60 protein-coding genes, 2 tRNA genes and 1 riboswitch (1 of these 63 running past the window's edge) are annotated in these 57,671 nt (G+C 31.6%); of the genes, 59 read left to right on the top strand and 3 right to left on the bottom strand.

Annotated features, from left to right (window positions below; genetic code table 11):
- From coaE to KPL50_RS18725, 37 genes are all read left to right on the top strand, one after another.
- A protein-coding gene (gene coaE, locus KPL50_RS18900; protein WP_216300100.1) for a dephospho-CoA kinase crosses the window boundary here: on the top strand, positions 1 to 603 show its 3' portion. Its footprint begins 6 nt before the window's first position; only the last 603 of its 609 coding nucleotides appear in the window; its start codon lies off the left edge, out of view; it ends in the stop codon at positions 601 to 603.
- Positions 600 to 1,184: a lytic transglycosylase domain-containing protein gene (locus tag KPL50_RS18895; RefSeq protein ID WP_216300099.1), complete on the top strand. Its 585-nt coding sequence runs from the start codon at positions 600 to 602 to the stop codon at positions 1,182 to 1,184. The genes coaE and KPL50_RS18895 overlap by 4 nt, the downstream gene beginning before the upstream one ends.
- A 92-nt stretch (positions 1,185 to 1,276) precedes the next feature.
- Positions 1,277 to 1,358 (top strand) — tRNA-Leu (locus KPL50_RS18890).
- A gap of 164 nt (positions 1,359 to 1,522) precedes the next feature.
- Positions 1,523 to 1,651, top strand: a complete 129-nt coding sequence (locus tag KPL50_RS27540; RefSeq protein ID WP_290443253.1) for a hypothetical protein — start codon at positions 1,523 to 1,525, stop codon at positions 1,649 to 1,651.
- Between the two features lie 360 nt (positions 1,652 to 2,011).
- Positions 2,012 to 2,683, top strand: coding sequence for a hypothetical protein (locus KPL50_RS18885; RefSeq protein ID WP_216300098.1), 672 nt, complete (start codon positions 2,012 to 2,014; stop codon positions 2,681 to 2,683).
- A gap of 235 nt (positions 2,684 to 2,918) precedes the next feature.
- The gene (locus KPL50_RS18880) at positions 2,919 to 3,449 is read left to right on the top strand and encodes a GNAT family N-acetyltransferase (RefSeq protein ID WP_216300097.1); all 531 of its coding nucleotides are present in this window, start codon (positions 2,919 to 2,921) and stop codon (positions 3,447 to 3,449) included.
- A gap of 198 nt (positions 3,450 to 3,647) precedes the next feature.
- Positions 3,648 to 3,793, top strand: a riboswitch (cyclic di-AMP (ydaO/yuaA leader).
- Between the two features lies 1 nt (position 3,794).
- Positions 3,795 to 4,415 carry a C40 family peptidase gene (locus tag KPL50_RS18875; protein ID WP_216300096.1) on the top strand — a complete coding sequence of 207 codons (621 nt, stop codon included), beginning with the start codon at positions 3,795 to 3,797 and terminating at the stop codon, positions 4,413 to 4,415.
- Positions 4,416 to 4,552: 137 nt separating this feature from the next.
- Positions 4,553 to 5,278: an SPOR domain-containing protein gene (locus KPL50_RS18870; RefSeq protein ID WP_216300095.1), complete on the top strand. Its 726-nt coding sequence runs from the start codon at positions 4,553 to 4,555 to the stop codon at positions 5,276 to 5,278.
- A 259-nt stretch (positions 5,279 to 5,537) separates the two neighbouring features.
- Positions 5,538 to 5,798, top strand: a complete 261-nt coding sequence (locus KPL50_RS18865; protein WP_216300094.1) for a DUF4321 domain-containing protein — start codon at positions 5,538 to 5,540, stop codon at positions 5,796 to 5,798.
- A gap of 10 nt (positions 5,799 to 5,808) precedes the next feature.
- Entirely contained in the window at positions 5,809 to 6,384 is a 576-nt protein-coding gene (locus KPL50_RS18860) for a Maf-like protein (RefSeq protein WP_216300093.1), read from the top strand.
- A 12-nt stretch (positions 6,385 to 6,396) separates the two neighbouring features.
- On the top strand, positions 6,397 to 7,083 hold the full coding sequence (gene radC / locus KPL50_RS18855; protein WP_216300092.1) for a DNA repair protein RadC: 687 nt from the start codon (positions 6,397 to 6,399) through the stop codon (positions 7,081 to 7,083).
- A 20-nt stretch (positions 7,084 to 7,103) separates the two neighbouring features.
- Entirely contained in the window at positions 7,104 to 8,111 is a 1,008-nt protein-coding gene (locus KPL50_RS18850; protein ID WP_216300091.1) for a rod shape-determining protein, read from the top strand.
- Entirely contained in the window at positions 8,112 to 8,957 is an 846-nt protein-coding gene (gene mreC, locus KPL50_RS18845; protein ID WP_216300090.1) for a rod shape-determining protein MreC, read from the top strand.
- A gap of 36 nt (positions 8,958 to 8,993) precedes the next feature.
- A complete protein-coding gene (gene mreD / locus KPL50_RS18840) occupies positions 8,994 to 9,485 on the top strand; it encodes a rod shape-determining protein MreD (protein WP_216300089.1) in 492 nt (163 codons plus the stop codon).
- Between the two features lie 51 nt (positions 9,486 to 9,536).
- Positions 9,537 to 12,401: a penicillin-binding transpeptidase domain-containing protein gene (locus tag KPL50_RS18835; RefSeq protein WP_216300088.1), complete on the top strand. Its 2,865-nt coding sequence runs from the start codon at positions 9,537 to 9,539 to the stop codon at positions 12,399 to 12,401.
- 232 nt (positions 12,402 to 12,633) lie between these two features.
- Positions 12,634 to 15,504 carry a penicillin-binding transpeptidase domain-containing protein gene (locus KPL50_RS18830; protein WP_309245196.1) on the top strand — a complete coding sequence of 957 codons (2,871 nt, stop codon included), beginning with the start codon at positions 12,634 to 12,636 and terminating at the stop codon, positions 15,502 to 15,504.
- Positions 15,505 to 15,855: 351 nt separating this feature from the next.
- Positions 15,856 to 16,488, top strand: coding sequence for a septum site-determining protein MinC (minC, locus tag KPL50_RS18825; protein WP_216300107.1), 633 nt, complete (start codon positions 15,856 to 15,858; stop codon positions 16,486 to 16,488).
- Between the two features lie 14 nt (positions 16,489 to 16,502).
- Positions 16,503 to 17,309, top strand: a complete 807-nt coding sequence (gene minD, locus KPL50_RS18820) for a septum site-determining protein MinD (RefSeq protein WP_216300087.1) — start codon at positions 16,503 to 16,505, stop codon at positions 17,307 to 17,309.
- 13 nt (positions 17,310 to 17,322) lie between these two features.
- Positions 17,323 to 17,586, top strand: a complete 264-nt coding sequence (minE, locus tag KPL50_RS18815) for a cell division topological specificity factor MinE (RefSeq protein ID WP_216300086.1) — start codon at positions 17,323 to 17,325, stop codon at positions 17,584 to 17,586.
- Positions 17,587 to 17,678: 92 nt separating this feature from the next.
- Positions 17,679 to 18,797, top strand: a complete 1,119-nt coding sequence (rodA, locus tag KPL50_RS18810; RefSeq protein ID WP_216300085.1) for a rod shape-determining protein RodA — start codon at positions 17,679 to 17,681, stop codon at positions 18,795 to 18,797.
- Between the two features lie 52 nt (positions 18,798 to 18,849).
- Entirely contained in the window at positions 18,850 to 19,221 is a 372-nt protein-coding gene (locus KPL50_RS18805) for a methylglyoxal synthase (protein ID WP_216300084.1), read from the top strand.
- A 152-nt stretch (positions 19,222 to 19,373) separates the two neighbouring features.
- Positions 19,374 to 19,760, top strand: a complete 387-nt coding sequence (locus tag KPL50_RS18800) for a hypothetical protein (RefSeq protein WP_216300083.1) — start codon at positions 19,374 to 19,376, stop codon at positions 19,758 to 19,760.
- A gap of 70 nt (positions 19,761 to 19,830) precedes the next feature.
- Complete coding sequence (locus KPL50_RS18795) at positions 19,831 to 20,691, top strand: M50 family metallopeptidase (RefSeq protein ID WP_216300082.1); 861 nt, start codon at positions 19,831 to 19,833, stop codon at positions 20,689 to 20,691.
- A 208-nt stretch (positions 20,692 to 20,899) separates the two neighbouring features.
- Complete coding sequence (locus tag KPL50_RS18790; protein ID WP_216300081.1) at positions 20,900 to 22,753, top strand: TIGR03960 family B12-binding radical SAM protein; 1,854 nt, start codon at positions 20,900 to 20,902, stop codon at positions 22,751 to 22,753.
- Entirely contained in the window at positions 22,704 to 23,441 is a 738-nt protein-coding gene (locus tag KPL50_RS18785) for a TIGR03936 family radical SAM-associated protein (RefSeq protein WP_216300080.1), read from the top strand. The genes KPL50_RS18790 and KPL50_RS18785 overlap by 50 nt, the downstream gene beginning before the upstream one ends.
- 21 nt (positions 23,442 to 23,462) lie before the next feature.
- On the top strand, positions 23,463 to 24,905 hold the full coding sequence (locus KPL50_RS18780) for a ribonuclease E/G (protein ID WP_216300079.1): 1,443 nt from the start codon (positions 23,463 to 23,465) through the stop codon (positions 24,903 to 24,905).
- Between the two features lie 148 nt (positions 24,906 to 25,053).
- Complete coding sequence (gene rplU / locus KPL50_RS18775; protein ID WP_216300078.1) at positions 25,054 to 25,365, top strand: 50S ribosomal protein L21; 312 nt, start codon at positions 25,054 to 25,056, stop codon at positions 25,363 to 25,365.
- Between the two features lie 2 nt (positions 25,366 to 25,367).
- Positions 25,368 to 25,700 (top strand): ribosomal-processing cysteine protease Prp, encoded by a 333-nt coding sequence (locus KPL50_RS18770; RefSeq protein WP_216300077.1) that lies wholly within the window; start codon positions 25,368 to 25,370, stop codon positions 25,698 to 25,700.
- Positions 25,701 to 25,704: 4 nt separating this feature from the next.
- On the top strand, positions 25,705 to 26,016 hold the full coding sequence (gene rpmA / locus KPL50_RS18765) for a 50S ribosomal protein L27 (RefSeq protein ID WP_216300076.1): 312 nt from the start codon (positions 25,705 to 25,707) through the stop codon (positions 26,014 to 26,016).
- A gap of 53 nt (positions 26,017 to 26,069) precedes the next feature.
- Complete coding sequence (locus KPL50_RS18760; RefSeq protein ID WP_216300075.1) at positions 26,070 to 26,606, top strand: Spo0B domain-containing protein; 537 nt, start codon at positions 26,070 to 26,072, stop codon at positions 26,604 to 26,606.
- A 64-nt stretch (positions 26,607 to 26,670) separates the two neighbouring features.
- Positions 26,671 to 27,954 (top strand): GTPase ObgE, encoded by a 1,284-nt coding sequence (gene obgE, locus KPL50_RS18755; RefSeq protein WP_216300074.1) that lies wholly within the window; start codon positions 26,671 to 26,673, stop codon positions 27,952 to 27,954.
- Positions 27,955 to 28,006: 52 nt separating this feature from the next.
- A complete protein-coding gene (yhbY, locus tag KPL50_RS18750; RefSeq protein WP_216300073.1) occupies positions 28,007 to 28,297 on the top strand; it encodes a ribosome assembly RNA-binding protein YhbY in 291 nt (96 codons plus the stop codon).
- Between the two features lie 113 nt (positions 28,298 to 28,410).
- The gene (gene nadD, locus KPL50_RS18745) at positions 28,411 to 29,010 is read left to right on the top strand and encodes a nicotinate-nucleotide adenylyltransferase (RefSeq protein ID WP_216300072.1); all 600 of its coding nucleotides are present in this window, start codon (positions 28,411 to 28,413) and stop codon (positions 29,008 to 29,010) included.
- A gap of 71 nt (positions 29,011 to 29,081) precedes the next feature.
- A complete protein-coding gene (gene yqeK / locus KPL50_RS18740; RefSeq protein ID WP_216300071.1) occupies positions 29,082 to 29,654 on the top strand; it encodes a bis(5'-nucleosyl)-tetraphosphatase (symmetrical) YqeK in 573 nt (190 codons plus the stop codon).
- Positions 29,655 to 29,658: 4 nt separating this feature from the next.
- On the top strand, positions 29,659 to 30,933 hold the full coding sequence (locus KPL50_RS18735; protein WP_216300070.1) for an LCP family protein: 1,275 nt from the start codon (positions 29,659 to 29,661) through the stop codon (positions 30,931 to 30,933).
- 71 nt (positions 30,934 to 31,004) lie between these two features.
- Positions 31,005 to 31,388 carry a RidA family protein gene (locus KPL50_RS18730; RefSeq protein ID WP_216300069.1) on the top strand — a complete coding sequence of 128 codons (384 nt, stop codon included), beginning with the start codon at positions 31,005 to 31,007 and terminating at the stop codon, positions 31,386 to 31,388.
- Positions 31,381 to 32,304: an RluA family pseudouridine synthase gene (locus tag KPL50_RS18725; protein WP_216300068.1), complete on the top strand. Its 924-nt coding sequence runs from the start codon at positions 31,381 to 31,383 to the stop codon at positions 32,302 to 32,304. The genes KPL50_RS18730 and KPL50_RS18725 overlap by 8 nt, the downstream gene beginning before the upstream one ends.
- 48 nt (positions 32,305 to 32,352) lie before the next feature.
- On the opposite strand, the gene KPL50_RS18720 is transcribed toward KPL50_RS18725, so the two are convergent.
- Positions 32,353 to 33,639: a D-alanyl-D-alanine carboxypeptidase family protein gene (locus tag KPL50_RS18720; protein WP_216300067.1), complete on the bottom strand. Its 1,287-nt coding sequence runs from the start codon at positions 33,637 to 33,639 to the stop codon at positions 32,353 to 32,355.
- Between the two features lie 137 nt (positions 33,640 to 33,776).
- On the opposite strand from KPL50_RS18720, the gene KPL50_RS18715 reads away from it, so the two are divergent.
- The 5 genes from KPL50_RS18715 to KPL50_RS18695 all read left to right on the top strand — a co-directional run bounded on the left by KPL50_RS18715 (position 33,777) and on the right by KPL50_RS18695 (position 39,184).
- A complete protein-coding gene (locus KPL50_RS18715; protein WP_216300066.1) occupies positions 33,777 to 34,469 on the top strand; it encodes a helix-hairpin-helix domain-containing protein in 693 nt (230 codons plus the stop codon).
- Between the two features lie 83 nt (positions 34,470 to 34,552).
- On the top strand, positions 34,553 to 35,581 hold the full coding sequence (gene selD / locus KPL50_RS18710) for a selenide, water dikinase SelD (RefSeq protein WP_216300065.1): 1,029 nt from the start codon (positions 34,553 to 34,555) through the stop codon (positions 35,579 to 35,581).
- Between the two features lie 70 nt (positions 35,582 to 35,651).
- Positions 35,652 to 37,031, top strand: a complete 1,380-nt coding sequence (gene selA / locus KPL50_RS18705; RefSeq protein WP_216300064.1) for an L-seryl-tRNA(Sec) selenium transferase — start codon at positions 35,652 to 35,654, stop codon at positions 37,029 to 37,031.
- Between the two features lie 49 nt (positions 37,032 to 37,080).
- Positions 37,081 to 38,997: a selenocysteine-specific translation elongation factor gene (gene selB / locus KPL50_RS18700; RefSeq protein ID WP_216300063.1), complete on the top strand. Its 1,917-nt coding sequence runs from the start codon at positions 37,081 to 37,083 to the stop codon at positions 38,995 to 38,997.
- Positions 38,998 to 39,087: 90 nt separating this feature from the next.
- Positions 39,088 to 39,184 (top strand) — tRNA-Sec (locus tag KPL50_RS18695).
- 187 nt (positions 39,185 to 39,371) lie between these two features.
- On the opposite strand, the gene KPL50_RS18690 is transcribed toward KPL50_RS18695, so the two are convergent.
- The gene (locus KPL50_RS18690) at positions 39,372 to 39,653 is read right to left on the bottom strand and encodes a hypothetical protein (protein WP_216300062.1); all 282 of its coding nucleotides are present in this window, start codon (positions 39,651 to 39,653) and stop codon (positions 39,372 to 39,374) included.
- 310 nt (positions 39,654 to 39,963) lie between these two features.
- Here KPL50_RS18690 and KPL50_RS18685 point away from each other — a divergent pair, with 310 nt between their 5' ends.
- The 16 genes from KPL50_RS18685 to holA all read left to right on the top strand — a co-directional run bounded on the left by KPL50_RS18685 (position 39,964) and on the right by holA (position 55,979).
- Complete coding sequence (locus tag KPL50_RS18685) at positions 39,964 to 40,278, top strand: hypothetical protein (protein WP_216300061.1); 315 nt, start codon at positions 39,964 to 39,966, stop codon at positions 40,276 to 40,278.
- Positions 40,279 to 40,289: 11 nt separating this feature from the next.
- Positions 40,290 to 41,330, top strand: a complete 1,041-nt coding sequence (locus KPL50_RS18680) for a V-type ATPase subunit (RefSeq protein ID WP_216300060.1) — start codon at positions 40,290 to 40,292, stop codon at positions 41,328 to 41,330.
- 38 nt (positions 41,331 to 41,368) lie between these two features.
- Complete coding sequence (locus KPL50_RS18675; RefSeq protein ID WP_216300059.1) at positions 41,369 to 43,336, top strand: V-type ATP synthase subunit I; 1,968 nt, start codon at positions 41,369 to 41,371, stop codon at positions 43,334 to 43,336.
- Between the two features lie 80 nt (positions 43,337 to 43,416).
- Positions 43,417 to 43,842 carry an ATP synthase subunit C gene (locus KPL50_RS18670; protein WP_216300058.1) on the top strand — a complete coding sequence of 142 codons (426 nt, stop codon included), beginning with the start codon at positions 43,417 to 43,419 and terminating at the stop codon, positions 43,840 to 43,842.
- Between the two features lie 18 nt (positions 43,843 to 43,860).
- Positions 43,861 to 44,169 carry a V-type ATP synthase subunit F gene (locus KPL50_RS18665; RefSeq protein ID WP_216300057.1) on the top strand — a complete coding sequence of 103 codons (309 nt, stop codon included), beginning with the start codon at positions 43,861 to 43,863 and terminating at the stop codon, positions 44,167 to 44,169.
- A gap of 31 nt (positions 44,170 to 44,200) precedes the next feature.
- Positions 44,201 to 44,812, top strand: coding sequence for a V-type ATP synthase subunit E (locus KPL50_RS18660; protein ID WP_216300056.1), 612 nt, complete (start codon positions 44,201 to 44,203; stop codon positions 44,810 to 44,812).
- A gap of 52 nt (positions 44,813 to 44,864) precedes the next feature.
- Complete coding sequence (locus KPL50_RS18655) at positions 44,865 to 46,622, top strand: V-type ATP synthase subunit A (RefSeq protein WP_216300055.1); 1,758 nt, start codon at positions 44,865 to 44,867, stop codon at positions 46,620 to 46,622.
- 50 nt (positions 46,623 to 46,672) lie between these two features.
- Entirely contained in the window at positions 46,673 to 48,055 is a 1,383-nt protein-coding gene (locus tag KPL50_RS18650; protein ID WP_216300054.1) for a V-type ATP synthase subunit B, read from the top strand.
- A 1-nt stretch (position 48,056) separates the two neighbouring features.
- Positions 48,057 to 48,677 carry a V-type ATP synthase subunit D gene (locus KPL50_RS18645; RefSeq protein ID WP_216300053.1) on the top strand — a complete coding sequence of 207 codons (621 nt, stop codon included), beginning with the start codon at positions 48,057 to 48,059 and terminating at the stop codon, positions 48,675 to 48,677.
- 220 nt (positions 48,678 to 48,897) lie between these two features.
- Positions 48,898 to 49,077, top strand: a complete 180-nt coding sequence (locus KPL50_RS18640) for a hypothetical protein (protein ID WP_216300052.1) — start codon at positions 48,898 to 48,900, stop codon at positions 49,075 to 49,077.
- A gap of 193 nt (positions 49,078 to 49,270) precedes the next feature.
- Positions 49,271 to 49,435 (top strand): zinc-ribbon domain-containing protein, encoded by a 165-nt coding sequence (locus KPL50_RS18635; protein ID WP_165413721.1) that lies wholly within the window; start codon positions 49,271 to 49,273, stop codon positions 49,433 to 49,435.
- A gap of 159 nt (positions 49,436 to 49,594) precedes the next feature.
- Positions 49,595 to 50,140, top strand: coding sequence for an MORN repeat-containing protein (locus tag KPL50_RS18630; RefSeq protein WP_216300051.1), 546 nt, complete (start codon positions 49,595 to 49,597; stop codon positions 50,138 to 50,140).
- Between the two features lie 117 nt (positions 50,141 to 50,257).
- The gene (locus tag KPL50_RS18625; RefSeq protein ID WP_216300050.1) at positions 50,258 to 52,750 is read left to right on the top strand and encodes a cation-transporting P-type ATPase; all 2,493 of its coding nucleotides are present in this window, start codon (positions 50,258 to 50,260) and stop codon (positions 52,748 to 52,750) included.
- 123 nt (positions 52,751 to 52,873) lie between these two features.
- Complete coding sequence (locus KPL50_RS18620) at positions 52,874 to 53,116, top strand: hypothetical protein (RefSeq protein ID WP_216300049.1); 243 nt, start codon at positions 52,874 to 52,876, stop codon at positions 53,114 to 53,116.
- Between the two features lie 44 nt (positions 53,117 to 53,160).
- Positions 53,161 to 54,924, top strand: coding sequence for a ComEC/Rec2 family competence protein (locus KPL50_RS18615; protein WP_216300048.1), 1,764 nt, complete (start codon positions 53,161 to 53,163; stop codon positions 54,922 to 54,924).
- Positions 54,925 to 54,944: 20 nt separating this feature from the next.
- Positions 54,945 to 55,979, top strand: coding sequence for a DNA polymerase III subunit delta (holA, locus tag KPL50_RS18610; RefSeq protein WP_216300047.1), 1,035 nt, complete (start codon positions 54,945 to 54,947; stop codon positions 55,977 to 55,979).
- Between the two features lie 38 nt (positions 55,980 to 56,017).
- Here holA and rpsT read toward each other — a convergent pair whose 3' ends face one another.
- Positions 56,018 to 56,290: a 30S ribosomal protein S20 gene (rpsT, locus tag KPL50_RS18605; protein ID WP_164955963.1), complete on the bottom strand. Its 273-nt coding sequence runs from the start codon at positions 56,288 to 56,290 to the stop codon at positions 56,018 to 56,020.
- Between the two features lie 258 nt (positions 56,291 to 56,548).
- On the opposite strand from rpsT, the gene gpr reads away from it, so the two are divergent.
- A complete protein-coding gene (gpr, locus tag KPL50_RS18600; protein ID WP_216300046.1) occupies positions 56,549 to 57,523 on the top strand; it encodes a GPR endopeptidase in 975 nt (324 codons plus the stop codon).
- Positions 57,524 to 57,671: the final 148 nt, after the last annotated feature.

Raw genomic sequence — 57,671 nt, 5'->3', positions numbered from 1 at the left:
AAGGTAGGGATAACTGGGGGTATTGGTAGTGGAAAGAGTACAGTAACTAATATGCTAAGAGAAAAGGACCTTCCAATTATTGATGCTGATATTATAGCTAGAGAGGTTTTAATAATAAACCCTGAGGTCCTCATTCAAATTAAAGAGGAATTTGGGTATGAGTTTTTTGACGAAGAAGGTAAACTTAAGAGAAAAGAGTTTGGACACTATATATTTAAGAATGATACTCGCAGAAAAAAGCTAGAGAGTATAATGATGCCTTTTATAATAAGTGAAATAAACCATCGAATAAAGGCCTATGAAGAAGATAAGTGTATATTATGCTTTCTTGATGCTCCTACTTTGATAGAGAACAATTTACATACCAGTATGGATATAACTATATTAGTTTGGGTAGAAGAGGAAGTTCAAATACAAAGGATTATGCTTCGGGATGATTTAGAAATAGATGCAACAATGGATAGAATAAGAGCTCAAATGCCAATAGATGAAAAGAAGAAGTTTGCGGATTTTATTATTGATAATGGAGGAAGCGCTGAAAATACAAAGTTACAACTAGATTTGATTATAACACAATTAGAAAGGTTAAATGTGAAGACATGAAGTTTAAAACAATTATAAAAATTTTACTCCTAATTTTATTGGTTATTTTATTAGTTAATATTAAAAGTATTTTTAAAAGTTTTTACCAAGTAAAATATGAAGATCATATAGTTAAGTATTCGCAAAAGTATAATATAGACCCCAGTTTGGTTTCAGCTGTAATTAAAGCAGAAAGTAATTTTAATGGAAAAGCGGTGTCCCCTAGAGGAGCCTATGGTCTTATGCAGATAATGCCAGATACTGGACTTTGGATTGCTAAAAATATGGAATTAAAAGACTTCAAGGAAGAAAAATTATATGATAGCGAAATTAATATTGCCATGGGATGTTGGTATATTAATAATTTAAATACGGAATTTAATGGAGATATAGACTTGGTGTTAGCAGCATATAATGGTGGTAGAGGAAATGTTCAAAAGTGGCTTAAAGATAAAAGATACTCTTCGGATGGTAAAAAATTAAATAACATTCCTTTTGCAGAAACAGATAAATATGTAAAAAAAGTAAAGACGAATTATAATATTTATTTGAAATTATATGGTGATGAATTTAAGGTACTTTCAAAAAAAATAATATATTGACAATTTAAACTAAACTGATATAATAAATCTTGTAGTTCTAAGTACAAGTACATATAACTACAAGATTTATCCCTTTATATTAAATAATATTTGCGAGAGTGGCGGAATGGCAGACGCGCACGTTTAAGGGACGTGTGGGAGACCGTACGGGTTCAAGTCCCGTCTTTCGCACCAAAAAATTAGACTTGGAGACTGAATTATTGTGACTTTTGTCATAAGAATTCAGTCTCTTTGTTTTCCTAAAAAAAGAAGAAAATAAAGAATACAAAGCAAAATTCGTTAAAGATGAATTTTTAAAAGAAATATGGAAAAACTAACATCTGAAAGAGGTGTTATTTATGAAAAACAAAAATCAAAGTAGTGATATAAAACATAAGAAATCCTATGAAAAGGAAAATAAAGAAAATAATCCTGTTACCATGAACGGTGATGCTAATATGAGTAAACCTGTAAGAGGATTAAAGTAATAAGTGTTATAAATATCAAAGAAATAAAGAGGACTTAATTATATCCTCTTTATTTCTTTGCTAAATCCATTTATTACTTTAAAGAAAGGGTATATTACGTAAAATGCATTTGAACAAGCCTTAGTAATACTTAACTAATTTTATGAAAGATACGTTAAGAAAAGTACATGTTTGAGCGATTTAGCGAGTTTGTACTTTTTAGTATCTTTCAATAAAATTTGTTTAGTATTACTTGGCGAAGTGAAATGCATTTGTAGTAATATACCCTTTCTCATTTTTTTTAATTTAGTTAGTATCAAAACACTTCCTATAGCATAAATTGTTAATGTATTAGTAATTTGGAAGATAGGGAGGGCAATGATGAATCTAGAAGACAGAAACTTTGAAGATATAGACATAAATGAAGAATATGAAATGATTCCATTTGAACCTATGATGTATGGATATGGGAAAATGAACTCCATACCAAGTATGGGTACGCCAATGGGATACATGCAGGATGTAAATCCAAATATGGAATCGAATCCATGGATGGGAATGAAGTCGAATATGAGTATGAATCCAAATGTGAGTATGAATCCAAATGTGAGTATGAATCCAAATGTGAGTATGAATCCAAATATGAGTATGAATCCAAATATGAGTATGAATGCAAATATGAGCATGAATCCAAATATGAACATGAATCCAAATATGGGAATGAATCAATTTAATGAAGACATGTACATGGATGGGTTTAATTCAATGGCTATGATGTATGGTGATGCATCAATGAAAGAGTACGGGGATGATGAGAATGAAAGGTTAAGACAATTAGATAAGTATGGAAATACAGAGCCCTTTAAAGATGGTCATAATAATCCAAATAAATTTAATCCTAAATACAATGATGTTGATTCCATTGTAAGAAGGATCGAAAGGTATAACCCTGGAATATTTAGGCTTTTGACTAGTTGTGGTATGCCTTATGCTGAGGCAAGAAATATAATTAGAAGAATTGTTAAACTGACACTTATGTATAGTGAGGAATAAAAATAGTCTTAAGTTCAACATAAAGCACAATAAAATAATTCTTTATTTTATAACCCTATAAAAACTTATAGGGTTATAAAATTTATATGGAATTTTTAAATGCTTAATAGCATTTTTAAATGATTAATAGCATTTTTAAATGATTAATAATATATACTTTTTTTGTTGAAGGAAATCTAAAGGTAATGTAGAATTAATTATTAACGTAGAATTTAATTATCCAAGAGGTGTAAATATGTTTAATATAGAAATTGTATTTGATGATGTTAGCATCATGAGTGTAGAAAAAGAAGATATTATTAAAATAGAAAAGTGGATTAACAACCAACAAGTGTTTAATATAGATGCTGCTCAGGATTACGGTATTAAGGAATTTTACGAAAGATACCTAGAGTATTATGTAAGTGAGGGAGAGTACTTTCTTAAAGTTTTGCGAGGAAGTGAACTTATAGGAATTATTAAAGGTAGAATAGAATTTAAAAATCCAAATGAAGTGTGGATTATGTGTTATTTAATAGAATTTCAATTATATGATGTGGATATATCCACCAGAATTCTTGATGAATTTTTAAATCATTTTTATAAAAATTATGGAATACGTAATTTTTATACTTTTGTTTCAGAGGATAATTATAGTATGCTGGAATTATGGAAAAATAATAATTTTGAAATAAGTAGAGTAACAAGTAATTTTTTAGAAATAAATAGCCAAGGCAAGAACATTTTAATCCTAAAGAAAGAACTCAATATGAATAAAATCAAATAAGGCTTACATATATTAATAAGACACCAGAAATAATCTGCATATAAAATTGGTTTAATTAGCGCTTTTAGAAGGAAGGGATACTTATTCTAAATAGTGTGACTGCTTAGATAGTAGTGTAAAAGTAGATTGTGGTGGGATTTGAGAGAGGTCCTTTTGAGAGGGCATTAAAATTATTGACACCTCTATGGAAATTATTTATAATAAATGAAGCTGAGTCCTATTTATGTATAGGTACGGAGGAACCAAGAAATATGGGGTTAATCTAGAAAATGGTAATTATTTACTAGTAGGGAGCCTTCATCCCGAACCCGTCAGCTAACTTCGGAAGCTTTAGGAGGGTATCAGATGAACATTTTAAAATATAACTTAGTTAAGATGGCTATTTTTGTATTATTCATTGGTCTTTTTACGAGTACGAAAACACAAATGGTGAAGGCCGATGTTGTAATTAAAGGGCCAACACAAGTAATTCTTCGCTCTGCAACTTTCAAAACAGATAATGTTATTAAAGTTCCAGATAGGAGTGTGGAAAAAAAGAAAAAAGAAGTGCAAAAAAGACTATCAAGAGGTGAAACTTCAACGAAGTCATTAGTAGCAGGAAGCGAAAGCGATTTAATTTCTTATGCCTATGATTTTATTGGAAAACCATATGTGTGGGGAGCTACGGGACCTAAATCCTTTGATTGTTCAGGCTTTACAAAGTATGTTTATAACGCTTTTGGAGTAGATTTACCACATTATACAGGTTCTCAAATAGGTGAGGGAAATTCAGTATCTAGAGCTGATCTAAAACAAGGTGATTTAATTTTCTTTAATACAGATGGACCAGTATCACACGTTGGCATTTATGTAGGGGATGGAGAATTTATACATGCCTCCTCAGGAAGTAGAAAAGTTACAGTGAGTAATTTAAGTCAAAGCTATTACACTTCTAGATATGCTGGTGCAAGAAGAATACTTAATTAGATGTAATAAAATCCGACGGTAATTGTCGGATTTTTTTTATTTATATATGCCTAATATATTTTCTTTTTTTTATTCTAAATTTAGTTTTTAGATAATAATATTTTAAATAAGGATTAATTAAGTTGGGAGATGTTAGAGTGAAATATACTAGATATAATTATAAACCGCCAAGAAAAAAAAATAACTTTATGCTTGTTTTTATATTAATTATAATAGCAGCAATTGCACTGGGGACTATATTTTCCAAACTATTACCTAAGTATAATACAAAGCCCGCTACAGAGGATAAAACTACTAAAATAGGTTTGGAAAAGGAGAACATAACAAATAAAGATCCTTCTAAAGTAACTTCTGAAGGGATTATTAATTACTATGTAGCAATACAATGTGGTGTTTTTAGCAACAAGGCAAACGCTTTGGTTTTGAAAAATAGTTTAGTGACATATGGTACACCCTTTATTATTGAAGAAGGTACAAGCAATAGAGTTATGTTTGGTATTTATCCAAAGGAGGGTATTGATATTATAACTAAACAGCTACAAGCAAATAAAATAGAATATTCTAAAATTAATTTTCAAGTGATTGGCAGTGATGTCACCAGTTCACAAATTAATGAAATGATAAATGCAGACCTTAAAATATTAAATAAACTTTCGGAAAAAGCTACTAGTGCAGTTCAAACTGTGGAATTGAAAAAGTGGCTAGGAACTTTAAAAGGGGCAGAGGAAAAAAGTGCAAGTTATGCAACCATGACTGAAATAAAAACTTATTTAACTGCAATGCCCACGGAGATTAAAAAGGAAAAAACAGAGGAAGGGTATATATATATCTATAAATTTATAAAAAAATTGTCAAAGGTATAGCTCTACACATTTCTTATATTTTGTAAACAAATTGTAAAGAATCTTCGTGAAATATGATGTAAAATAAGATAAAACATAGAAAATACAAATAGACCTTTATAGTCTACTTGTATTTTTTTATTTTAATTTATAGTCATTGCAACGATAACTCAATGAACTGCAATTATAAACATTTCTTGAATAATACTTTATAGACTTGTTAATGAATTTATTAAATGTTAAAATGTATAAGATATATAAGTAAAGTGGGGGTTATAATTTGAAAAGTGCAGAAAAGAGAAATTCGTATTTTGTTTTTTTTATACTTATAGGAGCTATTTCTGGAAGTTTAATAGGTGAGTTATTAGGAAATAATATAAGTGCACTGAAATTTTTGAAGAGTACATACACCATAGGCATGAGTAATCCTATGCTTATAGATCTGAAAGTAGTAGCCATAACTTTCGGTATAAATTTTAATATTAATATTATGTCTATAATAGGCATAGTTTTGGCAATAATATTATATAGAAAATATTAGGAGTGATGTAGTGGATATTATTTTAGCTTCTGCTTCGGTGCGAAGAGCGGAACTTTTAAAAAAAATAACTAGTAATTTTAAGATAAAGGTAAGTGATTTTAAAGAAAGCGACATACCATTTTCTGGGGATTGTGGGGACTACGTTATGCACTTAGCAAGAGGAAAGGCTATGGATATTTGTAGCAGTGTGAAAAAACCAGCTGCTATAATAGGTTGTGATACTATTGTTTATTTTAAAGGCAAGGTTCTTGGAAAACCTAAAGATAGTGAGGAAGCTTTTCAAATGCTTAGTGAGTTAAGTGGCAATACGCATGAAGTATATACAGGAATTGCAGTAATAAACACAGAAACCCAAAAAATTAGTACTGAATTTGTTTGTACAGAAGTAAAATTTTCAAAACTCTCCGAGGTCGAAATAAACAAGTATATTGAGACAGGAGATCCTCTTGATAAAGCTGGAGCTTATGGAATACAAGGAGCAGCATCTTTATTTGTTGAACAATTAAAGGGTTGCTACTATAGTGTGGTGGGGCTACCAGTAAACAAATTATATTTTATGTTAAGGGAAATGGGGGTCAATCTATAAAGGAGTTGTTTTATGGGTATGACGTGCAAAATCATGGATTTGCCTCAAAATGAAAGACCAAGGGAAAAATTATTAAGATACGGTGCGGATACACTTTCAAATAGTGAACTACTAGCTATAATACTTAGAATAGGATCGAAAAACGAAAATATTATAAGTCTTTGTGGTAGGATTATTTCTGAGTGTGGCGGACTAAATGGACTTTTAAGTTCAAGTGCAGAAGAATTTATGAATTTAAAAGGTATTGGGAATGCTAAAGCAACACAACTCTTGGCCCTTACAGAGATTTCAAAAAGATTTAGAAGTTTTAAATCTGGAGAAGAGTATAAAATTACCACGCCAAAAGATGTTGCGCAGTATCTTATGGAGGAAATGAGATACTTAAAAAAAGAATATCTTAAATTAATCATGTTAAATACAAAAAATGTAATTATAAGCATAAAAGATATCTCAATTGGTAATTTAAATACTTCAATTGTTCATCCAAGAGAAGTTTTTTACGAAGCTATTAAAAACTGTAGTGCTTCAGTGGTTATTTGTCACAATCATCCTTCAGGAGATCCAACTCCTAGCAAGGAAGATATAAGCATTACTACAAGGTTAAAAGAATGTGGTAAATTACTAGGGATAGAATTGCTTGACCATATAATTATTGGTAATGGAACTTATACAAGTTTAAAAGAAAAGGGAATGCTTTAGATACGAAAGGAGAAATTATAATGGGAATATTTGGAACGTCTCGTGATATGGGAATAGATTTAGGAACAGCAAATACATTAATTTACTTGAAGGGGAAAGGAATTGTTCTAAGAGAACCTTCTGTTGTAGCTATAAATATAAATACTAATAAGGTACTAGCTGTTGGTGAAGAAGCGAAGCAGATGATAGGTAGAACACCTGGTAACATAGTTGCTATTCGCCCTATGCAAGACGGAGTAATTGCAGATTTTGATATTACTGAAAAAATGCTTAGACACTTTATAAATAAAGTTAGTTCAAAAGGCTTCACAAGCCCAAGAATTGTTGTTGGATTTCCGTCAGGCGTAACTGAAGTTGAAAAGAGAGCAATAGAAGAAGCAACTAAAAGAGCAGGTGCAAGAGAGGCTTATTTAATGGAAGAGCCAATGGCAGCAGCTATTGGAGCTGGACTTCCTGTTAATGAACCCACTGGAAGTATGATAGTGGATATTGGAGGCGGAACTACAGAAGTTGCAATAATTTCACTGGGTGGAATTGTAACAAGCAAGTCTCTAAGAGTAGCAGGGGATAAGTTGGACCAATCAATAATAGCATTTATTAAGAAACAGTACAGTCTCATGATAGGTGAGAGAACTGCAGAAAACATTAAAATTGAGCTTGGATCAGCCTTTGTATTAGAGGATGATGATATGAGTATGCCGATAGTAGGAAGAGATTTAATATCAGGACTTCCGAAAGTTATCGAGGTAACACAAAAAGAAGTAAGAGAAGCGCTCAGTGAACCAGTTCAAGCAATAATTGAGGCAATAATAACAACTCTCGAGAAAACCCCACCAGAGCTTGCATCCGATATAATGGAAAAAGGAATCATGTTAACTGGAGGCGGCGCACTGCTCAAGGGAATAGATACACTTATAAACCGCGAAACACATATGCCTGTGCACATAGCTGAAAACCCACTTGATTGTGTGGCTATAGGAGCAGGAAAAGCTCTCGTTAATATAGACGTTATGAGTAAAAGAAGATAGATGAGATTTTTAAAAAATAAACTGGCAGTAGTTATTATAATACTGTCAGTTACATTTTTATCAATAATTGGGTATAGCTCAAATAGAGGAAAAATGTCTTTCGTGGAAAACGGTGTGGGGGTAACTATAAACTCAGTGCAGGGTTTATTTTATGGTGGATTTTATAAGGTAAGAGATTCTTTTAAATTTATAACAAATTTCTCAGATGTTAAAAAAGAAAATGAACAGCTAAAAAAAGCGAACAGCGAGTTCAAAATAAGGTCATTAGAATATACTGCAGCAATAAAAGAAAATGAAAGATTAAAAAGCGTGCTTAAGTTTACAGACCAAAGAGCTGAGTACAATTATATTGGTGCTAATATAGTTGGATTAAGTGGGAATAGTTTTTCAGATGGATTTTATATAAATAAGGGTGAAAATAAAGGTATAAAAAAAAGAATGATAGCTATGACTGGAGAAGGGCTCGTAGGGCAGGTTACCTCGGTAGGTAGCAATTGGTCTATAGTACAATGTTTATCTAATGAAAACATTGCAGTAGCGGGTCGTGTTGAAAGAACAGGAGATAATAACGGTATGGTAAAAGGATATAAAGATGAAAATAATAAAATGCTTGCACAAATAGAGCGTCTGTCTTTAGATTCAGCTATAAAAAAAGGCGATGAAATATTGACCTCGGGTCTTGGCGGCATATATCCAGCTGGAATTAGAATAGGAAATGTTCTAAGTGTATACTCGGATAAAGGTAAAGTAATGAAAAGCGCTATAATAGAGCCATATGTTGACTTTACAAAGATTGAAGAGGTTTTTATTGTGGTGCCAAAAGATCCTAGAGAAATAAAATATTAGGAGTTGTATTATGAAGAGAATATTAGGGGTTTTATTATGAAAAGAGTATTAACATTAGTGTTTTTATCTATTCTATTTCTAATATTAGATAATACTTTGATGCCTTTACTTAAGATAAATGGTGCATATCCAAGTTTAATATTTACTTTTGCCCTGTGTTATTCTATAGTTAGTTCGCAAAAAGACGCAGTTATAATTGGAGTTTTTACTGGAGCACTTCAGGATTTGTATTTCTTGAACGGGTTTGGAATAAATACGCTAACCAATATGCTTATGTGCCTTGTAGCTGCTGAAATAGGTAAGAGTATATTTATCGAAAAGGCACTTTTGCCAATAGTATCATCATTTGTGTTAAGTGTAGTAAAAGGTTTAATGGTATTTGCTATAATGTTTTTGATAAAGCAATATACTCAAATGTATACAGTATTATATCATGGAATATATAATTTAGTAGTTTCTATTTTCATGTATAAATTCGTATATAGACTTTCTCAAAAGGAATACATGAAGAAAGAATGGAGATTTTAAGGGCAGTTTAGAAGGAAAGGCACTGAAGATGATTAAAAGGTTGGTGAAATAGTGAGTAAGAAAAACAAAGAAAAGAAAGAGTTTTCTAGGTTTAATGTTTTGGTCTTAATTATGATTTTGATTTTTTCTTCCATCATTTGGAGACTAATAAATATACAGGTAATTAATGGTGAATTATATAGGGAAACTGCAAATCAACAAAATCACAAGATAATATCAACAGTAGCTCCTAGAGGGGATATAATTGATAGGAACGGTAAGAAATTCGCTGAAAGTAAACAAAGCTATATATTAACATTTACTAAAACCCAAGAGAGCGAAGACAGTTTCTTTCTCACCATGGATAAGGTATTTAAAATTCTTGATGAAAACAAGGCAATTCAAGTAGATGAGTTTTTACTTAAAGTAAAGACTAGTGCTGATAAAAAAAGTATAGAATATAGTTTTGATTTTAGTAAGACCGTGGATAAAGAAACTCAGAATTGGATAGAGCTTAGATTTAAAAAAGATAGAGGCTTTGAGGATAAAGTTATTAAAGAGCTTTATAAGGATAAGAAGAAAGATGATCTAAATGCTGAGCAACTTAAAAAAGTTGATGTAGAGCTTTTAAAGATTACTCCGGAGCAAGTATTTAATGAACTAATAAAACAATATGGAATGGACAAAATAAAAGATCCTAAAAGCAAAGAAGAACTAAGACGGTATATGTTAGTGAAAGATACGTTAAAGATGCAGAGTTTTTCGGGATACAAACCTATAACTATAGCTAATAATTTAACTCCTGCGGCTGCCGGTATTTTTGAACAAATGCAACCTGAAATTCCAGGAGTTAGTATTACAACTCAACCAATTAGAGTCTATCCTAATAAGGATCTAGGGTCAGCATTCCTCGGATATATTTCAAAAATAAATCCTTGGGACACCGATAAGTATGAGGAACAAGGCTATGATATAAGTTCGGATTATATAGGTACTTCGGGAATTGAAGCAGCCTATGAAGAGGTGTTAAGAGGAACTAAGGGGCAAGAAAGTATTGCAGTTAATAAACAAGGGCGTAAAGTTAGCACCCTAGGGGAAATTGAAACTTATCCTGGGCAAACAATACAACTCAATATAGATAAAAATATGCAATACGCTGCAGAAAAATCTTTAGATGCTGTGATGCTCAATTTACAAAAACAAGGAGTAAGCAAAGATGTTAATACCACCAATGCTAATAGAGGTGCAGTGGTGGTACTGGATGTTAATACGGGTAAGGTATTAGCCCTGGCAAGTAGACCTGGATATGATCCTAATTTGTTTGCGGTATCCGGAGGACTAACTCCTGAAATGAATGATTTATATATAAATCCAAACATAGGAAAAATGGGACTTGAGTATATTCAAAAACGAGGGTTAGCAAATATTAAAGGTGTGTTAACTGATAAAGAGTTGGCTGAAAAGACTAAAGCTGAAAGAGAAAAAATACTACTTGATTATATGTTTCCGCTAGATAAAAGCATAAAAGGTAATACTACAGTTAGGAAGGATAATAATGATATTTTTCCAAAGGCAACTTTCAATTATGCGACTAAATCTTTAATACCTCCTGGTTCCACCTTTAAACCAGTGACAGCTGCTGCAGGGCTAGAAGAAGGCGTTGTAGACGAAAATTATCAAGTATACGATAGTGGTCCATACAATAAACGATATCCATCAGTTACTGCTGCTTGTTGGATATGGAATGATAGTCATGGTTCACATGGATGGGTAAATGTTCAAAAGGCAATGAGAGAGTCTTGTAATTATTATTTTTATGATGTTGCCGATAGACTTTATGCAAAGGGTGGAGAGAAAGTAGCGGGGCTAGATTTACTAGCAAAATATGCGTGGAAATTCGGTCTTGGTATAGAACCTAATAGTAATAAAAAACCAGCTACAGGTATTGAGATTCCAGAAAATTTTGGACAGGTATATAATTATGAATCAAGTAAAGAAATATTAGCGAATATTCATAGGAGTAGTCTGGTGGAATCTTTACAAAATTCGAAAAAACCTCTTGACCTTGTTTCACAAAAGGAAATTGGTACAAGTAAAGAAATTGAAGAAATTAAAAAAACAAATAAAAACAAAAGTGCGTTTCTTGCTAATATTAAGACGGAAATGAAAAAAGACAAGAAGGGTTCCTATGATTCAATTATAAAAAGTATGCAGGCTGCGCTAAAGGGACTTTTTGAAGCTTCACCAGCATTAAAAAAGAATAACTATACAGATACAAATATCAGAGCTATGGCTGAGCTTATATATTCGGAAATAAGTGATGCCAATGTGGAAATTAATTCTGCTGCTAATGCATATTATGCAGCCATAGGGCAGGGGTTTAATGCATTTACACCTTTACAACTCGCCAATTATGTTTCTACCATGGTAAATGGCGGGAATAGATATGAACTACATTTAGTTGATAAATTTTTAGATCCAGATGGAAAGGTTATTAAAGAAACTAAACCTGTAATTTTAGAAAAAGCTGGAATAAGTGATAGTACAACTAAGATTATCAAAGAAGGAATGCTCGAAGTTACTAGTGATAAAGATGGTACGGCATTTGATACTTTTGGACATTTCCCAATTCCAAATGGAGGGAAAACAGGTTCGGCAACTTTTAATGATGTTACTCAATCTGCTTTAGGAAGGACTTCCTATGGTTACTATATAGGATTTGCTCCCTATGACAAACCTCAAATAGCTATTGCTGCAGTGGTTTTTGATGGTGGGCATGGTGGATTTGTTGCACCAGTTGCAAAAGCTGTCTATGAGCAGTACTTTAAAGCTGAATTACTTAAGCTAGATCCTAAATATGAATTTATGTATGATGCAGATAAGAAAACAAGTAATGTAAATTTGCCTACTACGACAACAGGGAATGGTCATGATTAGTCAAATTTTAAATAAATAGGAATTTTAAATAAACTCTAACAAATTTACTTGTTAGAGTTTATTTATTTGTAGTCATATAAAACAATTTAAATTCATTCTCAAATAATAGAAATAATGATAGGAAATAAAAAAAATATACTATTATTGAAATTAAGCAGGAATTTACCTATAATATGTAGAAGAAATAGCTTAAGTTGAATTATTGAGAAGATTTTAAAGGGTTGGTGAAATAGTGAGAAAGAAAAATAAAATATACAATGAATTTTCTAGATTTAATATATTGATTGCTATTATGTTTGTGATTTTTTTTGCTATTACCTTGAAATTAGTAAATATGCAGATAATTAATGGTGAGAAATATAAACAAACTGCAAATCAACAAAATCACAAGATAACATCTACAGTAGCTCCAAGAGGTGATATTATTGATAGAAATGGTAAAAAATTGGCTGAAAGTAAACAAAGCTATATATTAACATTTACTAATACAAAAGAAAGTGAAAAAAGTTTCTTTACCACTATGGACAATGTATTTAAAATTCTTGATGCTAACAAGGGATTTCAGGTAGATGACTTTTTACTTAAAGTAAAGACTAGTTCAGATAAAGAAAAGACAGAGTATAGTTTTGATTTTAAGACCTTAGATAAACCAGCACAAGAGTGGTTAGAACTTAGATTTAAAAAAGATAGAGGCTTTGATGAAGGAATTATTAGAAAGCTATATGATGATAAAAAGAAAGAAGACTTAAAGCCTGAGCAGCAAAAAAAAGTTGATATAGCTCTTTTAAAGATTACCCCAGAGCAAGTCTTTAATAGATTAATTAAAAATTATGGAATGGACAAAATTGTGGATTCTAAAAGTAAAGAATTACTCCGTAGGTACATGTTAGTTAAGGACACTTTATACATGCAGAGTTATTTTGGATATAAGCCTGTAACTATCGCTAATAATTTAACAAAAGATGCAGCTGGTATTTTTGAACAAGTGCAACCTGAAATACCAGGTGTTAGTATTACAACTGAGCCTACTCGGGTCTATCCGAATAAGGAACTAGGGTCAGCTTTCCTCGGATATATTTCTAAGATAAATCCTTGGGACAAAGATAAGTATGAGGAACAAGGCTATGATGTAAGTACAGATTATATAGGTGCTTCAGGAATTGAGGCAGCTTTTGAAGATGATTTAAGGGGAACTAAAGGTCAAGAAAGTATTGAAGTTAATAAACAAGGACGGAAAGTTAAGACATTAGGTGAGATTAAAACCTATCCTGGGCAAACAATACAACTTAATATAGATAAAAATTTGCAATACGCTGCAGAAAAGTCTTTAGATGCGGTGTTGCTGCATTTACAAAAAGAAGGGAATAACTCAGCGCAAAGTGTAGATACAACAAATGCAAATAGAGGTGCAGTGATTGTAACTGAAGTTAACACGGGTAAGATACTAACACTAGTAAGTAGACCTGGATATGATCCTAATCTGTTTGCAGTATCTGGAGGGTTAACTCCTGAAATGAATGATTTGTATATAAATCCAAACATAGATAAAATGGGACTGGCCTATATTAAAAAAAGGGGGTTAGCAGATATTTTTGATAAAGGTGTGCTAACTGAAAATGATAGGGCAAAATCCAAAGAAGAAAGAGAGAAAATATTACTTGATTATATGTTCCCTTTAGATAAAAGCATAAAAGGTAATACTACAATTCGGAAGGACAATAATGATATTTTTCCGAAAGCAACTTTTAATTATGCAACTAAATCGCTAATACCTCCTGGTTCCGTCTTTAAGCCAATGACGGCTATTGCAGGACTAGAAGAAGGCGTTATATCCAAGACGAGTCGAGTAAACGATAATGGCCCATACAATACACGTTATTCATCTCTTAAAGCTGCATGTTGGAGGTATAATGAGCATGGTTATGGTCATGGATGGGTTAATATTCAAATGGCAATGAGAGAATCTTGTAATTATTACTTTTATGATGTAGCTGATAAACTTTATGCAAATGCTGGAGAGAATAAAACGGGGTTAAACCTACTAGCAAAATATGCATGGAAATTTGGTCTTGGAATAGAGCCAAATAGTAATAAAAAGCCAGCTACAGGTATAGAGATACCAGAAAACTTTGGTCAGGTATATAATTATGAATCTAGCAAAGAAAGATTAGCGAACATTTATAGAAGTAATCTGGTTTCCAAATTGCAAGAGATGAAAAAACCACTTGATCTTGAATCACAAAAAGAAAGTGGAACTGAGAAAGAAATAGATGAAATTAAAAAATTAAATGAAAACAAAGTTAAGTTTATCGCTTTTATTAAAACAGAAATGAAAAAAGATGTAAAAGGTTCCTATGATTCAATTATAAAAAGCATGCAACTTGAGATAAAGCGACTTATTGAATCTTCCAAAGTATTAAAAAACAATAATTACACAGATGAAAATATCAGAGCTATGGCTGAAACTATATATTCTGAAATAAATAATACTAATTCTGAAATTAATTCTGCTGCAAATGCATACTATGCAGCTATAGGCCAAGGCCAGGATGCTTTTACACCATTACAGTTAGCTAATTATATGGCTACAATGGTGAATGGTGGAAATAGATATGAATTGCATTTGGTGGATAAAATTTTAGACCCGGATGGAAAGATAATTAAACAAACTAAGCCTGTAGTTTTAGAAAAAACAAATGTAAGTGCTAATACAATTGATGTAATTAAAGAAGGAATGCTCGAAGTTACTAGTGATAAAGATGGTACGGCATTTGATACTTTTGGACATTTCCTTATACAAAGTGGAGGGAAAACAGGTTCAGCTACTTTTAATGATGTTACTCAATCTGCGCTAGGAAGGACTTCCTATGGATACTATATAGGATTTGCTCCCTATAACAAACCTGAAATAGCTGTTTGTGTAGTGGGCTTTGATGGCGGTCATGGTGGATGGGTTGCTCCAGTTGCAAAAGCAATTTACGAGCAATATTTTAAAGCTGAAATACTGAAAAAAGATCCTAAATATAAATTTATGGTTGATCCAGATAAGAAAACTAGTAATATAGATTTAAATACTTCTATAACTGGCAATGGCCATGATTAGTTAGATTATAAAGAGTGGTGAATTTTAAATAAACTCTGACATATTTATATATCAGAGTTTATTTAATTATTAAACATATAAAGCCCATCTGTAATAACATGAAAATAATAGGAGTTTTTACTTGAAATAGTAAAAGTATTGTGAAAAAATAAAAAATATATATTTATATTGGAATTAAGCAGGAATTTACTGATAATATGTTGAAATATTAGCTTAGGTTCAAATATGGATGGAACAATTATGGATGGAACAATTAATAATTGCTTTAGAAACATTCAATAAATAGCATACTGAATTGTTATTTATTAGAATGCTCAATAAACCCCAGAGTAGAGCTAGGAGGTTAAAATGATGGTTACAGATAAAATAATAATTAAGGGAAATAAAGAGGGATTAAATGTAGTTATAAATATGAATCATTTCTGCGATTTTGACGATATGTTGGAGGCTCTAGTTAAGAAGCTTTCACAAGGGAAGAAATTTTACAAAGGAAGTACTTTGAAAATAACTACTGAACTCAAATACATAAATGAAAAAGAAAGTATAAAATTAAAAGATATATTATTCGATGAATTTTTAATTAGTGATTGCATTTTTCAGGATCAAGATGAATCCACGGTTAAACTTTTTACAGGCATATATGAGGGGAAAACTAAGTTTTTGAGAAAAACCATAAGAAGTGGACAAAGTATAAATTATCCTGGTAATATAGTTATAATTGGGGATGTAAACCCAGGAGCTGAAATATATGCAGCAGGAAATATAATTGTTCTTGGTAATTTAAGAGGAGTCGTTCATGCAGGCACCAATGGTAATGAAAAAGCTATAATTGCAGCATTGAAGCTAGAACCTCAAATACTCCAGATTGGAAGTGTTGTAACAAGGTCCCCTGAGGATGCCGATAAGCCTCAATATCCTGAGGTGGCTAAAATTAAAAATGGAAATATTATTGTAGAACCCTATTTAGAGAATAAATATATTTAATGGAGGTAATGAACATGGGAGAAGCTATAGTCATAACATCGGGTAAGGGTGGTGTAGGTAAAACTACTACTACAGCGAATATTGGAACAGCGCTTGCATCTATGGACAAAAAAGTAGTAGTTATTGATGGAGACACTGGGCTTCGAAACCTCGATGTATTAATGGGGCTTGAGAATAGAGTGGTATTTACATTAGTAGATGTTATTGAAAAAAGATGCAGATTAAAGCAAGCCTTAATAAAAGATAAAAGATTTAGCAATTTATATTTAATGCCAACAGCTCAAACTAGAGATAAAAATGATGTTAATATAAAAGATATGCTAATGGTAGTAAATGAGTTAAAAGAAGAGTTTGATTACGTTATAATAGACTGTCCTGCAGGTATTGAACAAGGCTTTGAGAATGCAATAGTGGGGGCTGATAGAGCTATTATAGTAGTTAATCCAGAGCTAACTTCAATTAGAGATGCAGATAGGGTAATAGGAAAGTTAGATTCTAAGGGATTAGATAGACATGAAGTTATAATAAATAGAATAAACTATGAAATGACAAAAAGTGGAGATATGTTGTCTGTTGATGACATTATAGAGTGTCTAGCAATTAAATTAATAGGAATTGTTCCAGATGATAGGAAGGTTACGATTTCAACTAATAAAGGTGAGCCAATTGTTTTAGATGAAAAGTCTTTGGCAGGTCTAGCTTTTAAAAACATCGCTAGAAGAATAATGGGAGAGGAAGTATCTTACGCTACATTAGATGGATCATCACGTAGTGAGATGGGATTCTTTGCTTCTCTTAAAAAAATATTTAAAGGGATATAGGGGAGGGAGTCTAATGAATTTATTTAAATTGTTTTCTAGCAAGGTTTTCTCAAAGGATATTGCAAACGATAGGTTAAAGCTGATTTTAATACATGATAGAGCAGACTTTTCGCCTGATTTTTTAGAAATGATTAAAGCTGACATATTAAAGGTAATATCAAAATACGCTGAAGTAGAAACCGGGGAAATTGAAGTTAAATTAACAACAACGGAAGAATATGAAGGAAGTTCACCAGCACTAATCGCTAGTATTCCTATTAGAAAAATAAAGAGATAAGGTATCAAAGGCTATGTATAATTAACAACTTATGCATAGCTTTTTTTTCGTAATATGATATAATCATATTTGAGATGGAGGTAGGTCAAAGCATGAAGAGTTTACAGAACCTAAAGCTTAATAAAAAACTTTTAAGAGAATTGGATTTTAGTGTACTTATATTTGCAATTTGTATAGTGATTTTTGGAGCATTAAGTATTTATAGTGCCACCGGTAAAGACTATGGAATTTACTACCCTAGATTGCAAATTGCGTGGATGATATTAGGTATTATTGCAGTATATCTTCTTTTGATATTTGATTATATTTTAATTAAAAATTACGCGGTGATAATATATTGGGCAGGGGTTTTTTTGCTAGTAATTGGAGATTTTGTTTTTAAAACTCTTACCAATGGTGCAAATTCTTGGATAAAAATTGGCAGTATCGCCATACAACCTTCAGAATTTGCTAAAATTGGTATGATAATAATGTTGGCTAAGAAGCTAGATGACATGGAAGGTAAAATTAATGACCCTAAAAATTTATTTACATTAATATTTTATGCGGCAGTGCCAATGCTATTAATTATTATTCAGCCGGATATGGGAATGACTATGGTTAGCTTTTTCATAGTACTAGGAATATTTTATTGTATAGGGCTAGATTCCAAAATAATAATTGGAGGAATAACTACAATCATGATTTTAATTGTAGGTCTATGGAATTCTCCAATTATGAAGACTTACTGGAAGGGACGACTCACATCTTTTCTACATCCTGAGCAATCTGAGTTAACCTATGGGCTTCAGCTTATTCAATCAAAACTAGCTTTAGGCTCAGGTGGAATACTAGGACGAGGTTTTGGGAAAGGGGTTCAATTTAATTCTGTGCCAGAAAATCATACAGATTTTATTTTTGCAGTACTCGGAGAAGAATGGGGACTTATTGGCGCATTACTTTTGATACTTTTATATGGATTACTTATATATCGATTAATAAAGATTGCAAAAAATTCGAAAGATATTTTTGGAACTGTAATATGTGTAGGATTTATTTCTAATTTATTATTTTCAATAATGCAAAACATAGGTATGACCATGGGACTGATGCCTATTACAGGAATAACTTTGCCATTTATGAGTTATGGTGGAAGTTCGCTTTTAACAGCTTTTATGTCACTTGGACTAGTACTGAATGTTGGCATGAGGAAAAAGAAAATAAACTTTTAGAGCTATGCAGCTTCGCAGAACATGATTTAACGACATTTCAAAGGAGGAAAATATGAGAATAGCACTAATAGCACATGATAAAAAAAAGGATGATATTATTGACTTCGCAAATCGTTACAAGGATACACTAATCCAACATGAATTATATGGAACAGGAACAACAGGGAAATTAATAACTGAAAAAGTGGGACTTCCCGTTAGCAGGTTTTTATCCGGACCCTTAGGAGGCGACCAGCAAATAGGCGCAAAGCTAGCACAAGGGGAAATGGACATGATAATTTTCTTTAGAGATCCACTTACTGTACAACCACACGAGCCAGATATTTCAGCACTTCTTAGGCTATGTGATGTTCATTGTGTTCCACTTGCCACAAATTTAGGTACCGCGGAAGTTTTGATGAGAAGTTTAAGAAATCGTGAATAAAGCAACATAAAATAGCAAGCACTGTATATTTTACAGTGCTTGCTATTTTTTTATATAATAAATATATACTTATCTTTTTATTTATTATATGTAATATAAATGGATAATTTCAAATATATATAGATAGTAAAAGAATGCATGAGGGGGATAAAATGGGTAATTATAATACGCAGTATCAAAGCTATTATAATAATTTGGCTAAAAAACAGAGGGGCACAAATAATTTTGCTAGTGAAAGTATGGGACAAAGTAGAATATGGAATTTTTATATAAAGAGATTAACTAGGGAACTTACTGGGGTACTTATATTGTTTATTTTTGTAATATTTTGCAAAGTGGTTGTTAATACTACAACTCAAAGTGCTTATAATTATACTAAGGAGGCAATAAACAAAAAATATGACTATAGTACATTAATAGTTAAAGCTAAGGGTTTTAAAGTAAAGGATATAGAAATAATTACAGTAAATTTTATAGAAAAGATTAAAAGCACAATTTCCAGTGAATATGAGGTAACTGATAAAAATATCGGGCTTTAAGGATTTTAATAATTTATAGTGAAGCTTATTTTTTATTCAGCAATTATAGTAATTACTATGGGGGATATTAATGGTAAGAATAAGTAAGTTATTTCTGCCGTACATTATCTTATTGTTAATATTAGGGTTTAAAGGGGAAATTATAATTGCTTTTATTCTAGTGTTCATTCATGAGCTAATGCATTATTTGACGGCCAGAATTTTAGGTTTTTCGGGTTTTGACATAGAAATACTTCCTATAGGAGCAGTACTTAAGGTGAAGGATTTAGATGAAGCAAGCCCAAAAGAAGATATAATAATTTCATTATCAGGGCCCTTATTAAACTTATTACTCGCAGCTATTTTTTATGTCTTATTTATACTGTTTAGTAGACCTTATTTGCATTTAATATGTAACAGCAATTTAGCTATAGGTATTTTTAATCTTATCCCAGCCTTTCCCCTGGATGGTGGCAGGGTGCTTAGGGATATACTTAGTACTAAAACTATATATAGAAAGGCTCATGAAATTTCTGTTAGGGTTAGTATGGTCCTCGGAATTATTTTCATGTTTATATATTTTGTAAGTGTTGCAGCGAATAAAAGTAATTTCAATTTAGGCTTAATTTCTATATTCATTTTAATATCTTCAATTAAAGAGAAGGAAAGGATAGTATATTTGATTATGGGTTATATTATCAAGAAAAGATACAGATTTATAAAGAGAGGGTATATAGAGAATAGAAGTATATCTATTTTTTGTAAGAAGGATTTATTATCGGCACTGGGAATGGTTGATAAGAATAAATATAATGTATTTACGGTACTCGATGAAAATATGAGTGTGATAGAAGTTCTGTATGAAGAGGAAATAATTCAGGCAATAAAAGATTATGGTAATGTAAGCTTGCAGGAGTATATTGATATTAAGAAAGTAAAAAATACATTATAAAATGGTAGCTTAAAAAAATAACTAGTGAAAATACCAGCCTTTAATAGACTGGTATTTTTTGACGTGTTCGTTTATTTGAGATGAATAGAATTATTTTTCATTTTGAGATTTAACTTTCATGTGTTAAAATATAATAATGTAAGAAAGGTAAGGTAGATAAAAGCTGCAATTATTAGCTGCCTTAGTGAAAAAACCAGGAGGGATTTCTATGAACAAAATTTCTGATGATATTTTATTTAAAGTTGAAAAGCCTGCCAGATATGTAGGCGGAGAACTTAATTGTTGTTATAAAGATATAGAAAGTGTGGATATAAGATTTGCTTTTTGCTTTCCAGATGTATATGAAGTGGGCATGTCCCATTTAGGAAGTAGAATACTTTACCATGTGTTAAATTCTAGGACTGATACCTATTGCGAGCGAGTTTTTGCTCCTTGGCCAGACATGGAAAAAGAAATGAGAGAAAATAATATAGCACTTTATGCACTAGAGAGCAAGGATTCACTAAATGAATTCGATTTTTTAGGGTTTACTCTTCAATATGAGATGAGTTACACTAATATACTTAACATGCTAGATATGTCAGGTATAACTATAAGAGCCTCAAAGAGAGGTGAAGATGAACCTATCATAATGGCTGGAGGTCCTTGTGCTTATAATCCTGAACCGCTACATGATATAGTGGATTTCTTTGAGATTGGTGAAGGCGAAGAAATAATGAATGACGTGATAGATGTTTATAAAAAGTATAAAGGCAAAGGTAAGAAAAGTGAATTTCTAAGAGAGATATCTAAAATTAGAGGAATATATGTGCCTTCCTTATATGAGGTATCTTATAATGAGGACAATACTATTCGTGAATTTAAGCCTAAATACCCAGATGTTCCAAATCGCGTTGTGAAAAGGTTCGTAGCAGATTTTAATAAGGTTGCCTATCCAGAAGAAATGGTAGTTCCATATATTGAAATAGTACATGATAGAGTAATACTCGAGACCTTTAGAGGGTGCACCAATGGATGTAGATTTTGCCAAGCGGGCATGATATATAGACCAGTAAGAGAAAAAACTACGGATACCCTTGTAGAGGCAGCAGATAAATTATTGAAAAGTACAGGATATAGAGAAATATCACTAAGTTCACTGAGTATTTGTGATTATTCAGATATACATAACCTTATAGCTACTCTTATGGAAAAAAACAAAGAAAACCACCTCAGCGTATCTTTGCCTTCCATTAGAATAGATTCTTTTTCTGTGGATTTAATAAATCAAATACAAAAGGCAAGAAAAACTGGCTTAACTTTCGCACCAGAAGCAGGAACCCAAAGAATGAGAGATATTATAAACAAGGGTGTTACAGAAGAGAAAATATTAGAAGCAGCTAGTAGCGTATTTGCTTCCGGTTGGTCAACCATAAAGCTTTACTTTATGGTGGGGCTTCCTTATGAAACTATGGAAGATGTACGTGGTATTGCAGAGTTATCAGACAAGGTTGCAGGAGAATACTTTAAAATTCCTAAAGAAGTAAGAAAAAGAGGCCTAAGGGTTACTACAAGTTCTGCTATATTTGTACCAAAACCATTTACACCTTTCCAATGGGCACCTCAAAGCACCATGGATGAGGTAGTAGAAAAAATTAAAGCAGTTAAGTATGCTATAACAAGTAAGGCAGTTACGTATAACTATCATGAATCTATAGTTTCATACCTAGAGGCAGTTATTGCTAGAGGAGACAGAAGAATTTGTGATGTTATAATAAAGGCGTTTGAAAAGGGCGCTAAATTTGATGGTTGGTCTGAACATTTCAAATTTGAATTATGGCAAGAGGCTATGGAAGAATGCGGGGTTGACGGCAGCTTCTATGCTTACAGAGAGAGAAGTTACGACGAGATACTTCCATGGGATTTCATAGATATTGGTGTGAATAAGGAATACTTAATTTTAGAAAATGAAAAAGCTAAAAAAGCAGAATTAACACAAAATTGTAAACTAGGTTGCACAGACTGTGGTGTTAATGTTAATTTTAAAGAAGGGACGTGTTTCCATAGTGCGTTATCTAATTAAGTATAGTAAAGACAGTGAGATTAAATTTATCGCTCACTTAGATTTGATGAGAACCCTACAAAAAATAATTAAAAGATCAGAACTCCCAATTGAGTATTCAAAAGGGTTTAATCCTCATATGGCAGTGTCCATTGCTCAGCCATTGTCTGTAGGAACACATTCTAGTGGAGAATACATGGATGTAGTTTTAAATTGTGAGTTAGAAGAAAAATATATTATGGATAAAATGAATGAAAACTCGCCCAGGGGAATTAAAATTTTAGATGTGGTTAATATAATTCCTGTTGAGGGGAAAAAGCAATCACAGGCTATGGCAATTATAGATGCTGCGAAATATATAATCAAACTAAAATTCACTCAGGAAGAGAAAGTAATAGAAATATTAAAAGGTCTTTCTAGTAAGGATGAGTGGAATATTATTAAAAAGAGTAAAAGTGGAGAAAAAATGGTTAATATAAAACCCTTAGTGTATAAATTTGAATATGAGATAGATGGATCTATACTTATTATAAGGGCACTTATCGCTTGTGGAAGTCGTAATAATCTATCTGCACAGCTACTTGCAGATTATATTAAGGGAAATTTTAAAGATATCAATAAAGAGGCTTTTGTTGATATACAAAGGGAAGAAATGTTTGCAACTAAAGACGATAAATTAGTCACTCTTAGCGAGTTTTTTAAAAATTAGTAAAACAGGAGCTGGGTTAAAGTGAAAGAAATATATATTGAAAGACAAGAAGAATTTCTAAGGATAGCCATAAAAGAAAATAACAAACTAAAGGAATGCTTCATAGAAGAGGATTCAAGTGGTCCAATCCCCGGAGAAATATATAAGGGGGTAGTGAAAAATATTGTTCCAGCAATTAAGTGTGCTTTTATAGATATTGGGCACGATAAAGATTGTTATATGTATTTAGATGAAAGATTTAATAATACAAAGATAAAAAAAGGCGACGAAATTATAGTTGAAGTTTTAAAAGAAGGAATAGATAAAAAAGGAGCAAAAGTTACTAGTGCTTTTGGCATTGCAGGGGTTTACTGCGTGGTTGGAAACATGAATAAAGACATAAGTTTTTCTAAAAAAATAAACAATAGTTATTTTGAAGATATGGTGGCAAGTGGATTAAATAAACCTGAGGATATAGGGGTTATGATTAGGACTAATGCCGTAGATGTAGACCTTAGTATTCTAAATGATGAAGTTGAAGAATTATATGAAATATACAAGGGAATTATAAAACAGGCGCAGTACTCAAGAAACCCTATTTTGTTATTTAGTGATGCAGGAGCTTTAAACAGAACGCTACGTGATATTTTAGACAAAAATACTTTTAAAATAGTATTAAACAATGAAATTGATTTTGAATATGCAAAAAAATTTACAGAGCATCGAAAAGATATTTCAGTAAAAGTAGAGCTTCATAATGAAAGTAGAATGCTATTCGATTATTATGGAATAGAAAAAGAAATACTGAGTCTTAGAAATCATAGGATAACATTAAAATGTGGTGGGAATATTGTAATTGATAAAACTGAGGCAATGTATGTAATTGATGTTAATTCTGGAAAGAATGTAAAGGGTCGTTCGCTACAAAAGACTGCACAAAGCACTGATATTGAGGCAGCAGAAGAGATTGCAAGACAAATAAGACTCCGAAATTTAAGTGGAATTATTATAATAGACTTTATTGATATTGAGGATTTAGAGGTGAGGAGAAGTATATTAGATACTTTAAGAGTAGGATTTGCAGATGATAAGAATAAGACTGTAATTTATCCCTTTACGCAGCTGAATCTAGTTCAAATTGCAAGACGTAGGCGCGGAAAGTCTATATACGAGTTTATTGAGGAACCTTGCAAGCATTGCTTTGGTAAAAGTAGTAGAGTTAAATTATCCTATATTCAATTTTTGATAAAAAATGAAATTTTTAAGATTCATAAGGAACAGGGCATAAAAGATATATATATAGAAATTGACGAAGTTTATCAAAAGGATATTATGGAAGACGTTTTAGAGTTTGTAAGGCTTATAGGAGCACTAGAAAATAGTGTTTATGTGAATTTTATAATTCATTTAGAAAAATTCAAAGTTGAATCGCTAATTTTTGCAAATCAAATAAGGAATTTGCAAACATATAAGATATATGGTTAAATATGCTTTACAAACATATAGATATATGTTAAAATACCTTTTGTAGACCGCCCACATAAGGTTATAAAACATACTCACTTATTGAGAAATAAATTTACATATAAGTATGTACCTGAGATGGCGAGACTGGATCAAGGAGGTGTATTTTATGTACGCAGTAGTACTTACTGGTGGAAAACAATACAGAGTTCAAGAAGGAGACGTTTTATTCGTTGAAAAATTGAATGCTGAAGTTGAGACAACAGTTGAATTAAATGAGATTCTTGCAGTAGGCAAGGAAGATGGTTTAGTAATTGGGAAACCTCTAGTTGCTGGAGCTAAAGTTGTTGCTAAAGTATTAGCACAAGGAAAAGCTAAAAAGATTATAGTTTTCAAGTTTAAGAGAAAGTTAGATTACAGAAAGAAACAAGGACATAGGCAATCATATACTAAGATTCAAATCGAGAAGATTGAAGCTTAATTATGGTAAAAGTTGAATTTGTTCGAAGAAAAGGTGAAATAGTTTCTTTTAAAATAAAAGGTCATGCTATGCCAAAGGAAGAACAGTTAGATGTAGATTTAATTTGTTCTGCTATTTCAGCAATTTCTCAAACTACAGTAATTGGGATTGAGGAAGTTTTGAAAATTAAGGTAAAGTATTGTATAGAGGATGGATTTCTAAATTTAAATTTAGAAAATCAAACTTTGGAAGATGTTGAAAGATGTCAAGTTTTACTAGAAACAATGATACTTGGACTTAAAAGTATAGAAATTACTTATGGTAAATATATAAAAGTAGAAACAGAGGAGGTGTAATACTATGCTAGTTATGAACCTTCAGTTATTTGCTCACAAAAAAGGAGTAGGTAGCTCAAGAAACGGTAGAGATAGTGAATCTAAGAGACTTGGGACTAAACGTGCAGATGGACAATTCGTTCTTGCGGGAAACATTTTAGTAAGACAAAGAGGAACAAAAATCCATCCAGGAAACAATGTTGGAATAGGTGGAGATGACACTCTTTTTGCTAAAGTTGATGGAGTTGTTAAATTCGAAAGAATGGGAAAAATGAAGAAAAAAGCAAGCGTTTATCCTGTTGATTTAGAAGTAGAAGCAATTGCAATGGCTGAATAGTTTAAGGCACCCTTAAAGGGTGCTTTTTTAAAATTCTCTTTCGGAGGATAGTAATGAATGAATTAGAAAATTATATAAGCTTACTTAGAAAACAAAGACACGATTTTATGAATGATCTTCAAGTTATATATGGTTATTTGCAAATTAAAAGGCCTCAGGGTGCTTTGGAGTACATTGATAAATTATCGAAGCAAAACGAAATTATTAGTGAAATTTATAAATTGCAAGATGATGGATTTTCACTATGCCTTGAGACAAATATTAAAAAATTATGGGCAAATGAAGTTAAGGTAGAAATAGATATTGAGATTAGTAATTTTAAAGAAAAAAATTTTGAAAATGAATATAATAAAAAAAGTGATTTAGTTAACACTATATTTATGGAAATAGAAGATACTGATCAAAAATTTGTATATATTTATATATTCCAAGACGAATTAGGGGAAAGTTTACTCCTTACTAATAATGAGGTTATGATAGGCGAAATAAGTTGGATGGATGAATGGCAACTAATAGATATAGAAATAGATGATTTTAAAATTTATAGATGTGGGTTTGATAATAATATAGCTTATAGATTAATATTCTAAGAAATTAGAGTATAGTTAATAGTAAAATACAAAATAGAAAATGCGCTAAGGTAAGGTGAAAAATATGTTTATTGATACAGCCAAGATTTTTGTTAAATCAGGTAACGGTGGAAATGGAGCCGTTTCGTTTAGAACTGAAAAATATATACCACTGGGTGGACCGGATGGTGGAGATGGTGGAGACGGTGGAGACGTAATACTCGTAGTAGATGCTAGTATGACAACTTTATTAGACTTTTCATATGCAAGAAAATTTATTGCAAGTAATGGAGTACAAGGTTCTGGATCTAAATGTTACGGAAAAGCTGGAGAAAAATTGTTTGTAAAAGTTCCAATGGGTACAATTGTACGAGATGCGGAAACAGACAAAGTAATGTGTGATTTATCACATGATGGTCAAACTTTTGTAATTTGCAGGTCTGGAAAAGGCGGAAAAGGTAATGTTAAGTTTTGTACACCTACAAGGCAAGCACCAAACTTTGCTGAACCAGGAATGCCAGGAGAGGAAAGATGGATTAAGCTTGAACTTAAACTACTTGCTGATGTTGGACTACTAGGATTTCCTAATGTAGGTAAGTCAACGTTGCTTTCAGTAGTTTCAAAAGCAACACCTAAAATAGCTAATTATCACTTTACTACTTTAAAACCAAGTTTAGGAGTAGTAAATGTGAAAGGCATACCGAGTTTTGTTATGGCTGATATACCAGGAATTATTGAAGGAGCAGCTGAAGGAGTAGGTCTTGGAATAGGATTTTTAAGACATATTGAAAGAACTAGAATGCTTATTCATGTGGTTGATATTTCAGGAATTGAAGGTAGAGACCCTGTAGAAGACTTTATAAAGATAAATGAAGAGCTTAAAAAATATGACGTTAAACTATGGGATAGACCACAAATAGTAGCTGCTAATAAAAGTGATATGTTATTTGATGATGAAGTCTTTGAAAACTTTAAGAAAAAATTAAACGAAATGGGATATGATGATAGTAAAATATTTAAAATATCTGCAGCTACAAGTCAAGGCGTAGAAGCACTGATGAAAGAAGCAGCAAGAATGTTATCTACTATTCCAGTTACAGAACTTGTAATAAATGATGAAGATAAATTCATAATAGAAGAAAAGAGATTTACCTACACTATTCGTGTAGATGAAGAAGGAACTTTTGTTGTTGAAGGAAGCTTTGTTGATAGATTATTAAATGCTGTAAATATAAATGAACCGGATTCTCTTAAATATTTCCACAAGGTATTAAAAAACAAGGGAGTATTTAATGCACTAGTTGCAAAAGGAATTCAAGACGGAGATTCAGTAAGATTACAAAATTTTGAATTTGAATTCTTATTATAAAAGATAAGAAGTAATAATTCTTATCTTATAAGAATGTGACTAGGAGGATATTATGATTACAAGTAAGCAAAGAAGTTATTTAAGAACCCTTGCAAATACATTACAACCAATATTTCAGCTTGGAAAAGCTGGGGTAGAAGAAAACTTTTTAAAGCAGGTAAATGAGGCACTAGAATCTAGAGAACTTATTAAAATTAAAGTTCTAAATAATAGTGGGCTAACTGCTAGAGAAGCATCAGATATAATTAGTGAGGCCATAGGAGCTGAGGCAGTTCAGTGTATTGGTAGCAAATGTGTATTTTATAAAAGGTCTTTAAAAAAGCCAACAATTGAATTACCATAAAAGCATGTAAAATTACATGCTTTTTCCTCTATGGAAAATCATAACTTGTGTTATTATTTTCCAATATGTCTTGAAAAACCAATTACTTATCACAATATAAAGAGGGTGTTGCATTGAAAAAGGCCATTTTTGGAGGAACTTTTGATCCAATTCATATCGGTCATATTCATATTGCCTATGAAGCGTTATACAATTTACATTTAGACAAAATTATATTCATGCCCGCAGGAAATCCACCACATAAAAAAGATAAGAAAATTACAGATGCTCAAATTAGATATGATTTAGTCAAAAGGGCAATAGAATCAGAAGTACATTTTGAAATAAGTGATTATGAAATAAATAAAAAAGAAAATAGCTATACCTATGAAACTGTTGAACTTTTTAGTGAATTGCAACGTAATATAGAATGGTATTTTTTAATTGGTGTGGATAGTTTAATGGAACTAGAGAAGTGGAAAAATGTAGATAGAATTCTCAATAGTTGTAAGCTCGTTGTTTATAATAGGTCAGGCTTTACAGTGGAAGAAGTGGCTAAGAAGAAGCGTTATATAGAAGAAAAATTCAATAAGAAAATAATATATATAAATATGCCAATTATAGACATATCCTCAACCAATATTAGGAATAATATAAAAGCGGGTAGGAGTGTTAATTATCTTTTGCCTAGAGGTGTTGAGGAAATTATTCATGTGCTCAATCTATATAAATAGTAAGCTATTACAAATAGGAGTAAAAACATCTGTAATTATTTTTTGCAAAACAGGAAAATAGGAGGAGCTAAATGTGGAATGAGAAAGAAATGCTCCATTATTTGAAATTAAATTTAAGTGAAAGCAGATTGAAACATAGTTTAAGTGTTAGTGAAACGGCAGTAAGTCTCGCAACTAAATATGGACAAAATATAGAAAGTGCAAGAATCGCAGGATTAGTTCATGATTGTGCTAAGAATATGACGGGACCTGAGCTTTTAAAAATGGCCAGTGGGCACGAAATAAATATAGATGATATATACACAAATAACCCATCAATTCTGCACGGACTCGTTGGAAGCATAATAGCTAGAGAAGTAATGGGAATTCAAGATGATGATATTTTGAGGGCTATTAAGTACCATACTACTGGTAGAAAAAACATGAGCATTTTAGAAGAGATAATTTATATTTCAGATTATATTGAGCCATTAAGAAAATTCAACGGTGTAGAGGAATTAAGAGCTTTAAGTGTTATTAATTTAGATGAAGCGGTAATACAGTCTCTTGAAAATACAATAGAATATGTTATAAGACAAAAGGAATTATTACATAATGATACAATCGATGCAAGAAACTATTTATTAATTAAACATAGGGGGTGAAAAGATGAGGGAAAAGAAAAGTAAAAAAAGAATAGTGAATCATAAAAAATTTCTATTAGGAACCCTTACTTTTGTGGTAATAGCCGGTGTATTAATTTTTGGAGGTATATACTTATATCTAGCTAGTTTAAATAATGGTGCAGTTGATTTATCTAAAAAAGACATAACATCTAAGTTAAGTAAGGGTGAGGTAGAACAAATAGTTAAGGATGGAGGATCTTGCAACATACTGGTCATGGGCGTAGATGTAGGTACTCCTGGTGCTAAAAATGCCGATGATCCCAAAAGGACAGATACAATGATAGTAGCACATTACAATGCAGACGATAAAAAAATTAGTTTGGTTTCCGTTCCTAGAGACACCCTAGTTAGAATAAATAATAAAAATCAAAAAATTAATGCCGCTCATGCTATTGATGGTGTGACTGGTGCTGTTAATGCCGTAGAAAAGCTATTAGGTATTAGAATCGACTACTATGGCAAAATCAATTATGAAGGTTTTAGGAAAGTAATTGATGCTATAGGTGGCTTGGATATGGAAATAACAAGGACAATGAATTATGATGACCCCTCCCAAGATCTAAGCATTCATTTTAAAAAAGGTACAACAGTTCATTTGGATGGTAAAAAAGCAGAAGAATTTTTTAGATGGAGACAAAACAATGATGGAACTGGTCTGGCAGATGGAGATTTAGGGAGAATAGAAAATCAACATATGTTCATTAGCAAAGTCATGGAAAAAATAAAAAGTCCCAGTATAGTAATTAAGATTCCAAGCATTTTATCCGCAATTCAAAGTTCCGTAGAAACCAATATGGAGGCTAGTGATATAATGAAGTACGGATACATATTTGCTACCATAAATAAGGATCAGTTCTCTATGGATACTGTTAAAGGTGTGGATAAGAAGATAAATGGTCAATCATATTTAGTATATAATGAAGTCAAAAATAAGGATATTGTTTTAAAATTATCTGATAATAAGGTGCTATACGTTGATAAGTCAAAGCTTAGAATAAAGATAATTAATGGCACTAAAAAATCGGGCCTGGCTAGTGATTTTTCAAAATATCTCGTAGCAAAGGGTTATAATAAGGCAGAAGCAGTAAACGGTGATACTACTAGTAAAACTAAGATTTTAGTATACAATAGTAATAGTGACATAAAAACTGCTCTAATAAAAGATTTTAAAATAGATAATATTGAATTTTTATCGTCAACACAGGAAAATTTTGATATAATAGTTTTGTTAGGTGAAGATCATGAATACATGTATTAAATTTTTCAGCCTAGCAATGTATACAGTTAGATAGTGCTAACACTACCTAAAGATATGAGGAGGAGAAAAAAATGGAAAAACAGATTATAAACACAATTAAAGCACCAGCAGCTCTAGGACCATATTCTCAAGCAGTAAAAGTTGGGAATGTATTATATACCTCAGGATCGCTTGCAATAAATGCGGCTACTGGAGAATTTATAAATGATGATATAAAAAAAGCTACAGCACAATCCTTAGAAAATTTAAAATTTATCTTAGAAGAAGCGGGAACATCATTAGATAAGGTAGTAAAAACTTTAGTATTTTTAAAGGATATGAATGATTTTGCTGATATGAATGAAGTATATGCACAATATTTTACTACAAATCCCCCAGCAAGATCTTGTGTTCAAGCAGCAAAACTTCCTAAGGATGCGTTAGTAGAGATAGAAGTAATCGCGATTGTTGAGTAATAAATTAACCTATGTGGTTGCCGAAAACATTCATGAGATGAAATTAAGAGATTATTTAAAGTTTACAGAGAATCTATCTAGTAGATTTTTAAAAAGTTCAGGACTTAGCGGGAAAATAAGTGTAAATAATAAGGTGGCTAAGTTAAATCATCGAATAAATTCAAAGGATAAAATAGAAATTGATATGAAAAGTAATGAGCATCAAAACATTGAACCTGAGAAGATGGACCTCGATGTGGTATATGAGGATATAGACCTTATAGTTATAAATAAAAGCCCGGGTATAGTGGTTCATCCGACGAAGGGGTACCCTTATGGCACCCTTTCCAATGGGGTTTCATATTATTTTAAAGAAAGAAATGAAAAATGCATTGTTAGACTAGTGAGCAGATTGGATATGGATACTTCTGGTCTTATAATAATCGCAAAAAACCAATTTTCACATATGGCCTTAGCTAGGGATATGCAGAATAAAGAAATGGGAAGCAAAACCTTTGAAAAGAGCTATATGGCTGTAGTACATGGCAATATGCGTAGCAAGTCAGGTACTATTGATTTGCCTATTGGAAAACCTAATGAAGAAGGTGCAGCAAGGGAAGTTTGGGAAGAGGGACAAAGAAGTATAACTCATTATGAAGTTATTGATTCTTTTAAAAATGGTGACTTGGTTAAATTGACATTGGAAACTGGTAGAACACATCAGATTCGTGTTCATTTAAGTCATATTGGCCATCCGATTTATGGAGATAGCCTTTATGGAGCTTCCGAAAGCCATTATATTGGAAGGCAGGCACTTCATGCTTATAAATTGATTATTCCACACCCCAGAACTTCTGATGAGCTTATACTTGAGGCGAAGCTTCCAGATGATATAGTGAACTTGATAAGTAAACTAAAAGCTGAAAGTGAAATATAAAAAAAACCCACTTTATACTATTTAGTATAAAGTGGGTTTTTTTATTAGTTACCTTTTACTATTTAAATTATTTATGAATCTACTAAGTTTGGTTTTTTTTCTTCTTTTTAGATGTCTTAATCTTAAAAATACTAGAATTACTGCCAAGATAATGGCAAAATATTTTATTGTGTTATATAAAAATGAAGAATTTTTAGAGTTTTTTGGATCACCTTTAAAAAGACCATTTTTTAAAGAGGTGGGTTTAGCATGATTCACTCCGCTAGACAAATCTAAATTGTAAGAATATTTACCAAAAGTAATTGTTGCGTTACTTATTTTATCACCTTTCACAATAGAGGAGAGATTTAAATTTTTCTGCTCAGTTTTAATAATTGGAACTTCAGTTGAATTTTTAGCTTTAACAATATAAAAATCCTTTGATGCAAGTAGTGGAATCAATGTACCATCAGCTAAAGTTAATTTTGAAACTTCATCATCCGCCTTAAAATATTTAAAGAGCTCAAAATTATCAAATCCATAATTTAACAGTTTTATACTGTCTGGAAAAAAAGTCTTTTTAGAGTCATGTATAAGGGATACTATAAGCTTTTGACCATTTCTATTAGCTGTGGCAATATAAGAGTGTTGAGATTGAATAGTATAGCCGGTCTTTCCACCTTCACAATTGTCATAATAGTATGGGTCGCCTTTTTGTATTAACTTATTGCCATTCCAAAGAGGACGTTTTTCTACAGATTTATTAGTTGCTGCCATTACATATGAAGGAGTTGTAGCTATCTTCTTGTATTCCTCATGTTTAGCAAGTTCCCGCATAATCAAAGCTAAATCATAGGCTGAAGTTTTATGATTAACATTATATAAGCCATTAGGATTCACAAAATTAGTATTTTTACAATCTAGCGAATTTGCTTTCTCATTCATAAGTGCTGCAAATTTTTCTGTGGATCCACTTATATGCTCTGCCAAGGCTACAGCACAGTCATTAGCAGAAGCTAGTATTAATCCATATAATAATTCCTTTACAGTGATTTTTTCGCCTTCAGTAAGATATATTTTTGAACCATCAGTCATCTCTGCATTTTTACTTACAGTTACCACATCGCTTAAATTACACTTTTCTAAGACCAGAAGTACAGTCATTATTTTAGTAGTGGAAGCTGGGGGATAAGCAGTATTTTTATTTTTTTCATAAAGTATGGTGCCTGTAGTGGCGTCCATTAAAACCACACTATCAGCTGATACAACTGGTGGAGTTACTAGTGCTTGTACTACTCGGTTCATGTTAAAAAGCAAAAAAAATGATGCGAATATTATTGTAATCAATTTCCTCATAAATTACCTCCCAGTTCTCAATACTTACATTATATCAAAATAAATCTTTCTTAGCGACATTATTTACAAAAAGTTGTCAATAATTTTATATGTAAGGCAAATTGTTCCATTGTCACAGAGGATAAAGAGGAGGGCTTATGAAAAATAAAGAAAAAATAATTGGTTCAATAGTTATTCTATGCATAAGCATTGTATTTATAATTGCTGGATACACAATGTCAGGTCCAAAAGAAAGTGTTAATGCTACAGATTATAAAGATATATTCGTAGAAACTGATAGTGCTTCACAAAAAAAAGATACAAAGGTCGCTGCTACCACTAAATCAAATGTAGCTATAAATCCAAATATAGCTGTACAAGCAAATACAGTACAAGACATTAATATAAAAGTGGATATAAAGGGTGCCGTAACATATCCAGGGGTATATGAAATAAAAAAGGAAAGTAGAGTGGCTGATTTAATAAAGCTAGCGGGGGGAATTACCCTAGAGGCAGATCTTAATGCCACTAATCTTTCTACAAAACTAAAGGATGAGGACTGTGTTGTGATTTATAAAAAGGGTGAAGCAGATAAAATACAAAATCCTCAGAGCGAAGCCAGTGATTCTGAAGTTTCAAGTTCCAAAGTAGACAATACTGTTATAAACATAAACACTGCAACAAAAGATGAATTAAAGACACTTACGGGTATAGGAGACGTTAAAGCAGATGGGATAATTAAATATAGAGAAGAAAATGGAGGATTTAAGTCCGCAGAAGAACTAACAAAAGTAGATGGTATTGGAGAAAAGACCTTAAGCAAATTTATAGATAAGGTGGACATAAAGTGACTAATGGTATAAAATTATCTTGAAGATTTAGTAACAATTATTAATTGATACTAAATGAAAGAGAACTACAAGGAGGTTTTAATATGCAAAAGAGACTTACAGAATTTTCAAAAACCTCTGGCTGAGCAGCAAAAATAGGGCCGGAGACCCTTTCGAAGATACTAGGTAAATTACCTAAAATGGAAAATGAAAACCTAATTGTCGGAATTGAAACCTCGGATGATGCAGCGGTGTACAAATTAAGTGATGAAATTGCAGTAATTCAAACCTTAGACTTTTTTACACCTGTGGTAGATGACCCGTATACCTTTGGGCAAATAGCAGCTGCAAATTCATTAAGTGACGTATACGCTATGGGTGGTAAACCAACACTCGCTTTAAATATAGTATGTTTTCCTAATTGTCTAGATATAGAGATACTTGGACAAATTTTAAAAGGTGGAGCAGATAAAGTAATCGAAGCTGGAGCAATAGTAATAGGTGGGCATTCAGTACAGGATGATGAACCTAAATATGGTCTATCTGTTATGGGAATAGTGCATCCAGATAAGGTGCTTAAAAATTACGGCTGTAATGTAGGGGATGTGTTAATTTTAACGAAACCATTGGGTACTGGTATAATTAGTACTGCAATAAAAGCTGAAATTGCTTCAAAAGAGGCTTATGACAGGGCAGTTTTAGTTATGAGTACTTTAAACAAATATGCTGGAGAAATTATTATGGAGCATGAGATAAGTGCTTGTACGGATATAACTGGCTTTGGTATAATGGGTCACTGCTATGAAATGGCTAAGGGATCAGATGTAAGCTTAAAACTATTTAAAGAAAACATACCATACATAAAAGAAGCTAAAGAGTACGCACAGATAGGCCTAGTTCCAGCAGGGAGTTACAACAATAAAGCATACCTAGAAGGTAAATATGAGCTAAAAAGCATACCAGAATGGCTAGAGGACATATTGTTTGATCCTCAAACTTCAGGTGGACTTTTAGTGTCTTGCACAAAAGCTGAGGCCACAAAGCTTATGGGTAGGTTAAATGAGTTAGAATTAAAATCACAAATTATTGGAGAAGTAATCCCTTTGCAAGATAAATATTTAATTGTGGAGTAAACAGGATCCTCCATACTAAAGCGCTGCAGGTGATGATTTAATTTAAAAAATAAATGCGGGGTGAATTACAATGAATAGAGAATTATTAAGAAGCTTACCTAAGGTAGATGAACTACTCCAAGAAGGAGCAATAAAAGAGCAACTAGACAGTAATATAAGAGTTCTTGTATTAGATTCTTTAAGGGAGACTATAGAAGTTTATAGAAAAGCAATTTTAAATGATGAAGTACAATCATTAACCAAAGAAGAAGTAATAAGCCATGCCATTAAATTATTAAATAAAAAGAAGAGTCCAAAGCTGAGAAAAATTATAAATGCTACGGGAACTGTGGTGCATACAAATTTAGGAAGGTCTCTTTTATCAAAGGATGCTATAGACCGAGTAATTAACGTTGCCGAAAATTATAACAACCTTGAATATGACATTGAAAAAGGTAGGCGAGGGTCTAGATATTCACATATAGAAGAAATTCTTATAAAAATAACTGGTGCAGAGGCTGCTATGGTGGTAAATAACAACGCAGCGGCAGTAATGCTTGTGCTAGATACATTATGCAGGGAAAAGGAAGCGATAGTATCTAGAGGGCAATTAGTTGAAATTGGAGGGTCTTTTAGGGTTCCTGAGGTTATGAAATTTAGTGGAGCTAAACTAGTTGAAGTAGGTACGACTAATAGAACTCATTTATACGATTATGAAGATAATATTACTGAAAATACAGGAGTACTGTTAAAGGTCCATACTTCCAATTTCAAAATTATGGGCTTTACGCAGGAAGTATCTATAGAAGACTTAGTAGTGCTAGGAAGCGCGAAAGATATACCAGTAGTTGAAGACATAGGAAGTGGAGTGTTAATAGACTACTCGAAATATGGGTTTGTCTATGAGCCAACAGTTCAGGAAAGTGTAAAAAAAGGTATAGATGTAGTGACCTTTAGTGGGGACAAGATGCTAGGTGGTCCTCAAGCTGGAATTATAGTAGGAAAAGCGAAGTATATTGAAAGAATGAGAAAAAATCAATTAACGAGGGCGCTCCGAATAGATAAAATGACTTTGGCAGCTTTAGAAGGTACGCTAACGCATTATTTAGAAGAAACGGGGGCTATTAAAAACATACCAACACTAAACATGCTTTTATGCCCAAAAGACGAGCTAAAGAAAAGAGCTAAAAAACTAAAAAGAATGCTTCAAAATAAAACTGATAAATTTACTTTCACTATAGATAATGACTATTCAATGGTTGGTGGTGGTTCTATGCCAACAGAAAAAATAGAAACTTATGTAATAAAAATAAAAAGTGAAAGCTATGGCGCGCAGCAAATAGAAGAGACTTTAAGAATGAATGAAGTATCCATAATTGTAAGAATTAATAATAATGAAGTTATAATGGACCTTAGGACACTATTCGAAAAAGATTATGGAGTTATTGCAGAGGCTTTTAAAAACATGTAAAATGTATAATTAGCTTGCATGCCATATTTTTATGGAAAGGATGATGCTTATGAAGCATATTATTATAGGAACAGCAGGGCATATAGATCATGGCAAGACTTCTTTAATTAAAGCCTTAACCGGTAGAGAGACAGATACTTTAAAAGAAGAAAAGGACAGAGGCATTTCAATAAATTTAGGATTCACCTATTTCGATTTACCCTCCGGCAGAAGAGCTGGACTTATTGACGTTCCAGGTCATGAAAAATTTATTAAGAATATGCTAGCTGGAATAAGCAGTATAGACGTGGTACTACTGGTAATAGCTGCAGATGAAGGTATTATGCCTCAAACAAGAGAACATTTTGAAATATTACAATTGCTAAATGTTAAAAAAGGAATTATAGTTCTTACAAAAGCAGATCTGGTGGATGCTGAATGGATTGAAATGATTAAAGGTGATATGAGGGATGAATTTAAAGGAACATTTTTAGAAAATGCACCTATTCATGCAGTATCCTCAAAAACAAAAATGGGATTTGAGGGCTTAGTTCAAGATATTGATAAAATAACAGAACAAGTTGAGTCTAAAGATACAGAAGGACATTTTAGATTACCTGTGGATAGAGTGTTTTCAGTAAGTGGCTTTGGCAGCGTGGTAACTGGAACGATAATAAGTGGAAGAATAAAGGTGGGGGATACCGTCGAAGTATATCCTTCAAAAGCAGTTACAAAGGTTCGCGGAATTCAAATCCACGATAAGCCAGAAGCGTTTGGAGAAGCAGGGCAAAGATGTGCTATAAACCTAGCTAATATAAAACTAAGTGAAATAAGCAGAGGCGATGTAGTGTCGTCGGTTAATATAATGGAACCTTCGTTTTCAATAGATTGTGCGCTTTACTATCTAAAAAGTGCAGATAAACCTCTAGTTAATAGGCAGAGAGTTAGATTATATCATGGAACAGATGAAATTCTTTGTAGGGTCGTTATATTAGATAAAGAAGAAATAGCGCCGGGAGAAAGTGCTTATGTTCAATTAAGACTTGAAAAACCTATAAATGCTCAAAGAAATGATAGATACGTTCTTAGAAGCTATTCACCGATGCATACTATAGCAGGAGGTACTATCATTGAACCTGCCGCGCAAAAGGCTAAAAGATTTAATGAAAAGTATATAGAGGAGCTTAAGGTTAGAGAAAGCGGTAAAACCGAAAATATTTTAGAGAATACTCTCAAAAAATTAAGTGGGGATTATCCTGATACTACTGTAATTTTAAAAGCCTTAGGTAAAAATGAAGAAAGTATAGAAGAAAAATTACAAGCACTGGTAGAGGACAATATAATAATTAAATTAACAGCTTTAGATAAGACAATATACATACACAAGAATTTTCTGAAGCAAAAAATAGAGGAAATAGAGCAAATTTTAACAGTGTATCATAATGAAAATCCACTTAAGGCTGGTATGCCAAAAGAGGAGATCAAAAATAAGATTTTCGGGAAAAATATTAAGCAGAAAATCTATGATGAAATATTATTGCTTATGGAAGACAGAAATGCTATAAAAGTATATGAAAAATCTGTATGTTTATACGATTTTAGGATACAATATACAGTGGAGCAAGAAAAATTAAAAAAGAGCATTATTTCGACTTATGATAAAGGTAGATACAATACCCCTAAGTATTCTGACTTAGCTATAAATGAAAAGGATAAAAAGATCTTTAAAATGGTTTTTGATTCGCTCATGGATAATGGAGAATTAATAAAAATAGCTGAGGATTGTATTTTTACAGAGCAGCATTATGAAAATTCAAAAGTAATAGTGTGTAACTACATTAAAGAAAATGGTAGCATAGCGGCATCTTCAGCAAGAGGAGTATTCGACACAAGTCGAAAGTTTGCTGTAGCGCTTTTAGAACATTTTGATGGTATCAAATTAACTAAAAGGGTAGAAAATGATAGAGTATTGTATAAAGACAGTTAAAACAGAAACTAAATATTAATTTATTCGACAGAATTATGCATATTACTATTGAATATTTAAATGAAATATGCTATACTTATCACTGTCCATGGGAGTAGATAGGTGCTGGTGTGCCTGCCAGTCTTCAAAACTGTGTTGTCGTGCTAATACCACGATGGGTGTGTTCGATTCACACATATTCCCGCCAATTAAATCGACATATTGCGGCCTAGATACATAATTTTATGTATTCTGGGCCGTTTTTTATTTCAACGAAATAAAATGATAATTAGTAAATATATATAAATATACTTATAATATTCATTAGAATGGTAAATAATCAATAATAGGAAATTTAAATAGGATATATACAAAAAAGAGCCTTAAGCTCTTCTTTAATTTTCTTCTATATTCTTATTTTCTTCTGTATTTGCAATTACTTCAATAGTCTCTATTCCAGTAGGTTCAATTTTATAATTTCCTCTTACAGCTTGTTTTGTTATAAATTTCTTTTTCATTAGTGATTCAAGAGAAGCTTTAAATACTCTAATATTGCCTTTACCCTTGCCTAGATTAATCCCTAGTCCTATTTTTGCTAGACTTTGTGGAGATGCAGTCCTATTTTCATAAAGATAGTTTAATATGCTATCCTCAATTTCTTTTATATTATCTTTCATAAGTGGCCTCCTTCATTAATTCAATTAGCAATAGTATTTAATTATACTACATCATTCATGTAATAAAAAGATATACTTTTAGAAGGGCAATGTCATATAGATAAGGATTGGAGATAAACATAGATAGTGTTAGCTAATTGTGCTAAATGAACTAAAAACAATCAAATTCATTGCTAAATGCTTATATAATGCCCAAAACAGGTTCGACATTACTATTTAAAGAGCATATAATGAATGGGATGCTTATTATCCATTATTATAATAAAAAAACAAAATGATGTATTATTTTAAAAATATTGGGGGTGGTGTTTTGGAATTTGTAATGAACAAAATAATGAGCATAGACAAAGATGCTGAAAGCTATAGAAAGGGCATTGATGAACTGCTAAAAGAAAAAGAAGATGAACTTGAAAAAACAATAGTAGATATGAGGAGTAGTTTTCAAGAAGAATCTAAAAATATTAAGAATGCTATAAGTAATGAAAAAATAATTGAGGCAGAGAATCGAGCTAAAGACATAATAAGTGAAAAGGAAGAAGGATTAAATAATATTAATACCAAATATCAAATCAATAAATTACAAATAGTAGAGGAAGTATTTAATAGAATAATAAAGTCACTATAGGAGTGGAACATATGGGAAGTGTTGTTAAGTTTAGTGCTATAAATACTAAAGTAAAGGCAATGATGGGAAAGATGCTGAGCGCAGAGCAGTACTCAAAATTACTAAATTGTAAAGACCTTAAAAGCACTCTTAAAGTATTAAAAGAGGAAACTAGCTATGGTGAACTTTTAGAAGGGTACAACTTAGAGAAGATTCATCGGGGTGATTTAGAGATTAATTTACATAAGTATTACATAAGTACTTATAGTAAATTTATAAATTATTTTGATGGTGAATATAGAAAACTCATAAAGATTTTTTTTATAAGATGGGAGATAGAAGATCTAAAAGTAATTATAAGAGGTAAATATTTAGGCCTACATCGTGATGAAATAGACAACAGGCTAATTGCCAGAAGTTCTTTAAATACAATAAATTATGATTACTTATTAGCTTTAAAAAATGTAGAAGAACTTGTAGAAGGATTAAGAGGTAGTATATATTATAAGAGCCTAAAAAATATAGCTGAGATCGCAAGTGAAAAAGGTTTGTTTAGAATTGAAACTGAACTTGACTTTGTTTATTTTACGTCCATACGCCGGGAACTCAAGCATTTAGACAAGGAGAATAAAGAAGTGGTGTATAGTATAATGAGCCTTGAAGCAGACCTTTTAAATTTAAGTTGGATATATAGGGGGAAGACTTTTTACAAGATACCTCCGGAGGAACTGTTTAACTATACTATATATAATGGGTATAAGATTTCTAAGGAAAAGCTTAAAAAGCTTTGTTATATAAATGATATGGAAGAGTTCAATAGTATATTAGAAAAAACACCCTATGCGTCCATATATGAAAAGGATGATTCTAAGCTCATTGAAAAACGAGAACGGGAATTTCAAAAAAAATATTTCAAAAAAATTCTTAGAGAAAATAAAACAAATATTAGTATGGTTATGAGTTATCTTATGGTTTATAGGATTGAAATAAGAGATATTATATCTATAATAGAACAAAAGAGGTATTCCATTACCATAAATGAAGGTATTAATTATGTTTCTGTTACATTGTAAATTGTTAACTACCACATAGAAGCGCAGGAGGTGATTTTGTGTCTATAGAAAAAATGCATATGGTTAACTTAGTTGGGTCCATTAAAGATTTTGATAAATTAACTAAAATGTTAGCACTAGAAGGCTGTATGCAACCGGTAAGTGCACTGCAAGAAATAAACTCGTCAGACTTTGTACTAAAAACATCCACGGATAATATGGAGGCTTTAATGGATGTAAGTTATATAAGACCTTACTTATATGATAAAGAATATAATATAAGTTTAAAACATATTGAGAAGCTTGAAAAGGCCCAAAAGACCTTTGGTAGAAACCTTGAGTACGCTTACGAAATTATTTTTGATTTTGATACCATGGAAAAAAAGCTAGGGTCAGTCTATGGAGAATATGAGGTTTTAAACACGAAATTAGAGAATTTAAAAGAAAAAGAGCAATATCTTAAAAACACTTATGAGGCATTAGAATTTTTAAAGAATGTATCGCTTCCAATGGAAGATATTACTACTATGAAAAATTTCCAAATGGGGTTATACAAAGTTCCAGAGCAAAACATGCTTAAGATAAAAGCCAATTATGAAAATATTCCATCAGTGATCAAATCTGTCTATAAGGAAAAGGATTTTGTTATATTTATAGCATTTACTCCAATTCTTTTGGTAGTAGAGACGGAAAGAATTTTTAAATCTGCAAATTGTGAAAAAATCCTAGTACCTGATCATTACACTGGGGTCCCGAAAGACGTGTCATTGACAGTTCGTGCGGAAATAAATGAGGCAAAACAATCTACGGTGGAAGTTCAAAAACAACTTAACGATTTCCTAAATGAAAATTATAAAACTATAAAAAATATTCAGAACAGTTACGAATTAGAGCAAAAGTCCGGAGAAATAAAAAAAAGTGCGGCTTGTACAAATGAATTTTTTTATCTTTCTGGTTGGATACCTAAAAATTTTATGGGGAACTTTAATAAGCTACTTTCAGGTTTTGATGATAGAATATTGACCATTAAAAAGGAGCCAAATGAAAGAACTAATAAAGAGATAACTCCACCAACAATGCTTAAAAACAACAAGTTATTCAAGCCTTTTGAGAGTATGGTCGGAATGTACGGTGTTCCTAGTTATGATGAAATGGACCCCACCATGTTTTTGGCAATAACTTATACATTAATGTTTGGTGCTATGTTTGGGGATGTAGGTCAAGGATTAGTGTTGTTTTTAGGTGGTTTTTTGCTAAAGAATAAGCTAGGCAGAAATAATTTAGGCGGAGTTTTTGAAAGGATTGGGATAAGTTCTATAGTATTTGGATTTTTATATGGAAGTGTATTTGGGTCTGAAACAGTAATTCCAGCTCTTCTAATTAGACCTATGGACCATATTAATGATATATTAATTGCCGCAATAATATTCGGATGCGGTTTCTTGATTTTAGGTTTTATATTAGGAATTACTAACAGTTTAAGGCGGAAAGACCTAGAACGTGGACTTTTTGGAAAAGAAGGACTAGCGGGTTTTTTGTTTTATATTGGAGTTTTAACATTAATAGTATCTTTAGTTTATAAAAAACCATTATTACCAACAACTATTTGGATAATATATTTTATTTTCTTTTTATTATTGATATTGTTAAAACAACCACTTGCAAATATTATTTTAGGTAAAAAAATATTGTTTGAAGCTGGAGCTAAAGATTATTTTATAGAATCAAGTTTTGAGGTAGTAGAAACGCTACTATCTATGTTTTCTAATACTCTGTCATTTATAAGGGTAGGTGCTTTTGCCTTAAATCACGTTGGCTTGTTTGTTGCATTTTCTGCTATGGCTTCTATGACTAAAAATGGATTTGCTTCGGTACTAATACTGATACTTGGAAATGTAGTGATTATATGCCTTGAAGGCCTCATAGTATTTATACAAGGGTTAAGACTTGAATATTATGAATTATTCAGTAAGTATTATGAAGGTGGCGGAGTTAGCTTCGAACCTGTAAAGGTTGAATTTAAGTAGCACGTATAAAAAAATATTTATGTTAAATTTAAACAATTATCAAGTTAGTATACTTGATATTAGAAGGAGGAATAACGAATATGACTATATTATTAATGTTAACATTTTGTGTTGTTATAGCGACTATTACTTATGGAGTTGTTCAGCAAAGTAAGATAGATCTTTTAGGAAAACAAAAAATTAAAAAAGCGCTTAAAATAAATTTAGGTGTATTTATACCAGTTATGATGGGGGCTTTAATAGTAAATATTCCAAGCGTAGCCCGCGGTGCAGAGGTGGTAGCAGTGAACCCTGCTGCAGGACTTGGGTATTTAGCAGCTGGACTTTCTACAGGACTTGCAACTATTGGCGCAGGCTATGCAGTAGGTGCCGTTGGGTCTTCAGCCTTAGGTGCAGTATCTGAAGATCCAAAGATACTTGGAAAAACTCTTATCTTTGTTGGTCTTGGAGAAGGTATTGCTATATATGGACTTATTATATCTATAATGATACTTTCAAAATTATAATTTTTAGGAGATAGGCTTATGAGAAGCTATTTAATAAGTGATAATGTAGATACCTTTGTAGGTATGCAAATGGCAGGACTAGAAGGTATTATTCTTCATGAAAAAGAAGAAATAGTTAAGAAAATTGAAGAATTAAAAAAGAATCAGGCAATAGGAATAATAATAATAACAGAGAAAATTGCGGCGCTAATACCCGAGGAGGTAAGCCTCATAAAGTTGTCCAAGGAAAGACCTCTTTTGGTAGAAATTCCAGACAGGCATGGTTGGAATAAGGGTAGCGACGCTATTTTAAGATATGTTAAAGAGGCTATAGGGCTTAAGTTATAATAAGAACATGAGAATTGCAGGAGGTTTGGTTATGACCACCATCGAAGATAAGATAAGTTTGTTTTCTAAGATAATATATGACAAGGTAAATGAAGAAAAAGAAGGAAGGCTAGAAGCCTTCAGCTTAGAGGCTGAAAAAAGAATAAATATAGAAAAAGAAAAGATAGAAGTGCTTAGGCGAAACCTTCAAAGAGAAGTGACAAAAAAATCTAATATTAAAGCAAATGGTATAGTGGCAAAAGAAAGACTTAATAAGCAAAGAGAAATATTATTTCTTAAGGAAAAACTGATTAAAGAGGCCTTAGAAAATGTAGGGCAAAAGCTAGTAGAATTTGCCTCTTTATCGGAATACAAACCTTATTTTCTAAGTATATTAGAAAAGACTTTAAAGGAAATAGGTAGTGGAGAATACTACATTATAATACTCAAAAGGGATTATGAAAAATTTCAAAGCGAAATTGAGGAAGTACTCAAGGCGTATAATGATCGCGATGCCGAAATAAAGATTTCAGAAAGAGATTTTATAGGCGGAATAATACTAAAAGACATTGAAGGTAAATTTAAAATAGATAATAGTCTATATTCCAAATTAGAAGAAAGTAAAGAAATAATTGGTGTTAGAGTTATGGAAATGCTAGCTTAAGAATCAGCTGGAATTCTCATCTGTCCACTGAACTATGAATGGGAGGAAAAACATGGAAGGAAATATAATGGGAGTAAATGGTCCAGTTATAAAAGCTGAGCACATGAAGGGCTTTAAAATGAGAGAAATGGTTATGGTAGGCTATAAAAAGCTCATAGGTGAAATCATAATATTGGAAGAAGATTACGCAACTATTCAGGTTTATGAAGAAACTAGTGGGCTTAAAATAGGTGAACCTGTAATTTCTACCGGAAGTCCTCTTTCTCTTAAACTGGGACCAGGAATACTCGGAAATATATTTGACGGAATTGAAAGGCCACTAGAAAAGATAAATGAAATGTCTTATGGCTTTTTACCAGAGGGTATAGGTCTAATTTCTCTTGATGAAGAAAAACTTTGGTATGTAGATATTAACGTAGCTCTTGGAGATGAATTAAAAGAAGGCTATATATATGCAAGTGTTCAAGAAACTGAATCTATTATGCATAAAATAATGGTTCCGCCAGGGGTCTTTGGAACAGTAATAGAGGTATGTGAAAATGGAAACTACAACATAGAAACCACAGTAGTTAAATTGAAACAAGATGAAGAAATTCATGAACTTAAACTTTACCAATACTGGCCTGTAAGAAATCCAAGACCAGTAAAAGATAAAAAGACTATTTTTAAACCTCTTATTACAGGACAAAGAATAATAGACATATTCTTCCCACTGGCAAAAGGGGGTACTTGTGCCATTCCTGGAGGATTTGGTACTGGAAAGACTATAACCCAACATCAGCTTGCCAAGTGGTCTGATGCGGATATTATAGTTTATATCGGTTGCGGAGAAAGAGGAAACGAAATGACAGAAGTTCTAGAAGATTTTCCGAAACTTATAGATCCTAGAACAAACCTGCCACTTATGAATAGGACGGTGCTTATAGCTAATACATCAAATATGCCGGTAGCTGCCAGAGAAGCAAGTATTTATACAGGCATAACTATAGCAGAATATTTTAGGGATATGGGATATCACGTTGCTATAATGGCAGACTCAACTTCAAGATGGGCAGAAGCTTTACGAGAAATCTCAGGAAGACTTGAAGAGATGCCTGCTGAAGAAGGTTATCCAGCTTATCTTCCATCAAGAATTGCAGAGTTTTATGAAAGGGCAGGTTACGTAGAAAACTTAAATGGTAGCGAAGGTTCTGTTACTGTAATTGGTGCAGTTTCACCTGCTGGTGGAGACTTCTCAGAACCTGTTACTCAAAATACTAAAAGATTCGTTTCTGCCTTTTTAGGTCTTGATAAAAAGCTAGCTTATGCAAGGCATTATCCCGCAATAAACTGGCTATCTAGTTATAGCGGCTACACTTCACTTTTAAAGGACTGGTATGAGGAAAATGTGGCGGAAGACGTAATGGATTTAAGAGCAAAGATGCTTAAGCTTTTATATGAAGAAAATAAGCTTCTAGAGATAGTTAAACTTGTAGGAGAAGATGTGCTTCCGGATGCACAAAGGCTCATTATAGAGGTAGCTAAATGCCTTAAGATCGCATTTCTCCAACAAAATGCCTATAATGCTGTAGACACTTTTGTACCTTTAGATAAACAATATAAGATGCTTAAAGCTATAGAATCCTTTTATGATATGGGAGGCAAGGCAGTAAAAGCTTCCATACCAATTTCCGTTATAATGAATAAAGAATTAATGGAAAAGCTTTATAAAATGAAATACAATGTACCCAATGATAACCCAGAACTAATAGATGATTTAGAAAGAGAACTCGCAAATTATTTTGAGGGACTTGTTGAAAAATATAGATAGGTAGAAAATAATATATACCTAGGGAGATTAGTAAGGAGGTATAAAGCAGTATGAAGAAAGAATATTTAATGTTAAATAAAGTCCAAGGACCTTTAATTATACTTTCTAATGTAGAAGATGTAGCCTATGATGAAATCGTTGATATATTGGTGGAGGGAAAATATAAAAAAAAAGGTAAGGTTGTTCAAATTTATAAAGACAAGGCTATAGTGCAAGTTTTTGAAACAACAACAGGGATGTCTGTGGACAATACGTCAGTGCATTTTAAAGGTGAATCCTTTAAAATAGCTATTACAAAGGATATATTAGGTAGAGAATTTAATGGAATAGGCGATCCACGCGATAATGGTGGAGAAGTCTACTCTTCAAAAAAATATGATGTAAATGGAAGGCCTATGAACCCAGTAGCTAGAAGATACCCTAGAGACTATATACAAACAGGAATATCCTCTATAGACTGCCTTGCTACCTTAATAAGAGGGCAAAAACTTCCTATATTCTCTGGAAATGGGATGGCTCATAATGAACTAGCGGCGCAAATAGTAAGGCAAGCAAAAGTTTCTAGTGAGGTAGATGAAAAATTTTGTATAGTATTCGGAGCTATGGGTATAAAGTATGATGATGCTAACTTCTTTAAGAAAAGTTTTGAAGAAGCGGGAGTGCTGGAAAAGGTAGTTATGTTTACAAACTTAGCAGATGATCCTATAGTTGAGAGGATAATAGCTCCAAGATGTGCGCTTACGGCTGCAGAATACTTAGCTTTTGAAGAAGATATGCATGTACTTGTAATCCTTACAGATATGACTAATTATTGTGAAGCACTAAGAGAACTATCTTCCTTAAAAGAAGAAGTTCCAAGTAGAAAGGGATATCCAGGATATTTATATTCTGATTTAGCTTCACTATATGAAAGAGCTGGTATGATGAAAGGGAAAAAAGGAAGTATAACTCAAATACCAATACTCACTATGCCTAATGATGATATAACGCATCCAGTGCCAGACCTTACAGGGTTCATAACAGAAGGTCAAATTGTTTTAAGTAGAGGAATTCAGCAAAGAGACATATATCCACCAGTGAATATTTTATCCTCACTTTCTAGACTTATGAAAGATGGTATTGGTGAAGGTTTTACTCGTGAAGATCATGGAGATGCATCAAATCAAATATTTGCAGCATACTCTAGAGTACAAGATGTAATAGCCCTAGCACAAGTTATAGGAGAAGATGAGCTTTCAGAAATAGATAAGGTATATATGGACTTTGGCAGAGCTTTTGAAGAAAGATTTTTAAAACAGGACTATGATGAAAATAGGGATATGACGGAAACTTTAGATTTAGCTTGGGAGATTCTTGGTATATTGCCGAGTAATGAGCTTGATAGGGTTTCACCTAAAATTTTAGAGAAATATTATAAAGCAGTGGTGAAGTAATATGGAAACCTTCGCACCAACTAAATCTACATTAATGGCTGCTAAAAATTCTTTGGATTTTTCTGAAAAAGGCTTTGAACTATTAGATAAAAAAAGGAATGTACTTATAAGGGAAATGATGTCTTATGTATCTAAGGCACATGAACTTCAGAATCAGGTAAATATGACTTTTTCAAAGGCATATAAAGCGCTGCAATCTGCAAATATAAATTCAGGAATAACAGATATACAAGACATAGCTATGACTGTAGAAGAAGCTAAAGATTATGAGATTTTATTTAAAAGTGTTATGGGAGTAGAAGTTCCAAAAATTATTTTCGAGAGAAAAGAAATAGAACCAAAGTATGGATTTTACAGAACAAATGCCTCTATTGACGAGGCAATGCAAGAATTTAATAATGTAAAATATTTAACATATGAGCTAGCAGAAGTAGAGAATGCTGTGTACCGATTAGCCATGGAAGTTAAGAAAACTCAAAAGAGAGCCAATGCACTTCAAAATATTCAAATTCCTAAATTTGAGGAAATTGTAAAATTTGTTACAGAAGTTTTAGAAGAAAAAGAAAGAGAAGATTTTTTCAGGCTAAAAGTAGTAAAAAAGAAACATAGAAAAGAAGATTAGTAGTTAAATTTAATAAAAGAATATTCAAATTATTCTAAATGTGCTATAATGAATTTAGAAAAGGAGGATAAAACAGGAAAATTAAAAGAGAGTTTATGGACAATAAATTAAATGCTAAAGTGTTTAAAAGTTTTAAGTTAAATTACTGTTTAGTTTTAAATAATATATGAGAAATATATAATTAAGAACAACATTTTAAATAAATAATAAGAGGTGGAATATGGAAGAATACAGAGGCTATGTAATAGAAGTTTTTGAAAATAATGAAAAAGAATATCCATTTAAGGCAATAGCTAGAAAAGAAGAAGAGGAAATAAAACATAAAGGACATAGCAAACTACAGGCCATTGATCTTGTTAAAGGAACAATTAATTTAGCTTTAGCTCGAATTAATAAATAATAAATATTTAGTGTTTTTATAAGTATTTTGAAGAAAAGTATTGCAAATAGATAATAGATATGTTATTCTAAATGAGTTGAGATTGCAAAATCATCAGCACCAAGATTTAATATGATTTAAACATTACCTTTTTAGGCATATAAAGTAAATCAGCTCTTAAATCTTAATATAATTAAAAAGGAGAAATGTTTAAATGGCAGATAAAACTATTGTATGTAAAGATTGTTCACAAGAATTCGTATTCACTGAGGGTGAACAGGAATTTTACAAAGAAAAAGGATTCGAAAATGAACCACAAAGATGTCCTGATTGTAGAAGAGCTAAAAAACAACAAAACAATAGAGGATTTCAAAGATAATATTATCTAATAAAAAATACCTGTAGGGATTAATTCCTACAGGTTTTTATTTTGCAAAAATAGATTGTATAATTTTCATGGAAGCATGATATAGTATATTATAGATGTGGCGAAAAAATAACAAGGGAAATATGCCGAGGGAAAAGGAGTGACAATCATATGAAAAAAATTAAAGTACATAATGATGGTTTGGATAAAATTAAAATGAGTAACGTTATAATACCTAAAATTGAACATATTCATGGAGGAACCTATGAGGGAGAAAGATTTGAGGGCGTAAAAAGTGGGCAAGGGACTTTTACTTATACGGATGGAAGTAAATATGTAGGTCAATGGAGTAATAATCAAATGCACGGTGAGGGAACCCTTATTTTTTCAGGGGGAGAAAGATATGTAGGACAGTGGAGTAATGATGAAAAACATGGAAGTGGAATATATAGCTGGCCAGATGGTGAAAAATATACAGGTGATTGGGTGAATGGTGAAAAATCTGGTCAAGGCATTTGTAGTTGGCCAGATGGAGATACTTATATAGGCGACTGGAAAGATGGACTTAGGCATGGCGAAGGGATCCATACTTGGTCCCAGGGAGATAAATATATAGGCCAGTGGCAAAATGATGAAAGAGAAGGTCAAGGGATGTACATATACGCTGATGGAGAAATAGTCATGGGGTTATCTAAAAACAACCAATTGATAAGGTAAAACCCATTGCTATATTGTACTATAAGATTGTGAGACTTTAGCTTTTATGCTAAAGTCTCCTATTTATTCAACGAATATTATAATATGTGAAAAATGCTAAAGGGTAGGTTGGGTAATATGAAACAATGGTATGGAAAAACAATGACAAAAGTAGTGAAAATTTTAGATTCAGACATTAGTTTGGGGTTAACTGAAAATAAAATTAAACATATGAGGGAAACTTATGGCGAAAACCTTATATTAAAGCCCAAAATTGAAAGCCTTTTAACTTTGATTATTGGCGAGATAAGACAATTATGGATGGTTGTATCATTCATTTTTATAGCTATGTTAGTCTACAACAAGTTACCTATTATAGCATGTGTTGTAGCTTTATTAATGATAATTAGTGTTATATTGTTAATTAATGGAGACTACAGTGGTGAAAAAAGCTTAATGGCAATTGATAATTTAAATACAGCTTTTTCTTATGTATTGCGAAATGGAAAAAGATGCAAAATAGCTTGTGAAGAAATAGTAGTTGGAGATATGTTTTTTTTAGAAAAAGGTAATTATGTGGCAGCTGATGTTAGGATAATAGAATGCGAAGATCTCAAGGTAAGAGAAGTTGCTGTAACCGGTGAAAAATATGAAGTGGAAAAATACTCTATGAAGATAGATGAAGGAGTAATGAATCTTTCTCAAATAAAGAATATGGTTTTTAAATCATCTGTTGTCACTGAAGGATCTGGATTAGGTATAGTTATTGCTACGGGAATGAATACGCAAATTGGTAAAATTGCAAGTGCATTAATGGAATACAAAAATGATAATAGGGTTTTTACTAAAAGTTTAAATAAAATTGCAAATAATGCAGCTCTTATTACTATAATAGCGGGTGCAATAACTTTACTATTTACACTATCCAATAAATTTTTAGTCCAGGAAATGATAACTTCTCTTATATATGTTTTTATGACATTTTATTCTCCAATTTATATTATAATATTATTTCTTTTTCTTAATATTACATTCCATGGATTTAAGAAGAAGAATATATACATAAACAGTATTTCTGCTATATATTTTCTCGGGAATATTACTACAATATTTACAAAAAAGATTGGTTGTATTTCGGAGAATATACTTATCTTTAGACAAGTGTATTGTGACAATATGCTTGTTGATGTGCAAAAACAAACAATTATTATGGATGATAATATGGAAAGAATAATCAGTATAGCATTACTTTGCAATGATGCTAAACTCTCCATTGAAGGGAAGTCCTATAGGGGCAATGATAATTCTATTGAGAACTTAGCAGAATATGCAATTCTTGAATTTTGCGATGAAAATTTTCCAGGAAAAACTCTACTAGAAAGTAAACAAAAAAGAGTTTTTAAAATACCCTATGATTCTGATAGGCTGATAAAAACTGTTGTAAATAAGATCGAGGATAGATATAGAGCTAATGTATCAGGGAGTCTTGATAGTCTATTAAATAAATGTACTCATATTTTAATTAATGGGGTAGAAAAAGAAATTAAAGAAAACGATATTGAAAGCATTATAAATGTTCATATAGGGATGTCTAATAGTGCTTATAATGTTATATCCTTTGGATATAGGAATTTCAATTATGAACCTAGCATTGATGAAAATATTGAAAGTAATTTAGTTTTTGTTGGTCTAATGAGCTTTGAGAATCCTATAAAAAATAGTTCCTATGCAGCAGTAGAAAGCTGTGTGGACACAAACATTAGGCTTATTATAGATGAAGAAGATAATAAACTAGCTTGTTTAGCTTTTGGAAGACAAATAGGGCTTACCCATAAAAAAGAAGAAATTTTATCAGGTATAGAAATAGATTATATGGACAAAGAAGAATTTGAAAAAAATATTGAGGGCGTTAGCATCTTCTCTAAAATTTCTACTAAACATAAAGGTGAGATTGTGAACTGCCTAAATTATAAAGGCTATTCTATAGCGTCAGTAGGGGATAGGTTAACTGATTTGGAATACCTTTCTAATTCCAGCATATCCATTTCAACAGGAAATGAATGTAGTAATGTAGTAAGAAAACTATCAAGCTTATTTTTACAAGAAAATGATTTAAGTGAAATAACTAATTTAGTTCATCATAGTAAAAAGATTATTAACTACATAAGTGAATTTGTCTTATTTCTTAGTGTGGCTGGGCTCAGTGAAATCCTTATTATATTACTGTGTTTAATTACTAGGGGGAGCATGCCATTTACACTTATTGAAATTGTATATTTGAATTTTATAATTATGCCTTGCACTGGGCTTTCGATTCTATTGCAAAATAGGAATACTAATCAAGCCATGAAAAATATTAATTATAAGTATGTAAAAAAAGTTTCTATAAAAAGTTCATTCATAATTAGTATAATATATTTTTTAATTTTGGATTTAGTAGGTGAGTTTGATATTAGTAGCACAGCTCCTATTGGTTTTATTATTTTTATTTTATACCAAAATCTATTCGCTACAACCCTAATATATGAAAAACATTTTTCGAAAAATAAAATTTCTTTTAGTTTGATGATTATAAATTTACTATTGCAGTGTATATTTGTTTTCATGTATTTTGTTAATGTGCTTAATTAATGTGATAAAAATAACAAGTGTGACAAAAGGTTTCTAGGTCAGCTCAAGAAATGAAAAACAAGTAAAAATACCCTGATTAATTTGAATATTTATTGGATAAAATAAAATTGTGGAGGTGTGAAAATGCTTGAAAATATATTTGAAACAAAGGTAATAGGAAGTAACACGATTTTTTTAGATATACCAGAAGGAGAATATTATACTAATTATAATAATTTATCCGAAAGTGCGGCACAGGAAATTACTTATAATTATTTTAAAATAAGAAATAAAACTGGAATACCTCATGTAAAACATATTCATGCAATTCCTAATATCCACAATGTTGAGATTATAATAGAAATAGAAAAGGATGGAACAAATTAACATGTTCTTTTTAATAAATAAATTTTCAAGTACTACAGTATATTATGGCTAGACCCTTAGTGTATTATGCAGTATCAATTTTTATGGGATGCTTTATTTTTTTTATCACAATTAATAGTCCTATTTTAGGTGCAGTCATAGCTGCATCTTTTTTAGCTGTTATGTATTTTACAACAGATAAAAAATTTTTTTATCTGATAGTCTGTTTTTTTATAACTTCTGCTATAAACTATTATTCTTATTTTAATATTAACTTACCAAGTGCGCAAAGATTAAAAGTGAGAATTTCAGACAAAAGTAATTATTATTGCTATGCAAAAGCGAGTAATAAGAAAATTATTTTGGAAGGTAATATTTTTAAATTAACTGAAGGAAGAAATGTTTGGATAAGTGGAAATTTTAAAAAAATACCAGTGTATGAAAGAGGCATAGTTGGAAGCTATATAGTTAATGACTATAAGATATGTAATGAGGATTTAATATCAAGGATTGAAAGCTTTAGAAGGGACTTATACGAGAAATTTTTAGTAATACTCGGAAAGGAAAAAACTGCATTAGTTATGGCTGTATGTTTCGGAGACAGCGGCTTTATTGAAAAAGCACAAAAGGAGGACTTTAAAAAATTAGGCATCAGTCATGTTATAAGTGTATCAGGACTACATATGTCAATAGTATATAAAGCCTTAGAAATTATTATTGGTTATAAAGTTGCTCTCTTATTTTCTTTTACATATATGATATTTACAGGGGGGCAAGCTTCTACTATAAGAGCTTTTATAATGATTTTTATATTAAAAATATCAAGTAAAGTTTATAAAAAATACGATAGTCTTTCCTCTATCAGCCTAGCTGCAATAATACTATTGTTATTTAGGCCTTTCTATATTCTTGATATTGGGTTTATGCTTTCCTTTCTCTGTGTTCTTGGAATTATATTGTTTAATGTGAAAATAAAAAAGGTGTTCTATAAACTGCCCGCCACTTTAAATGAATCTTTTAGTTTAAGTATAAGTTCTCAAATATTTTCATTGCCCTATGCAGTTTTTGCACTGAAAACTTTTAGTTTAGGCTTTCTTTTTAGCAACTTATTATTATTACCTTTTTATACAGTAGTTGTGGTTTTAGGTAATATAGGGCTGGTCCTCAGTGGATTTCATTGGTTGCTTAATTTAGTGAATTATGGGTTGTATACAGTTTTAACAATTATAGAATTTATTCAAAAGATCCTAGGCATAATGTTGCCAGGAATAATTTACGTTTCTTATATAGAGAGTTTAGTTGTATTTGGGCTATATCTATGCTATCTTGGAGTTAAAAGTGGATATATACAATTTAAGTACCTTCCCTTATGTGTTATTTTTGTTTTTGCATATCAAAATTATAAAGTTTTTCCAGAGATTAGCTATATAAATGTAAATAACAATGATATAGTTTTAGTACAATATAGAAGGGATACAATTGCAGTAACCACAGGTAATATCAATGTTGGGGATTTAAAAGTGCATGTAGAAGCAGAAAAAGTTCTTCAAGGTTACCAGGGAGACTCAACTATGAACCTTTCTGGTAGCAGTATTATTAGGTTAATTAGTCATGGTAATAAATTAGAAGCACAAGTATGCTTTTTAGAAAACTCAAATATAAAACCTAATCTGGAGGTTTTTAATGATAAACTGGTATTTAATAGTACTGGTAGTGAAATTGTAGCATACAAAAACATTATTAAACTAAAAAAGGATGAAACTTATGTACCTACAGGTACAATAATAAATAAATATATAATTATAGGAAATAAAATTTTAAAATTTTAACAGGGGTTGGTGGGAATATTTTGATTAATTTTACGGATTTAGAGAAAAAGTTAAAGAAAAATGAATTAGATAATTGTTATGTATTTTGTGGGTCGGATGAAAAATTAATAAAACACCATGTTAAATTTGTAACGGATAGGGTATTAAAAAGTGATTTTGTGGATTTGAATTATTCAAAATTTGATGGTAATAAAGCTGATTTTGAGACGATTATTGATGCCTGTGAAACCATGCCCTTTATGAGTGAAAAAAAAGTAGTGGTTGTATATAGAGCATCATTTTTAGATGATAGTGGCGGAAGTAAAACATCAGGGGATTTGAAAAGTGAGAACTTCCACTTGTTAAACGAATATTTGAACAATCCCGCGCCTCATTGTGTTTTAATTGTATATTATGTGTTTTCAAGTGACAGAGAGAAACCAAGTAATAAAATTAAAAAATTAGACAAAAAAGCCTGTGTTATAAAAGTTGATAAATTAAAAGGCGAAGTCCTTCAAAAAAAATGTAGGGATTTATTTGAAGCTGCGGGTAGCAAAATAGGAAAATCAGAACTTACACTATTTTGTAGCCAAGTAGACAATAATATGGACATTATAATTAACGAAGTAGAAAAATTAGTTTCTTATGCAGAGGGAAGAGATATTACAAAAGATGATATTTTTGCTATGATGCCCCAAAAGAGTGATAATGATATCTTTAATTTAGTAGATTATTTGTCTCAGAAAAATATTAAGAGAGCTCTAGATATTTTAAATGAGCTTATTTATAAGGGAGAGAAGATTCCACTCATACTATTTATGATAGCGAGGCAATTCAACCTTTTATTTAATATTAAATTAGGTATTGAAAGCGGGAAATCAAAAGAAATTTTGGCAAGTGAGTTAAAGCTTCATCCTTATATCTGTGAAAAAATGATATCGCAGAGTATGAAGTTTACTTTGAAAGGGCTAAAGAAAAATATTGAATTATGTGTTGATACGGAAAAAACACTGAAAAGTACGTCCACTGATAATAAGATAAATATTGAGGTCTTTATGATAAAGACTGTTATGTAACAAAAAAATAAAAACCGGTGGACATCACCGGTTGTTTATTATGCAGTTAAACTTAAGTTGTTTAACTTCGCTGCTAGTCTTGACTTTCTTCTTGCTGCTTTATTGATGTGAAGTATTCCCTTTGTTACAGCCATATCTAAAGCTTTAACCACGTTTGCATATGTAACCTTAGCTTCTTCAACATTGCCAGTAACGACAGCTGTTTCGAATTTCTTTATCTTAGTTTTTAAAGCAGATTTAATCATTGTATTTCTTAAAGTCTTAACTTCAGTAACTTTAATTCTCTTTTTTGCTGACTTGATATTTGCCATTTAATTTTCACCCCCCTTTGTATTTAATCCGTATCAGCAGTTTTGGGGAAAACTGCATACGAGTCTATTTATTAGACAATAGACAACTGATATTATAGCATTAAAATTAAAGCACTTCAAGTGAAATTTATCCTATATATAGAAATTTTAATTTAATGTTAAATTTTATAGAAATGTAAAATTAAATAAATATTTTTATAAGAATAGGAAAACACTATTAGGAAAAGCTAATATTAAAAATTTAGTTGAGGTGAAATTATGATAAGCATAAGAACAGACTTAGCAGTTGAAGCTAAAGAGATATACAGTGCAGAAAGCAATGGACAGATGCAAGGTGTTGATGTAGAGGAGTATAACGAGGGCGATATTAAAATTACGAATGTAAAAATAGTTAGCGATGTTGGAGAAAAAATGATGGGAAAACCAAAGGGTACATATATAACTATTGATATTCCAGAATTTGTTCACTATGATGGCGAGGCTATGGACAGGGTAAGTATTGTAATGGGAAAGGTATTGAAGCCCTTAATTAAATTAGAAGATAGTATGACGGCCCTTGTGGTTGGGCTTGGTAATTGGAATGTTACTCCTGATGCTATTGGCCCCAAAGTTGTATCGAAAATAATGGTGACTAGGCACTTAAAACAATTAGTGCCGGATTCAATAGATGAAGGTATAAGGCCAGTATGTGCTTTATCACCTGGTGTACTAGGAATAACTGGTATGGAAACAGGCGAAATTATAAGAGGTGTGGTTGAAAAAATTAAACCCAATTTAGTAATTTGTATTGATGCATTAGCTTCTAGGAAAATGGATAGGGTGAATAGAACTATACAAATAGGGACTTCTGGAATTTCTCCGGGAGCTGGAATAGGAAATCGGAGGATGCAAATAAACGAGCAAACTCTAGGAGTGCCTGTTATTGCTATTGGGGTTCCAACAGTTGTGGATGCAGCAACACTAGCCAATGATACAATTGACTTAGTACTTGATGAGATGATTAGAACCGCAAATTCAGGGGGAGAATTTTACAATATGCTAAAATCCATTGATAAGGAAGAAAAGCAAAAGATGATAACTGAGATATTAAATCCATATGTTGGTAATCTTGTAGTTACACCAAAGGAAATTGATATGGTTATAAATTCTCTTTCTAAAATTATTGCAAACGGCCTTAATATAGCCTTGCAGCCAGCACTGAACCTTGAGGACATAAATAAGTTCTTGAACTAGTAATAAATTTTTATATTCCCTCATATATATTGTAAAAGATAGTGTTAACTGACTTATGGAAAAACCTAATTGGTAATAATAGGAATTAGATTGCATCTTTGAAAAATAAAGCCTTTGTCTTTCTATCCTTAAACTTATGGAAGTTAAT

Origin of the sequence: Clostridium sp. CF012, assembly GCF_018861755.1 — a bacterium.
Taxonomy (GTDB): domain Bacteria; phylum Bacillota; class Clostridia; order Clostridiales; family Clostridiaceae; genus Clostridium_AD.
The sequence above is the reverse complement of the archived record's forward strand: the minus strand, read 5'-3'. Positions and strand labels throughout refer to the sequence as shown.

What these genes read in the sequence shown, in the direction of transcription:
- KPL50_RS18895 (WP_216300099.1), top strand. Translation starts at nt 600, where the DNA reads ATGAAGTTTAAAACAATTATAAAAATTTTACTCCTAATTTTATTGGTT.
- KPL50_RS27540 (WP_290443253.1), top strand. Translation starts at nt 1,523, where the DNA reads ATGAAAAACAAAAATCAAAGTAGTGATATAAAACATAAGAAATCCTAT.
- KPL50_RS18885 (WP_216300098.1), top strand. Translation starts at nt 2,012, where the DNA reads ATGAATCTAGAAGACAGAAACTTTGAAGATATAGACATAAATGAAGAA.
- KPL50_RS18880 (WP_216300097.1), top strand. Translation starts at nt 2,919, where the DNA reads ATGTTTAATATAGAAATTGTATTTGATGATGTTAGCATCATGAGTGTA.
- KPL50_RS18875 (WP_216300096.1), top strand. Translation starts at nt 3,795, where the DNA reads ATGAACATTTTAAAATATAACTTAGTTAAGATGGCTATTTTTGTATTA.
- radC (WP_216300092.1), top strand. Translation starts at nt 6,397, where the DNA reads ATGGGTATGACGTGCAAAATCATGGATTTGCCTCAAAATGAAAGACCA.
- KPL50_RS18850 (WP_216300091.1), top strand. Translation starts at nt 7,104, where the DNA reads ATGGGAATATTTGGAACGTCTCGTGATATGGGAATAGATTTAGGAACA.
- mreC (WP_216300090.1), top strand. Translation starts at nt 8,112, where the DNA reads ATGAGATTTTTAAAAAATAAACTGGCAGTAGTTATTATAATACTGTCA.
- mreD (WP_216300089.1), top strand. Translation starts at nt 8,994, where the DNA reads ATGAAAAGAGTATTAACATTAGTGTTTTTATCTATTCTATTTCTAATA.
- minC (WP_216300107.1), top strand. Translation starts at nt 15,856, where the DNA reads ATGGTTACAGATAAAATAATAATTAAGGGAAATAAAGAGGGATTAAAT.
- minD (WP_216300087.1), top strand. Translation starts at nt 16,503, where the DNA reads ATGGGAGAAGCTATAGTCATAACATCGGGTAAGGGTGGTGTAGGTAAA.
- minE (WP_216300086.1), top strand. Translation starts at nt 17,323, where the DNA reads ATGAATTTATTTAAATTGTTTTCTAGCAAGGTTTTCTCAAAGGATATT.
- rodA (WP_216300085.1), top strand. Translation starts at nt 17,679, where the DNA reads ATGAAGAGTTTACAGAACCTAAAGCTTAATAAAAAACTTTTAAGAGAA.
- KPL50_RS18805 (WP_216300084.1), top strand. Translation starts at nt 18,850, where the DNA reads ATGAGAATAGCACTAATAGCACATGATAAAAAAAAGGATGATATTATT.
- KPL50_RS18800 (WP_216300083.1), top strand. Translation starts at nt 19,374, where the DNA reads ATGGGTAATTATAATACGCAGTATCAAAGCTATTATAATAATTTGGCT.
- KPL50_RS18795 (WP_216300082.1), top strand. Translation starts at nt 19,831, where the DNA reads ATGGTAAGAATAAGTAAGTTATTTCTGCCGTACATTATCTTATTGTTA.
- KPL50_RS18790 (WP_216300081.1), top strand. Translation starts at nt 20,900, where the DNA reads ATGAACAAAATTTCTGATGATATTTTATTTAAAGTTGAAAAGCCTGCC.
- KPL50_RS18785 (WP_216300080.1), top strand. Translation starts at nt 22,704, where the DNA reads ATGTTAATTTTAAAGAAGGGACGTGTTTCCATAGTGCGTTATCTAATT.
- rplU (WP_216300078.1), top strand. Translation starts at nt 25,054, where the DNA reads ATGTACGCAGTAGTACTTACTGGTGGAAAACAATACAGAGTTCAAGAA.
- KPL50_RS18770 (WP_216300077.1), top strand. Translation starts at nt 25,368, where the DNA reads ATGGTAAAAGTTGAATTTGTTCGAAGAAAAGGTGAAATAGTTTCTTTT.
- rpmA (WP_216300076.1), top strand. Translation starts at nt 25,705, where the DNA reads ATGCTAGTTATGAACCTTCAGTTATTTGCTCACAAAAAAGGAGTAGGT.
- KPL50_RS18760 (WP_216300075.1), top strand. Translation starts at nt 26,070, where the DNA reads ATGAATGAATTAGAAAATTATATAAGCTTACTTAGAAAACAAAGACAC.
- obgE (WP_216300074.1), top strand. Translation starts at nt 26,671, where the DNA reads ATGTTTATTGATACAGCCAAGATTTTTGTTAAATCAGGTAACGGTGGA.
- yhbY (WP_216300073.1), top strand. Translation starts at nt 28,007, where the DNA reads ATGATTACAAGTAAGCAAAGAAGTTATTTAAGAACCCTTGCAAATACA.
- yqeK (WP_216300071.1), top strand. Translation starts at nt 29,082, where the DNA reads ATGTGGAATGAGAAAGAAATGCTCCATTATTTGAAATTAAATTTAAGT.
- KPL50_RS18735 (WP_216300070.1), top strand. Translation starts at nt 29,659, where the DNA reads ATGAGGGAAAAGAAAAGTAAAAAAAGAATAGTGAATCATAAAAAATTT.
- KPL50_RS18730 (WP_216300069.1), top strand. Translation starts at nt 31,005, where the DNA reads ATGGAAAAACAGATTATAAACACAATTAAAGCACCAGCAGCTCTAGGA.
- KPL50_RS18720 (WP_216300067.1), bottom strand. Translation starts at nt 33,639, where the DNA reads ATGAGGAAATTGATTACAATAATATTCGCATCATTTTTTTTGCTTTTT.
- KPL50_RS18715 (WP_216300066.1), top strand. Translation starts at nt 33,777, where the DNA reads ATGAAAAATAAAGAAAAAATAATTGGTTCAATAGTTATTCTATGCATA.
- selA (WP_216300064.1), top strand. Translation starts at nt 35,652, where the DNA reads ATGAATAGAGAATTATTAAGAAGCTTACCTAAGGTAGATGAACTACTC.
- selB (WP_216300063.1), top strand. Translation starts at nt 37,081, where the DNA reads ATGAAGCATATTATTATAGGAACAGCAGGGCATATAGATCATGGCAAG.
- KPL50_RS18690 (WP_216300062.1), bottom strand. Translation starts at nt 39,653, where the DNA reads ATGAAAGATAATATAAAAGAAATTGAGGATAGCATATTAAACTATCTT.
- KPL50_RS18680 (WP_216300060.1), top strand. Translation starts at nt 40,290, where the DNA reads ATGGGAAGTGTTGTTAAGTTTAGTGCTATAAATACTAAAGTAAAGGCA.
- KPL50_RS18670 (WP_216300058.1), top strand. Translation starts at nt 43,417, where the DNA reads ATGACTATATTATTAATGTTAACATTTTGTGTTGTTATAGCGACTATT.
- KPL50_RS18665 (WP_216300057.1), top strand. Translation starts at nt 43,861, where the DNA reads ATGAGAAGCTATTTAATAAGTGATAATGTAGATACCTTTGTAGGTATG.
- KPL50_RS18660 (WP_216300056.1), top strand. Translation starts at nt 44,201, where the DNA reads ATGACCACCATCGAAGATAAGATAAGTTTGTTTTCTAAGATAATATAT.
- KPL50_RS18655 (WP_216300055.1), top strand. Translation starts at nt 44,865, where the DNA reads ATGGAAGGAAATATAATGGGAGTAAATGGTCCAGTTATAAAAGCTGAG.
- KPL50_RS18650 (WP_216300054.1), top strand. Translation starts at nt 46,673, where the DNA reads ATGAAGAAAGAATATTTAATGTTAAATAAAGTCCAAGGACCTTTAATT.
- KPL50_RS18645 (WP_216300053.1), top strand. Translation starts at nt 48,057, where the DNA reads ATGGAAACCTTCGCACCAACTAAATCTACATTAATGGCTGCTAAAAAT.
- KPL50_RS18640 (WP_216300052.1), top strand. Translation starts at nt 48,898, where the DNA reads ATGGAAGAATACAGAGGCTATGTAATAGAAGTTTTTGAAAATAATGAA.
- KPL50_RS18635 (WP_165413721.1), top strand. Translation starts at nt 49,271, where the DNA reads ATGGCAGATAAAACTATTGTATGTAAAGATTGTTCACAAGAATTCGTA.
- KPL50_RS18630 (WP_216300051.1), top strand. Translation starts at nt 49,595, where the DNA reads ATGAAAAAAATTAAAGTACATAATGATGGTTTGGATAAAATTAAAATG.
- KPL50_RS18625 (WP_216300050.1), top strand. Translation starts at nt 50,258, where the DNA reads ATGAAACAATGGTATGGAAAAACAATGACAAAAGTAGTGAAAATTTTA.
- KPL50_RS18620 (WP_216300049.1), top strand. Translation starts at nt 52,874, where the DNA reads ATGCTTGAAAATATATTTGAAACAAAGGTAATAGGAAGTAACACGATT.
- KPL50_RS18615 (WP_216300048.1), top strand. Translation starts at nt 53,161, where the DNA reads ATGGCTAGACCCTTAGTGTATTATGCAGTATCAATTTTTATGGGATGC.
- rpsT (WP_164955963.1), bottom strand. Translation starts at nt 56,290, where the DNA reads ATGGCAAATATCAAGTCAGCAAAAAAGAGAATTAAAGTTACTGAAGTT.
- gpr (WP_216300046.1), top strand. Translation starts at nt 56,549, where the DNA reads ATGATAAGCATAAGAACAGACTTAGCAGTTGAAGCTAAAGAGATATAC.